This window comes from Clostridium fermenticellae (genome assembly GCF_003600355.1).
In the GTDB taxonomy this organism is placed as follows: Bacteria; Bacillota; Clostridia; order Clostridiales; family Clostridiaceae; genus Clostridium_AV; species Clostridium_AV fermenticellae.
Genome location: NZ_CP032416.1, coordinates 1,844,690 through 1,902,360 on the forward strand (window position 1 = coordinate 1,844,690; position 57,671 = coordinate 1,902,360).

Below are 57,671 nucleotides of genomic sequence, written 5' to 3' on the forward strand. Positions count from 1 at the left end.
CTAAAATTTAGGCACATTAAAAAATTTTGTAGTAAGTGTTAGCGAGGTGTTCTTAAAAATCTTAGTGGATTTTATATGTCTGAGCCTGCGAGTTTATAAAATCTGCTTAGATTTTTATGAACGCAAGCTTACACTTATTAGAAATTTTTTATGTGACGTATTTGGGAAATCCCGGCCGGAGCATAAGTTAAGCTTTCATTTATAAACCCTATATCTAATCTTCAGTTTTATCTCTATCTTCCATAAATTCATCTAACTGAGGCATTTGATTCAATGTATTAAATCCAAAATACTTTAAAAATTCATCAGTAGTAGAATACAGTATAGGCCTTCCCGGTACATCCAATCTTCCAGAATCCCTGATTAAATTCTTTTCCATTAAACCTGATATAGCTCTGTCACTCTTTACACCTCTTATTTCATCTATATCTATTCTAGTTATTGGCTGTTTATAGGCAATAATAGCTAACGTTTCAAGTGCCGCTTGAGACAAAGATTGTCTCGAATTATTTTTAACTAATTTTTCTACATAATTAGAATTTCGCGGTTTAGTAACTAAACTATACTGTCCATCCATACACATGAGTTCTATTCCCCTATCCTCTGAATCCCTATATCTATTATTCATTTCTTCAAGTAGTCTTTCTGTAAAATCTGTTCTACATTCAATTATAGATGCTATTTGCTTTAGATTTAAAGGTTCTCCCGAAACAAATAATAGTGATTCTATTATAGAAAAATATATTTTCTTAGATGATGCTCCCTCTATTTCCAATTGATTGATATTCAAGTTTTTCACCATTACCCACCCTCTCCAAATAAATTTCTTTAAAATTATTTTCCTGCGTAACAAATATATATTTGAGTTTTATAAGTTCAAGTAAAGCCAAAAATGTGACAATAGTCTCTAATTTTGATGAATAACCTTTTATTATATGAGAAAAACTTGTCCTTCGATTAGCCTTCAAATTCTTAATTATATAGAGAATCTTATCTTCAATCTTAAATTTATCTATTGGTATTTCTTTATCAATTATACCATTTGTATTCATTTTTTCTCTGTAATCACTCAATAATTTATTGTATATTTCAAACAACTCAACAATAGTAATATTTTTTAAAAAACTCAAAGGATCAATATCCTTTTTCTCTTCCCTTATAATTTCCGGCTTTTTACCATACATATGTCCTGTTTGTACTTGTCTTTGTCCTAGAAATGTGGCTGCTGATTTGAATTTCTTATATTGTACCAGCTTATTCACGAGTTCTTTTTCTACATCCTTTTCTTCTAAATCTGCTGCCACCTCATCATTATTAGTTTTAGGAAGTAGTGTTTTAGATTTTATTTCAATTAAAGTTGCAGCTATTACTATAAATTCTGAAGTTACTTCCAAATCCATTTCGTTCATTGTATGTATATAGTCTAAATATTGATTTGTAATATAATGTATTTTAATATCATATATATCCATTTTATTTTTTTTTATTAAATGAAGAAGTAAATCAAAAGGTCCTTCAAAGTTATTCATTTTAATATTTAAAGACATTCTTTTATCTCTCCTAAGTTTTTTATAAGTATTTTTTTGTCTGTTATCCGTTTTTCCGGATACACATTTCATATACTCCTTTGCTATTATAGCATAGCCTAAATTATTAATAATATGATTTTGAATATATTTTTTATACAATTTATATAATCCTATTATACAACATATGGATATTTCTTTCTAAACTATTCTTCCATAATATACAATAAATAACAGCAGTAGTACTGCATTATTTTAAGTTTACTCACCATCATATATGTGTTATGCAATACCGCTGCCAATATGAATTATTTTTAAATTCCCTTATCTAAAACCTTTGAAAAGTTATCCTTTAAATTTCCAAATACACCAGGTTTCTTTATATTTCTATCGCTATACAATTTAACTTTTCCTACTAACTTTCCATCTAAATATACCTCACAATATCCAACTATATCATTTGCTTTATAAGACTTCTTTGCCTTATCTAAGACACATTTTTTAACTATCTTATTTTCATTACCTTTTTCTAATATAATATTAAGATCTTCATTAGCTTTGGCTATAAAAAATTTGTCTCCTTTTTTATTCAGGTTAATCTTTTCTATGTCCATTCCTTTAGTAATAAGTTTTTTACTTTCAAACTTAGAAAATCCATAATTCATTAAAATTCCGGCATCTTTATTTCTAATTTTAAATGTCGGAGATCCCATTATTACGGTTAACATTCTAACTCCATTCCTTGCAGCAGTTGCCGAAATACAATACTTAGCCTCTCCTGTAAAACCTGTCTTTAAACCGTCACAGCCCTTAAAAAATCTAACTAGCTTATTGTGATTTACAAGACCTATAGGCGCTTTTCTTCCCTCAGATATAGTTTCCATATATGTTCCAGTATATTTTAATATTGCTGGATGTTTTAATAATTCCCTAGACATTATAGATATGTCATAAGCTGTTGTCAAATGTCCGTCTGCATTTAACCCTGTACAGTTCTTAAAAGTAGTATCTTTCATTCCAAGTTGTGCTGCCTTATCATTCATAAGTTTCACAAATGCATCCTGGCTTCCTGCTATATATTCTGCTAAAGCTACTGCTGCATCATTACCAGAAGCAATTCCAACTCCCTTTATTAGATCCTCTACTGTTCTAATCTCTCCGGTATCCAGAAGCATAGAGCTTCCTCCCATTTTTTTTGCATTTTCGCTTATAGTAACTTTATCAGACAACTTTATTCTTCCAGAATCTACTGCTTCCATTGTTAAAAGCATAGTCATAATTTTTGTAACAGAAGCTGGCGGTAATTTCTCATGAGAATTTTTTTCATATAAAATTTTCCCGCTCACAGGTTCCATAAGAAGTACTGACCTGTTTTCCGAATTCAACTCCATCATTTCAGTTTGATTTTTCTGATCCTCTGCTCTAACATGTATTGGAACTAAAAACATACCAAAAATAAATGTAAGAATCATAGCAAAACTTATAACACCTTTATTTATTTTACTCATATTTTTCCTCCTCTCTTCAAATTTATTTTTCCCGAAAACAATTCTAATTATCACTTTTTTAAGCAAAAATAAAAAACAAGAGCATTTAGTGTGTCAAATCAGACCAAATACTCTTGTTTAAATTTATTTTATATTTTTTACAATCTCAGATACAAGCCTGTTAAACTTGTCTTTTACCCTATTTGAGGTTTCTATAACCTCTGCATGATTCAATGGTTTATCAAGTATACCAGATGCCATATTAGTTATACAAGAAATTCCGAGAATCTTTAATCCACAGTGATTTGCAGCTATAACTTCAGGTACTGTTGACATTCCAACTGCATCTCCTCCTAGCATTCTCACCATATTTATTTCAGCTGGTGTTTCATAACTTGGTCCACTCATCATAAAATAATTTCCAACTTTTAAATCTATATTTAAGTTTCTGCCACAATCTTGTGCTATTTCAATTAGCTCTTTATTATATGCATGAGACATATCTGGAAACCTTGGTCCTATATTTTCATCATTTTTACCTATAAGTGGATTTGAAAAAGAAAAATTTATGTGATCTTTTATAATCATCAAATCACCAGATTTAAATGAAGTATTTACTCCTCCTGCTGCATTAGTCACTATAAGCTTTTCTATACCAAGTAATTTCATTATATATATAGGTAAAACCACATCCTGCATAGAATTGCCTTCATAATAATGTATCCTTCCATTCATCATTACTACATCTTTGCCTCTAAATCTTCCAAATATAAATTCACCAGCATGTCCCTTCACAGTAGGGATAGGCATATTAGGAATTTCAGAATATCTTATCGTCTTTTTATTTTCCACTTCACTAATCAAACTTCCAAGTCCTGAACCTAAAATAATTCCTACATAAGGCACACTGCTTATTTTATTACTTATATACTGAGTACTTTGTTTGATTTTAATCATATCCATAGTTTATCACCTCTAGATTATTAATTACGCTCTCGGATGAGTCTTCTTATAGACCTCTGCAATTTTATTTTTTCTTGAAATGGTAGAGTATATTTGTGTGGCCGACAAATCCTTATGTCCTAAAAGTTCCTGTACAGATTTTATATCTGCGCCATTTTGCAAAAGGTGCACTGCAAAAGAATGTCTAAGTGTAAATGCTGTCATATATTTACTTATACCTGACTGCTTAGCATAATGCTTAATTATTTTCCAAAATCCCTGTCTTGTCATTCTCATACCTTTCATATTTAAAAATAAATAATCTAGGTTATATTTATTTAGATCCGACCTTATTTTAAAATAACCATTTAAATATTTTATTGCAACTGATCCAATTGGTATTATTCTTTCTTTACTTTTAAACCCATTACACTTTACATAATTGAACTTCATATTTATATCATAAATAGTTACATTTAACAATTCCGTGACTTTCATGCCAGTAGCATACATTAATTCAAGCATAGCTTTATCCCTTATGCCTTTTTCTGTTGTAATATCAGGTGCATCCAAAAGCCTATCCACATCTTCTATTGTAAGAATCCTTGGAATATTATGTTTAACCTTAGGCATCTCATAATTTAAAACTGGATTCTCACTTACAATTCCATTTAAAAAAAGATATTTATAAAAGCTTCTAAGAGATACTATATTTCTAATAATAGATGATGTGGCTCTACCTTCTTTCTGAAGATACTGTACATAAGCCATAACTGAAACGACTTCGATTTCAGTTATTACTTCATTTCTGCTATTTATAAAATTAGAAAATTTAGTTACATCTCTTACATATGCATCCAATGTATTCTTACTTACATTCTTATTTTCCAGATATTCAACATATCCAAATAAAATATTATTCATATGCTACTCCAATCTTTTTAAAATAAAATCAATATTACTTTAAAAAACTGTCAAATACAAAAATATAATTATCTATTATATTTATATTCTTCTCAATCACATTATACACTAAAACACTGTTACTGTATGATTTATTGATATAATTATACAAAATACAATTAATAAATTTAGGCAATACTAGTCCAAAAAATACCAAAATAAATAAACATTCTAACAAAATTATAATAAATTCTAAATTATCCTTATTCATACGAATATGCTTCCCACGCCTGCTATTACTACTTTTAAGATTTGAGGTGTAAGATATGATTCCATGGTGAAACCTACAACCATAACTATCATTACAAGAGCAAATGAAACTGAATATGATGTGATTTTAAGCCATATATTGGATGTCCAACTTTTACCACCTTTATCCTTTAGCATATTTAAAGAAAATTCCATAGCAAGTACAGAAATAAATATAATGCAAGGTATGTATATAATATTTTGTGGAAGTACTCCTAAAAGAGAAACCCATACTCCCCTTATTCCCATGCCGTTTATTATAAAACTGATTGTAAATCCTATAGTGAATCCTTTTAATATATCTATTATTAGTATAATAGGAACCCCTATCATGGTAAGACCTAAAAACCACACTATGATAAGTACTGGAATATTATTCTTTATTGTCTGAATAAATATCTGCTTATAGTCTATATTTCCAGAACCAATAGCAGAACTAAAACTTTTTATATAATTTACAAGATCACTTTTTTCAAATCCGCCCATGTATCTTACAGAATATATTCCAAGAACTATACCTGTGCATATACATAAAAGGCTGATTACATACAGCCAAAAATTATTCTGAACATGATCATTCAAAGCATCTATGAATTTATTATGTAACATAGTTCATCCTCCTTTTGCTAGTAATTTCTTTTTAAATATCTATGACTAACAAAAGGGTTATATGACTATTTATTCAAACATAAAGATTGCTACTGTTTTTGCATCAGTTATCATACCGTCTTTAATCATATTTTTGACCGTTTTTACATTTAATTCTCTTAAGTTTATAAACTCATCCTCATCTTGAAGTCCATCACTACCTTTATATAGTTCTTGAGCTTTATAAAGGTATATGCATTCATCACAAAATCCCGGACTTGTAACTATTTTTCCAAGATATTTAAGCTTTCCCGCTTTATATCCTGTCTCTTCTTCTAATTCTCTTGAAGCACAAACTTCTGGCTTTTCACCTTTTTCAATTTTGCCTGCAGGAATTTCTAAAAGCATATGTTCTACTGGTTTTCTAAATTGTTCAACCATAAGTATAGTTTCACTATCTTTATATGCCAGAATAGCCACCCCTCCCGGATGGTTTACAATTTCCCTTTTGACCTCTCTTCCATTCGGAAGCTTTACTTTATGTAAATTGACATTTATAATCTTACCAGAATATATATTTTTAGACTCTATTGTCTTTTCAAAAAACTCCATATCACACACCTCAATCTGCATCAAAACTACTTTAAACTAATTCTATACTTCAAATACATAAATGTCAATTAAAGGTACATTTTAAATATATTTAAAACTAAAGACTAAAAATATGAAACTATGTTTTATATTTTTAGTCTTTAAGTAAATTTTAATACTAATCTAATCAATATTAATTTGTTCATCTATTTTTTTTATAACTCTTTTATAAGTTCTTATAACCTCCTTAAGTTCATCTTCTTTGTCATCCACATCTGCAAGCTTTTCTCTAAGTTCATTTATTCTGCTTGTAACTAAATTTCTAATAATCCTCACATCATTTGATTCTAAATCAAGTTTCATATTATCACCTTCTTATTAAGTATTATGTTTCTAAAACCCTCTTTAGAATTTTATGAACTATATTTATTTATATTATATTACATAAAATGGATGGCTAAAGCCATCCGATCAAAAAAGATTTTTTTTGTAAAACCTTGATATTACTTGCCTAGCTAACTTTATTCTTTAGCCTTAATTTATCTGCAACCATAGCTATAAACTCTGAGTTTGTTGGTTTACCTTTATCATTGTGTATAGTATATCCAAATATCCTATTTATCGTTTCAATTTGACCTCTAGACCATGCCACTTCAATTGCATGCCTTATTGCTCTTTCGACTCTGCTTGCAGTAGTATTATATTTTTTAGCTATGGACGGATATAATTCTTTGGTAACTGCAGACAATAATTCCATATTATTTACTACCATAGTAATTGCTTCTCTTAGGTACATATATCCTTTAATATGTGCAGGAACGCCTATTTCATGTATTATATTTGTTATTTCTTGTTCTAAGTTATTTGCTTCATCTCTTTTAAATTTGACTTCTGAAGTATCTGATAATGAAATTGGTTTTTTAATTGAAGACACACCAATTACATTATTGGTAAACATCTGCCTAATTCTTTTAGTGAATACATCCATATCAAAAGGTTTTACTACATAGTAATCAGCTCCAAGAGTAATTGCTGTTTGAGTTATCTTATCTTGTCCGACTGCAGAAAGTACAATTATTCGCGGCATAGGATCTATATCCATACTACTTAATCTCTCAAGAACACCTAGACCATCAAGATGCGGCATAATTATATCTAATACCAATAAATCAGGTTTCTTTTCCTGTATAAGCTTCAGAGCTTCTATACCATCTTTAGCTATTCCAGTTACTACTATATCCCTTTGATTTAACATGTAATCATTGAGGATATTACAAAATTCCTTATTATCATCCGCAATAACCACACTTATTTTTGATTCTTCCATATTCTTTACTCCCCTTTGTCATTATTTATTTCCCATATCTTAACAATTAATACATTCGACAAAACTATTTTAAATCCTTCTATTAGTAAATAAAAAAATTTAAAATAAAGTTTCATTTATAAAAGATAGCATAAATTATGCTATCTTTTATAACTATTCTATCATATATTTTTCAATTATTTAATATTTCATCCAATTTTAATTTTGTATTTCAATTTTTTCCATATAAACCTACCGTGACAAAATGTTCGAGTCATTTAACATCCATTCTATATATATTCCATATCCTACGTCAGGTTTATTTATAAGAACATGTGTTACGGCTCCGACTATTTTATTATTCTGTATTATAGGGCTTCCACTCATTCCTTGGACTATACCTCCCGTTTTATTCAGTAATTTAGGATCTGTAACTCTTATAAGCATACTCTTCGCTCCAGGCGAATCCTGTTGTAATAATTTTTCTATTCGTATATCATAAAGTTTTGGTTTATCGCCTTCTACAGTGGTAAGAATTTTAGCTGGTCCTTCTTTTATTTCATCTCTTAAAGCTATCTTCATAGGTTTTGATCCTTCATTTATAAGTCTTTTATCTCCATTTCCAAATATCCCACATTCAGTATTTTTAGATATCTTCCCCAGTACTTTTTGTTCTTCTACAAATACACCTTTGAGTTCACCCGGATTGCCCTTAGAACCTTTTTTTATTGATATTATTGAAGATGGAATAACTTCTCCATAGCTTATATTCATTATTGTCCCTGTATCTATATCAGTAATGGGATGACCTAATGCAGCAAATATTCCTGTTTTATTATCATAAAATGTAAGTGTGCCAACTCCAGCAGCACAATCTCTTACCCAAAGGCCTATCTTATATTTATTATTATCCTCCCCTTTAACGGGATTTACAATTTTTTCAGATATATTTCCTTTTCTCTCAATTGTTATCCTTATTTTATTTCCACTGCAATTATTCACTGCACTTTGAACCTGTTCTGCATTTTTTACATATGTTCCATCTATCTTAGTAATATTATCTCCTACTTGTATTCCACCAAGTGCTGCAGGACTTACATTTCCTTTAGATGTTCTAATATCTGATAATGCAATTACAAGAACTCCCTTTGTATTTAATTTTACACCAACAGGCTGCCCTCCAGGATATATTTTTATATCATTGCTTACAGAGTGTAAAAAAATTGATTTTACTGGTAAAATCCCAAATAAATTCAATTTAATCTTCTTATAACTATTATATACATCTTTATTCGCTTTAATTTCATCTTTATTTTTTGCCTTCAAAATATTGTCAAACTTTAAACATTCTCCTTCCCTCAAGAATATAGTTTTAGGTACACTTTGAACTTTATAGTAAACACTTAATGTGATTAACAGGATAGGAATTAAAATAAAACATAAGAATTTCTTTTTTTTAATGTACATGTTTTTTACCTCCTGTTTTTTATATCTATGCTTTTAAATTGCCCTTTTAAACATTTTATTATGCTATTATATACTTTCATATAAAGTTATGATTTAATCTATAAGTAAATTTTTTTCATATAAAAAAATCGCATCTTACATGCGATTTTTATTTTGACTTTATATTAATTTTTCTTATATCAGCCATCCTTATAAGTTCCTTAGAATGTTCCAATGTTAATTTTGTAACCTCTGATCCACCTATCATCTTGGCTATCTCATATTCCTTCTGATTATCCTTCAATTTTTTTACATGAGTGAAGGTTTTATTATCCTTAACTTCCTTCGATACTAAATAATATTCATCAGACATACAAGCAATTTGCGGTAAATGAGTTACACAAAGAACCTGATGTTTTTTTGATATTGTATACATTTTTTCAGCCACACACTGTGCTATTCTACCGCTGATTCCGGTGTCTATTTCATCAAATATAACAGATGGAATTTTATCTTTATCTACAAATACAGTCTTGAGTGCCAACATTATTCTGGAAAGTTCTCCTCCGGATACAATCTTTTCCAGAGGTTTAAGAGGTTCTCCTGGATTGGTAGAAATAAGAAATCTAATTGAATCCATACCATTTGTATAAAATTTTTCACTAATACTCACATCAACTTTAAAAACACTCTTTTCAAGTCCAACAAAATTTAATTCCTTTTTTACGTTTTTCTCTAAAATATCAGCTATTTTGCATCTCTCTATATGAATATATTTTCCATAATTCTTCAAACCTTCTACTATTTTTACCATTTCATCTTTTAGATTTTCAATTATCTCATTACTGTTAACCATTTCATAATATTGTTTTGATATCTTGTCTCTATATTCAAAAATTTTAGGTATTGTATCTCCATATTTCTTCTTATAATCATTTATTTGATACATTCTACCATTTATATATTCTAATTCTGATTCATCATAATATACATCATTTTTAATATTTCCCATTTTTTCAATAGCATCTTCCATGTTATAATAAGCATCTTTAAGAGCTTTGACTATATCAATAACTTTAGGAAAATCTTGTTCCAAATTATCTAAATGCTTAATCATGATTCTCAACTTATCATACATAGATTCTACATTTTCTCTTCCCTCATACAAGTCAACATAGCAATCATTCAAAGTTCTGCTTATTTTTTCAGAATTGGATAATATCTTATATTTTTCATTTAGTTTTATATCTTCTCCTTCTTTTAAATTAGCCGAATTTATTTCATCTATTTGGTATTTTAAAAAATCAATGATTTTATTTCTTTCTTCATTATTCCCTGTTAATCTCTTAATATCATTTTGTTTCTCAATAAATTCGTGATATATTTCCTTATACTTGTTTAAATACATCTTAAGATTGTTATTGCCAAAGTCATCTATATAATTTATATGATTTTCGGATAAAAGCAAATTCTGATTTTCATGCTGTCCATGAATATCAATAAGTGTTGAACTTATAAATCTAAGAGTGCTCAATAAAACAGATTTTCCATTTACCTTTGCAATACTTTTGCCAGATTGAAATGTTTCTCTACTTATTATTATAATATCTTCAATTTCAATTTCATTTTTTTCTAAAATATCGGATGTCTTAGGATTTTCCACTGTAAATACAGCTTCTACAAAAGTCTTATTTTCGCCAGTCCTTATAAGCTCCTTATTAAATTTGGATCCGAGAACATAATTTATAGCATCTATAAGTATTGACTTACCAGCACCTGTTTCCCCCGCAAGTACATTGAATCCACTATTAAATGATATTGTAAGTTCCTCTATTAAAGCAAAGTTTTTTATATTCAATTGAAGAAGCATAAAGTAAAGGCCTCCTAATCAGAAATCATCTTTTTCATTTTTTGAACTATAGTCCGGGCTTTTTCATTATCTCTTGTCAATATAAAAATTGTATTATCACCCGCTACAGTACCTGCAATTCCTTCAAAATTTAAACAATCTATAGCTTCTGCTGCAGCTTGAGCAGATCCCGAAATAGTCTTTATAATAACAAAATTTTGTACATTTTCTATACTTATTACCGTCTGAGAAAATACATTAACAAGTTTATTAGACAGAGAATTCCCCGTTTGAGATATAGTAGCGTATTTGTATCTTCCATTCTCGCCCAAAACTTTAATTAATTTTAATTCCTTTATATCCCTTGAAACTGTGGCCTGGGTGATATCCATCCCACTTTCTCTCAATTCATTTGCAAGTTCTTCCTGAGTCTCAATATCTTTGGAATTTATAATTTCAAGTATTTTAGCATGTCTTGTTACTTTCATAATCTTCACCTTCACATTCCTTTACCCTATAAATTATTTTTTTCCTGAGCGTATCAAAATAATCATTGTTATTCAATTTTATTAGTTTACATTTATTTTGAGCTGTATGTATATCAATCATATTAGTTTTATCCATTTTAATCCAATCCTGACCATCTATAGATAAAACTACATCTGAAATATTCTTCGGGAATTCTATAATTATATTGCTACTACCATCAAGCACTATTGTTCTCGCACCAAGATTGGTTGAAAACATAGGTGTCAGCATTAAGGTATCCAAGGTTGGATATACTATAGGTCCACCGGCTGAAAGTGAATATGCTGTAGATCCGGTTGCCGTTGAAACTATTATTCCATCTGCTGTAAATGTATTGTAGTACCTTCCATTAATATAAATTTTATATTTAACTATTCTTTCTATAAAACCTTTAGATAGAACTATATCATTAAGTCCTATACATCTATTTATTTTCTTGTCTTCTCCAAATTTGCTGTAGCTGCATTCAATCATACTTCTCTCTTCTACAGTATACTCTCCATTAAACAAATTCTTTATTGCAATATCCACCTTTGAACTTTCAACTTGAGTAAGAAATCCCAAATGCCCCATGTTTATACCTAGTATCGGTATATTATATTTTGCCACATGCCTTGCTGTATTTAATATAGTACCATCTCCACCTAGTGATATGATAATATCTAAATTACAACTTTGCTCACAGTCAATTCCATTGCAATCCTCAAATATCTTTATATTGATATCTTTCCTTTCACTACGTATTATTTTAACTAAGGAATTTATTATATTTTTTCCACTATTCTTCGTAGTATTTATATTTATGCCTAAATTTTTCATAGTTCCTCCCCATTAAGCTCGTGATGCGCTATATTTACCACTTTCTCAATTTCGTCATTATTAAAACACGAGCAGTCCCCATTAGACTTAGCAAAATAAATTAAATACTCTATATTTCCTTCGGGACCCTTTACAGGAGAATAATCTAAATTTAAAATTTTGACACTATATTTAGATAAAAATTCTACAATATTTGTTATGACTTCTTTATGTGTGCTCTTCTCCTTCACAACTCCCTTTTTACCAACCTTTTCTCTTCCTGCTTCAAACTGGGGCTTTATTAAAGCTATTATTTTCCCTTCATTCTTTAACAACTGAATAACAACAGGTATAACCTTTTTCAGTGATATAAATGATACATCTATACTTGCAAAGTCTGTAAATTCACCTATATCTTCAGGTTTAACATATCTTATATTGGTTCTTTCCATACATACAACTCTATCGTCGGTTCTAAGCTTCCATGCAAATTGTCCATATCCGACATCGATCGCATAGACTTTTTTAGCACCATTTTTAAGCATGCAGTCTGTAAATCCTCCTGTTGATGCACCTATATCCATACATATTTTATCGTTTAAATCTATATTAAAATTCTTTACAGCTTTCTGAAGTTTTAATCCACCACGGCTTACAAATGGCATATGCTTTCCTTTAAATTCAATATTAGAGCTTTCTTGCACTTTTTGACCACATTTATCAACTCTCTGATTGTCGATAAATATTTCTCCAGCCATTATACTTGCCTTCGCTCTTTCTCTCGATGTAAAAATACCTTTTTTAACTAATAACGTATCAAGTCTTTCTTTATTTTCTGACATAGTAAACTCCTTTATTTAACTAGTTTCAATATACTATTCACAATTCCCTCGACATCTAATCCATGCAATTTATATAATATATCCAATTTACCATGAGGTATAAACTCATCTCTAAAACCAAGAATTGAAACTTTAACATTCTTATCTAATGTACTCACATATTCAAGTATAGATGAACCAAGTCCACCATGCTTAATATTATCTTCTATAGTGACTATCTTCATATTATTTTGAACTAATTCATTTAACATTAATTCATCTATCGGTTTAACAAAGCATGCACTTATAACTTTAACCTTTACACCAAGGTCAAGCAATTTATTCCTTGCAAGAACTGCATTTTCAACCATCTTACCCTGAGCTATTACAGCTATATCGCCCTCACCACAAATAAATTCCCATTTCCCTGGTTTAAAACCTTCAAGTGGACTTAACTTAACTTCACCACTATCTCCACCACGCGGATACCTTATTGCTATTGGATATTTCTGCTGGACAGCCCATTTTAGCATATACTTAAGTTCACAAATACATTTAGGGGACATAATTGTCATATTTGGCATCTGTGTCAAATATGACAAATCAAATACACCTTGATGAGTCTCTCCGTCATGTCCAACTATTCCAGCTCTATCTATAGCAAAGATAACTGGCAGTTTCTGAAGACACACATCATGCAAAACTTGATCATAAGCCCTTTGAAGGAATGTAGAATATACAGCAAAAATTGGCTTCAATCCCTCTTTTGCCATTCCTGCAGCTAATGTTACAGCATGTTGTTCTGCTATCCCAACATCAAAAAATCTCTTCGGATATCTTCTCGCAAACTCCTTAAGTCCAGTTCCATCACGCATTGCTGCCGTTATAGCAACTACATCCTTATTTTTTTCAGCTATTTTGACTAACTCTTCCCCAAAAGCCCCTGAATATGTATCACATGAATCACTGCACAACTCGCCATTACTGCAGTCAAAAGGACCAATTCCATGAAACTTTCCTGGATTTTTCTCTGCAAACTGATATCCTTTTCCTTTTTTCGTTATTATATGTATTATAACAGGCTCATTAATATTTTTAGCCTTTGATAAAACCTCAATCAGATCTTTCATATTATGTCCGTCAATTGGTCCCAAATATTTGATTCCCATATCTTCAAAAAACATCCCTGGAACCAGCATTTTCTTTATACCATTTTTAACCCTTTCAAGATATTTAGCCATCCCCTTACCTATATTAGGAATCTTCTTAAGTGCTGCTTCGACATCGTCTTTGAATTTATTGTATTTAGGATCTATCCTGATTCTGTTTAAATATCTGGACATTCCTCCGACATTTTTTGCTATAGACATTTGATTATCATTTAAGATAATTATAATTTTAGTTTTGGTATATCCTGCATCATTTAGCGCCTCTAACGCCATTCCTCCGGTCAAAGCTCCATCACCTATAACAGCAACTACTTCATGTTTTTCATTTTTTAAATCTCTCGCCCTTGCCATACCAAGTGCAGCGGATATCGATGTACTACTGTGCCCCGTCTCAAAAAAATCATATATACTCTCACAGTACTTAGGAAAACCACTTATACCGCCAAATTGCCTTAACGTATCAAATTTATCTTTTCTTCCAGTCAATATCTTATGTACATATGACTGATGTCCTACATCCCATATAAGTTTATCTCTGTCTAAATCAAGTACACTAAACAAACTCAAAGTAAGCTCTACAACTCCTAAATTTGAAGCAAGATGTCCTCCAGTTTTAGATACCTTTTCTATTAAAAATCTTCTAATCTCCTTTGCAAACTGCTGTTTCTGTTTTAGAGTCATGTACTTTATCTTGTGAAAGTCATTATAGTTATCTAATATTCCCATTATCATCATCTATCCCTTTTAAAAAAATATATTAGCTTACAAAAACTGTATAGTACTTGATTTCCATTATTTATAGCAAGATTCTTTCCTATAGATTTTCCGCCTATTGTAAGTGCTCCTACAAATACACCTACAATTATAGTCAGAATATCTTCATTCATATGTGGAAAATCATAAGAAATCTTATGTGCTATTAAAACGCCAAGTGATCCACTTACTATACCGCATATATCTCCAATGACATCTTGAAATATTGTGGAAGTTTTATCCGCACTTTTTATTAATTTTATAGCCAACTTGGCTCCATTAACCTTTTTAGATGCCATGGCATGAAAAGATCTTTCTTTAGCTACAGTTACAGCAACTCCTATCATGTCAAATATTATACCCATTACTATAATAAAACCTAATATAAAAAAAGCTACTATAATATTAACACTTTTTAGCAGCATATCAGACAAAAGCGAAATACTACCACAGGCTATTATCGACCAAAATACTATTGTAAATAACCATTTAGTATTGCTTTTCTTATTAGATTTAGATCTAGTTAACAAGAATTCATTCCTCCAATTTATCCGATAGTATCTACATAATCTCGTTACACTAATTTAAAATTAAAAATCATGGTGGCAGTATACTAAGTAAACTTTACGGCTTAGGTCTAGTAGGCTTTCCCATAGAATAATCAAAACGTCGCCGTTTTGACAGTTTCCTTTTAATATTCTATCTGTCATATCGCTATTAACAGAACTAGATCACCACTTAGTCCGCACTGCAATCCTTAATATACTTGAAAATACAGCCTAGGAGTTTTCCTCGACAGTTAGGTATTTTCTAGTCTCTTTGGCAAAAATGGTTTCATTAAGCGATGAGCCGAATTCTTGGCCAAAAATTCGGTTTGAACTTACCTCCACCCTTTTCACTTCAAGGCAGGCTACACTGTACATAGCTGTTACACCACATTACAGGTTTAACCCACTGGCGTACACAAGGTATCTAACCTAATACACAAACAGTGGTCTCCACGAAAGTAGGGTCCAGGGCTGCATGCCATTGCAGCTAGCCCCATCCTTCTTAACTCCCAGCACCAGCCCACAACTGGGCGTTACAAGCCAGCACAAGGAGCTTCATCGATATGCCCTTTAACGGATTTTTAGCCCCGTCTTCGAAAGTACTTACCTGACTAGGATACTGCACCACCATATATCAACATATTTTTAAATTATATCATAGCTTTTAATCTTATTCAAAGTATATATTGAGCTAAATTTATCATAAAGTGCTGATGTATTTTATTTAGTCCTATTTAACAAGAATAGTGTCAATTCTTTTAACTTAGATGTATTACCCGGAAAAGTATCTAATATTTCTACACACTCTGATGTTATAGAATTACACATCTCAACACATTTATTTATACCATAAACTGTTATAAAAGTTGTTTTATTATTTTTGAGGTCACTTTTTGCCTTTTTGCCTAAAGTTTTTGTATCACCAGTTATATCTAAAATATCGTCCTTTATTTGAAATGCAAGCCCTAATTTTCTTCCATAATAGTCTAAATTTTTTAGATGATCGTGTTTTGCTCCACCAAGTACAGCACCTGAGAGTATTGCCGCATTTATCAAAGCTCCTGTTTTTTTACTATGCATATAATATAACTGCTCTACAGATATTTTTTTATCTTCACTTAATATATCTACTGTTTGACCGCCAACCATTCCTTCTACACCAGCACCTTCGGAGATAATTCTACAAGCATTTATTGCACTGTTATCCCTCATACAATGCTTGAACATAATATTCATAGCTTCATTTAACAGTCCATCTCCTGCGAGTGTTGCTATGGCTTCCCCAAATATCTTATGGTTAGTTGGTTTTCCTCTCCTTAAATCATCATTATCCATACAAGGCAAATCATCATGTATTAAAGAATAAGTGTGGATCATTTCAATGGCAGACGCTATATCAATAATATCATTATAATCCTCCTTATATAGCATATAAGTTAAAATCATTAAGAGAGGTCTTATTCTTTTTCCACCAGCATTCAAACTGTATTCCATAGCCTCATATACTTTTTTATTATAAGATCCTTTTCCCTTAAAATATTCAGTCAAGAAAACGTCAATCTCAGCTTTAATACTATTTATGGTTCCATTTGCATCCATGCTGTATTTTCCCCATTTCCTATTTATAATATATAAATTACAAAGCAAAAATTTCAATTATTATTTCATTCAAAATCCTTTTCTGATTTTTCAGTAAGAATTTTAATCTTTCCTTCAGCATCACTCAAGCTCTTATATAATTTCTGATAAAGTTTAATGCCATCCTCATATTTTTTAATACTTTCTTCCAGAGAAAGCTTTTCACTATCCATTTCATTTACAATGACTTCAAGCTTATTTAACATGCTCTCATAAGATTCATTTTTCCTAGGCATAATACATCCCCTTTACAACTAATCAATATCACTCTGAAGTATAAAACTTTTACTTCCATCCTTAAGTGTTATACTAACCTCTTTTGTGTTAGAAAGAGTATTTATGTTTGTTATAATATTTTTATCTTTATCTTCAATTACAGCATATCCCTTTTTTAATATATTAAGCGGATTATTTACAGATAATAGCTCCTTCATATGCTGCAGTTTCTTATCTTCTTGCTTAATTCTACTATTTACTTTTATATTGAGTAACTCGTAAAATCTATCAAGATTATTATATTGATTTGCTATATATATAAGCGGGCTATTAGAATTTAACTGTTTAAGAGTAATTTGTAAATTATTAGATTCATTATTTAATCTTGAATTTATTTTTGTATACAAAAAATCTTTTAAGCTAAAAAGTTTATTATAAAATTCATTTAAATCAAACACAACTATCTCAGCTGCTGCCGAAGGAGTTGGTGCCCTTCTATCACTCACAAAGTCCGCTATGGTATAGTCAATTTCATGACCTATTCCTGTAACAACCGGCTTAGATGAATTATATATTGCACGTGCCAGAAGTTCATCATTGAAACACCATAAGTCTTCTATAGATCCTCCGCCTCTTGCTATTATTATAACATCTATATCATCTATGCTATTTAATCTATTTATACCTTCTATTAAATTTTTAACTGCTTCTTTTCCCTGTACCAATGAAGGATACAATTTAATACTTATCTTATTATTCCTCCTCGAAGCAACATTTATTATATCCTGTATTGCTGCACCAGTAGGAGAAGTTATAACTCCTATATTTCTTGAATATAAAGGTATACTTTTCTTATGTGTTTCTTCAAATAGCCCTTCTTCACTCAATTTATTTTTTAATTTCTCAAATGCCACATAAAGTTCTCCAATACCTTCTCTCTGCATTTCATTACAATAGAGTTGATATACTCCTTCTTTTTTATAAACAGATACCTTTCCCTTTACAATCACTTTCATACCGTTTTCTGGTACAAAGTTTAATGTATCTGCTGAATCCTTAAACATTACACAGTTTATTTTGCTATACTCATCTTTAAGGGAAAAATATATATGACCGCTGCTGTGAAATTTTAGATTATATATCTCACCTTTTATACATAAATTTGCAAGTATAAAGTCATTATCCAATACTTTTTTTAAATAACTGTTTAAATTGGATACAGTTAGAGTTTTTATATACATATCCTCACCTTTTATTAATAAATTTACTCCTTATTTTTTATCATTTTTCCAAGTATACCATTTACAAAAGCTGCAGATTTATCTCCAGAATACTTTTTAGCCAGCTCTATAGCCTCATTTATGGATACATTTTTCGGTATATTGTCTTCATATAAAAATTCATATGTACATATTCTAAGTATAGCCAAATCCACCCTTGATATCCTGTTAATCTTCCACTTTATAAGGCACTTCTCTATCCCGTCATCCAATTCACCTTTTTTTTCCTGAATCCCTTTAAGTACTCGCGTAACATACGACATATCTATATCAGTTAAATCCATATTTTCCTCATCACTTTTATCTGTTTTCAAATTAGACAGTAACTCCGATTCATTATTGTCCACTTTTAAGTTTTCCTTTAGATTATCTATTACCTCTTTAAAATCTTCCTTATTTATAGTCATTTGGAATAATAACCTCATAGTCAATTCCCTGGATTTTCTTCTATTCATCTTTTCCTCCCATTAAGTAATTTTGTCCTCATATGAATAATTATTAACATTTCCAATTCAATTATACTTTAAAGTATTCATTTAATTCAAGTAACCCTTATATGCTCATGCATAATATAGGGAATCAAATTACAAAATAACTTGATTCCCTAGTTAGACAAATTTAAATTAACATATTATAAATTTTATTCATCCGTTTCTTGGGCTTTTTCCTCAGATTTTGAAATCATAACATTTTGCACATGTATATTTACTGCTGAAACATACAATCCAGTCATTGACTCAACTGCCTTTTTAACATTTTCCTGTACTTCTAATGCTATATCAGGAATTCTAACACCGTATTCAACTACTACATATAAATCTATAGCAGCACTATTCTCTCCTACACTAACCTTAACACCCTTGGATAAATTTTTCTTTCCGCTTAATATCTGGGTTATTCCACCAACAAGACTGGCACTCATTCCAACTATACCTTTTATTTCTGTTGTAGCCAAACCTGATATAACTCCGACTACTTCATCGGATATCTTAACAACTCCCATATTAGTTTCGCTGCTTAAATTTTCTTCCATAAACGGCACCTCCTCTGTGTTTAAAAACACAAAATAACTTGCTTATATTATACCAAATAGCAATTTCTTTTACAAACTAAAGAAGAGACCCACACTTAAAATTCGTGTCAGCCTCCTATAAATAATTTTATTGCTTAGTCTCTATTTCTACATCCTGCACTTTCGATATTCCAACAACGACATTTTTTATATCTCTTGTTTGTTTATCTGTAAGTTTATTTTTGGATTTTACAACCACTCTAGCTTTATTGTCCTCAACAGAACAAATTACATCCTCATAACCTTTACTCTTCAAAGTAGTCTCTATTTTAGATTCATAATTTGTATTCATAGCTAATTGAGTATACTTTTCTGCTGCCTCATCTCTATTACTTTTTGTAACATTCTGATCATCAATTAATGTTTTTAAAGTTTGAAGAGTTTGTGCATTTTTTTGATCACGAGTCAATTTTGATTCATCGAAATATTGGTTTTCACCAGTATCCTTATTCGTATCACTCTTACTCTCGTCCTTATCATTATTAAATGATACCGTGCTCTTGCCACTTGTACTGTCTCCTCCATTTACATACAGAGGATTATTGAGTTTAGTTGCCATAACCCCTGCACACACAATAAGTACCAAAAGAGTAACAATAATAGCTCCTTGTTTTTTATTCACTTTAATTCCCCCAATCAACCTTTCTAAAAAATTATATGCTAAAAAACTTTTATATATACTACTTTTTCATAGGATAAACATTAACTTTATCCTGAGGCAGATTAAACAAATCCATTACAGCTTTAGTTATTCTAAGCTGTGTAAGATCATTTTCGGCTCCTTCAGCGACTACACATACACCTTCAACTTTAGGCTTATATTTTTTCAATATGAGTGGTTCAGACTTGCCGTCATTATTCGTAATTACAACAGTACTTCCATTATTCTTTTGAACTGAATTTCTTACACCACCAGTAGTATCTTTTTCTTCTGTAGTATTAGTAGAATCATTTACATTTACTGCTGGCACCTGCTCTTCACTACCTTCAAAACTTACCATTACATCTACTTTTCCAACACCTTCTATACTTTGCAAGGTACTTTTTAGTTTGTTCTGAATGGATGTTTCATAATCTTCAGAATTTTCACCTGTCGACTCTGTGCTCTGCTTTTGAACTTGATTTTTGTTATTGTTCTCAGAACTACTTCCCGTAATTTCTGAAATACTGCTTGATTTAAAAAAACTAGCTGCTATGACTATAAGTATTCCAGATAAAAATAATATCAGTAGATTTGTAGAATTTTTCTTATTTGACTGATTATTTTTGATAGATTTAATAGTCTTATCTAGAATATTTTTAAGGTTCATATATTCTTCCTCCTATATCGTATTTCACTTAAATTTTATATACCTGTATTACATTAGTAGAAATATTTAATTCATCACTTAAATACTTCTTGATTTCTGCCGCCTTATTTTGATCTATTTTTCCATCGGATGTTTTACTCTCTACCGATTTACTGCCTATATTTATACTAATATTTTTTATCTTTTCTACACTTCCATCTTTAACACCGACCTTTAAATCTTTTATAGTTACTTTTTCATTATCATTATCCATACACGCATCTACATTAATCTTATAAGTCTGGTTAGGATATTTCTCTTTAAGTTTTTCTTCGCAGCTATTTTGCAGATTTAATTTAAAATTTTCCATCATCTCGTTAATACTTTTCTGTTTATATTCATTAAAATCACTTTTATAATTGTCACTATCAAAATTTTGAACAGCAGTGTTAACATATGAATCTATATTAATATCATTATTAAATAATTTAATTACAGGATTTATAAAAACAGTAATCATAATTAAACCAAGTACGAATTTAGCATATTTTTTGAGGCTATTATCCGGGAGTATCATTTCCACTGCCGTAATAAAAAATACTGCTGTGCATATAGTTATAATCCAATTTCTAAGTGCTTGAATCACACGTTATACCTCTTTTCTTAAGTCTTCTAATTTTACCCTGTTAGTATTACCTTGCCCGCGGAGGCAATTATTGCTATCATTATGAAAAACATTATTGAAACACAAATTAAACTTGACATAACAAGTATTAATGAATTTCCAGCAGAAGTCAGACAATTCACTACTCTACTATCACTTATAGGTTCTATAAGTGCTGCAGTAAGTTTATATGAAACCGCTATAATTAAAATCTTTATTATAGGAAGCAACATAATGCATACGAGTATAACCAGGCCAACACTGCTTATAGCATTTTTTAATAGTATTGAGTACCCGGCTACTGTCGAAACAGCATCAGAGAGACTTTTTCCTACTATTGGTACAAAATTATCTACAGCAAACTTCGCAGTTTTAGCAGCAACCTGATCAATAGTTTTAGCAGTAATACCGCGTACTGTTATAATTCCTATAAATACTGTCATTATTATTCCCTGAGCCCATAACACGCATTGATTTAAAAGCCCAGTGAGTTTGTCTACCTTATAATCCAAGGATAGATTATTTACAAATTGAAGAACAAATGCCATCGTTATTATCGGAATTATTATATTCATGAACAATCTTGCGCTTATAGTTATAGCTCCAAGTATTATCGGATTCATAACAGCAGCTTCAACAACCCCTCCTACACTTCCAACTAACATTATCAAAATTGGAACCAACGCGGTCATAAAATTTGTCATATCATTTATTGTCGTTCTTGCTATATCTACACCTATGTAAAAACTTTTTGCTATGATTATTATAATAAGCGAATAACATGCATAATAAGCAATATTAGATAAATTTTCATCACTAAAAGCTTTTTGTAAATTAGTAAGTAGTGCACATATAATAACTATTATAACTACCATTGATAAAAGTTTTAACGAAGATAGAGTCTCTTTCATTGAATATGTTATTAATGCTTTTATTAATTGTTTATTATCAAATTTTCCATCACCAGTTTTCATGAAGTTCTTTACATAACTTTTAACATCAAATTCATTCATTAACTCATATTTAGTTTTCATATTTGAAATATAATCGTAAAATTGTTCAATTTTCTGACTTGACTCTGTATCTTGAATATTATTTTTGCTGTAGTTACTATTTATATCCGCAGCTTGTACATTAAAGCTAATTTCTAAAAGCATAAACAAAATTAGTATAACCTTTTTCATATTTAACACCTACATTATCTTTAGAATAGATTGAAGAACAGCCATTAATATAGGAATCGCAAGTGTAAGTATAAGTATTTTGCCTGCGAATTCAACTTTTGTGCCTATATTTTCCTGGCCTGCATCTTTACATATTTGACTGCAGAAAGAAGCTAAATATGCAATTCCAAGTATCTTGAAGACGGTAGTCAAATACACAAAATCTATATTGGCCTTATTTGCCAATTGTTCAATAAATTGAAGTACAGCCGTTATTTTAGATATCATAAATAAGAATATACAAATTCCAACTGCTATGCTAATATAAACGGCCATATCATCCTTTCTATCTTTAAAAAGTAAAACTATAAATAAGGCAATAAATGCAAACGTAACTATTTTTATTATCTCCATAGTTTTCCTCCTAAAGTTGAAACATTGTCCTGACAGCAGTGAATAACCTATTTATGAGGCTAATAACCATTGTAAGTACTATGAGAATTCCTGCTAAGTTTGCTACTACTGCATAATCTCCTTTTCCACTTGATTCTAATACCTTATCTATAAGCATTACAATTATGCCAATACCAGCTATTTTAAATATCAAGCTCACATCAAGCATTTTTTAACCTCCTCTTTCATCTAGGGCTTAATAACTTATCAAATAAGCACTATAACTGTCATTGCACCAAGTGCAAACCCAAGATATCTGTACATTTTAACATTGCTGTTCATTAGGTTCTCTGAGATTTCTATTTGACTTTTAAAGTTATTAAGAGTTAATAAAAACATTTTTTTCTGTCCTTGTATATCTGACTCTCCCAAAGTTTTAGACATATCTAATAGTATGTATAAATCCTCATCTTTGAGATTTAAATATTTTTTTTCATCATCTATTACCTTATTAAATGCTTCATATACACTATCTACTTTATTAAGCATCAAAAGTTTTGAAATATCTTCAAATATCTTTTTCACACCACCAAAACTTTTTTTTGACACAGTCATAATTGCCTCCGGGAGAGGTGTGTGTGTGTACACTATTTCATTTTGAAGCTGTATAATACACCTTTCAATTTCCTTTAATTCCCTGGTTCTTTTTTTTAAATTTTCACCATACATGTAACCTATTGCCGTAGAGGCACCTAATATCATACTGCATCCTAAAATCCTGATCATCCTACCGCCTCCACATCATAGTTTTACTATTAAAATCATATACATATTCAATAGTACCAGCTCCATTTTGTGTACTTAAAACTATACATCTTTTGAATACATTATTATCTATAATCTCTTTAAAAACCGGCCTCTTATATAGATCCTCCACACCATATCCATGTATTGTAACTATCAGACTAATTCCCGAATTCAGTGCAGTAACAATACTATCCATTTCTTTATATGTTCCTATTTCATCACACACAACCAAATCAGGTGACATACTTCTTATTGCCATTATTATACCGTCACTCTTAGGACAACTATCCAGAATATCTGTTCTCACTCCAACATCCAGCTGTGGAACTCCATTGTAACATCCAGCTATTTCACTTCTCTCATCAATTACACAGACTTTTTTACCTGATAGGCTTAAATTATTAAATCCATTTGAAACATTTTTAGTTATATCTCTTATTAAAGTTGTTTTTCCACATTTGGGTGGTGAAATTATTATGCTATTTAAAATTTCACCTTTAGATACTATAAATTTCATAATTTTATTTGAGCAACCAGATACCTCATGACAAATCCTAATATTTATAGATCCTATATTTTTTATAGTCTTAACTTCATTTTTTTCTATGATACATCTTCCACAAATTCCTATTCTATGTCCTCCTCTTATAGTTATATATCCCTTCTTTATTTCTTCCTCAAATGCATATATAGAATAGTTGCTTATCCTCTGTATAACAATTTTCATGTCTTCTTTTTTTACAACATAATCATATATAAATTCATCATTCCCAATTTCAATTATCAGAGGTTTGTCCATTCTCATTCTTATTTCCTGCAGTTTATCATTATCCAAAACACTTTTTAGTACATTATTTATGCCTTGTGGCAATATATTTATAATTTCTTTAGTATCTATCTTTCTCATCTCCCTTCTTTATATTAATTTTTATTTATTAATCACAAAAATTATTACACTTAATTAAAAATTATCTATAAGATTATAGCTTTATATAGGGTTTGTAAAATGAAAAGTTAATCTATCCCCCGGGAGATGCTGCCAAAATCCGGTACTATAAATGCAAGCTTAAACTTACTAGAAATTTTTTACGTTACATATTTTGGAAATTCAGGACTGCGCATAAGTTAAGCTTTCAGTTACAAACGCAAAAAAAATGAAGGGTATCATATGATACCCTTCATTTCTACGTATTATAATTTTTTAGGATCTACATCAAGAGGCATTTTATTGTGGCAATTAGGACATGTTATATCTTCTCTTTGATCTATTATATCTTTATCAACATATATATCATCACCACAATTAGAGCACTTAAATTGTACAAAATTGTCACCTTCGTCTTCATACAATTTATAATCATCATAGTATGGATCATCATCCAAATAAGTTAAATTATTACCCACCGCATCCATATATTCCTCAATACTTTTTTGTGATTCAGATATATTCTCTATTTCCTCAGCCATAGACTTCAATACGTCTACTATTCCAACTAATACTTTTCCTTCTTTAGTATCTTTATCAATCTGCAATCCATCCATAAGGCCATTTATATAAGAGACTTTTGACAAAATTGAACTCATTTAACCACATCCTTAAATTTATTTCGCCACATATAGGGTTTGTAATTCCAAGCTTAAGTTATACGTAAGCTGACATTTCCAAAATGTAGGCACATTAAAAAATTTTTCAGTAAATCTTAGTGAAGTATTTTTGAAAACCTTAGTAGATTTTATATGTTTGAGCCTGCGAGTTTATAAAATCTGCTTAGATTTTTATAAATACAAACTTAGACTTACTGGAAATTTTTTAGGTTACAAATTTTGGGAATGTTAGCTGAAGTATAACTTAAGCTTTCATTTATAAACCCTATAACAAACTAAACTCTTTCCATATATTCACCAGTTCTTGTATCTACTCTGATCATTTCCCCTTCATTTACAAATATAGGTACCTGGACTACTGCACCTGTTTCAAGTGTAGCAGGTTTAAGAACATTAGTTGCAGTATTTCCTTTAACTCCTGGTTCTGTATGTGTGATCTGTAATTCAACAAAGTTTGGAGCTTCTACTGAAAAAGCCTCTCCCTTAAAGAATTTAATTACTGCAATCATATTTTCCTTTAAAAATTTTATAGCATCTTCAACTTTTTCATATTCTAGTGGAATCTGTTCAAAAGTTTCCTGATCCATAAAGTAATATAATTCTCCATCTGAATATAAGTATTGCATTTCTTTTCTTTCAATCACTGCTTCTTGAAGCTTTGCTGTAGGATTGAAAGTTGTATCTGTAACTGCTCCTGTTATTACATTTCTAAGTTTAGTTCTTACAAAAGCAGCTCCTTTACCTGGTTTTACATGAAGGAAGTCTACTACAGTATACACTTGTCCATCTTGTTCAAAAGTAGTTCCTTTTCTTAAATCTCCCGCTGATATCATTATGTATCCCTCCAAAACTTTTTAATCAATTTATATTATAACCTTTTTAGGCAATCATATACATTTTATTTTATACATATAAGGTGCTTTGGTGATCTAGATAACACTTCCACACCATTTTCATTTATTACAAGTAAATCTTCTATTCTCACTCCACCAAAATCAGGTATATATATCCCTGGCTCATCAGTCACTACCATTCCTTCTTCTAATTTTACTGAATTTCTATAACTAACAACTGGCGATTCATGAATATCTCTTCCAACTCCGTGTCCGAGACTATGTCCAAAACATTTTCCATAACCCATATGGCTTATATAGTCTCGTGCTACTTTATCAACATCACATGCAGGTACATTAGCTCTATATGCATTTAATGCTCTTTGCTGTGCCTCGAGAACAATATCATATACTCTTACCATCTTATCCGACGGTTTACCAATTACAACAGTTCTAGTCATATCCGAACAGTATTCCTTATAAATGCATCCATAATCCATAGTTAAAAATTCACCTTCTGATACAACCTTATCGGTTGCCTCTCCATGGGGTAAACTAGACCTCACACCCGATGCCACAATAGACGGAAATGAAAGACCCTTTGCCCCAAGCTTTTTCATATAAAATTCGAGTTCAATCCCAATTTCCCTTTCAGTCATACCAGGTTTTATAAACTTGACAATATGATCAAATGCACTATCCGCAATTTCAGCTGCTTTTCTTATAAGCTTTAACTCATCATTGTCTTTTATAGTTCTTATTTTTTCAATAATTCCATTCATTGGCACTAGATTACATTTAAGACCATTCCTATACTCTTCATACGTCTTATATGATATTACATCTTCCTCAAAGCCAAGATTTTTTACATTATTCTTTTCAACTAAATCTGATAGCAATTTAATGAATGACCCATTATTCGTATAATCTAATATTTCATAACCAATCACTTGATTTGCAGCCTGTTCTGTAAATCTTGAATCCGTAATAAAAAATTTCTTATCCTGCGTTATTAAAGAAAAACTTTCATTTCCAGTAAAACCACTTAAATAATTTCTATTAGTATCTCCAAATATAAGCACTGCATCCATGCTATTATCCAACATTAATTTTTTTAACTTTTCTATTCTTTCCTCAATCATAAAAAAATACCCCCAGTATATAATAGAAGAATAGATTAAAATCTTTTGATTTTTTTAATCATAATAATAAATCAATAAAACACATATGAACTGCAAAATAAGCATAATAAACAATGTTATTTTATCAAAACTTGTGATTATTTGCAAATATTATATGAGCTATGATAGTTATTCATCTTCTTTAAATTCAACATTTATATCCGCATTTAAAACAGTATCACACTCCTGTTTTAAACTAATTTTGCCAAAATTCTTAAATCTATCTTTTGACTGCAATTTTTTTAGCACGTTATCTATATCTTTAAAGTTTCCAATAGTACCTATTTCCATACTAATAGTTTTCTTATTATCATTTGTTTCTAAATTCTTTATGTACAATTTATCATCATTTATAAATTCTTCTATATCCTTATTATAACTGTATTTATCCAATTTTTTATGTTTTTGATTCATTTTACTTAAATTATTTATCTCATTTTGCGTGTTATAAAGTGTTCTTTTTAAATTTAAAATTTGAACAGGTAAAACTGTCAAAACAATGATACCTGATATTATTAAAACTCTATACACTATCTTTTTCATTAAATTTTCCTTTCTATTTTAGTTCAAGATCTATTTTAAAATCTGTAAATTTGCTTTCTTTATCTGGGATATACATATTTTTTATATTAAATTTATTTTGATTATGTATATTTTTTATAATAGAAGTGTATTTTTCCCTTCCATCACCTTCGTTTATATACCCGGTTATACTTATATTTTTATCTTCTATACATATACTTTGAGATGTTATATTATTTAATATTTGCACTGGAAGACACTCAAATGATTCTAATGTTTTATTCTTATATTCTTCTTTTGTATATTGAGTATTTTGATTTTTTAAATTAATATCATTTATATAAGCGTTCATATCATTTAATCGATTCAAATTATACATATAAAATACAATAAGAATAATATTTATTGCCGCTAAAAACACACTAAAAATTCTTAAAATAAGTTTTTTTCTAAAATATCTTTTTTTCAAATACCATTCAGGTATAAAAAATAAATCTTTCATATTTTCCCCTCCAATTTTAGAAAAACAAATTATTTAATATCCTTACATTTGTAATAAACAGAAATCTCCTTTTTGACTTTTTTATACGGAAAATTTATAAAAAATATCTCTGGCTGATAAACACATTCTTTTAAACTTTCTCTTAAAATAAATTCATTTATACTATCTTTAATTTCATTCGAATTTAAATTTCTCAATATACCAGTTTGTATAATTTTAGAATTTTCACACTTCAGTAAATAAATCTTGTATCTATAATAAAAAACAATTATATGATTATTAATTTTTGTTTTCTTTTTTAATACATCAAATAGGTAAAACTGAATTGGATATATAGCTTTAAGTGAATTCCCAGTATCTATCCACTTTTTTAAGAAATTATCTTTATTCCATTTTAAACAAAACACCAAAACTTCCAGAGTACTTCCACAATCTTTATATACATCATAATTGAACAAAATATTATCTATATTTTTAAAAATATAAACTAGTTCCTGTTTTACTATAGAATGTAATTTATCTTTTCTAACTTTAGGAATCTTTATAATTTTTATAAGTATCTCTTCTCCAGTAAGAATTACATATAAATTCTTATTTTTAATATTTATGTATTCAGTATTAAATTCATCCAGACTATAACTTACTAAATTCCTATTCTTATCTCTGTATGAAACATTTCCTTCATTCAATTCAATAAAGAGTTTCTTTCCGATCAATCAAATTCCCCCTTTCTAAAGGAATAATCCAGACAATTGAAAAACACTTCATTATCTCTCACAATATATTTATATAATTCTTCCTTATAAAAGTCTTTTCCAACATAATAAACTACAATAAACGAATCATTTGCACTATTATACTTTATATAAGAACGTTCATAATTCACTATATTGTCATCTAATGAAGATATATACTCTTTTATGGAATTATCATTTATATCATTACAATGTGAATATATCAAGTTATTCAAATCCGTTAACATATACTCCCTGATTTTCTGAACTGGATCAACCATGCAGCAGTGATCTTTCATCTTCAAAACATTATTTCTCTGCATATATGATATTTTAAAGCAAATGATTGATATAAATATACATACACTTCCAATAAATAGAACATATATTAAGGTTAATCCTTTTCTTTTACTCTTTCTAATCCCAAACATCTTTTATAAATATTACCCCTCTTAGTTTCTATAGTTAAATATAAAACTCTATCTGATTGCTCAGCCTTAAAATCTTTAATATTTTTCAATATATTATTATTTGTAAAATCATATTTGCTATTATAAGATATGATAATATCACCATCTCTATCTTTTCTTATGTAATCATTTCTATTTTTGTCAGCATTTCTTACCATTATGCAATTATCATTTACATCTACATACTGTGAATAATTTATTTCATTTTCTATTATAAGAAATGCCTCATCCACATAAAAATTCTCTTTGCTTAAATTTATTTGTTGTCTATATATTTTCATGTATCTAAATATACATAGAACTCCCGCTGATGTTATTATTCCTATAAGAGATGTTACCATAAGTAATTCTATAAGCGTAAAACCCCTTTTTTTAGCTCTTATATTTACCTTTATAAATCTCACACTCCATAATTTTTCTTTTATTTATTCCCTCACTATACAATCCAATATTAATTTTCAAAATCTTATCACCAGATATATCTAATTTAATATACGTTTTCTGACCAGGTATATTATTTACGAACATTTTTGTAAATTTCAGCCTATCTATATTCTCTGAATTTATATTATAATATTCCATATATATTCTGGTCTGAGATCTTAATTGTTGAATTTCATCATAAGTACAATTGTAAAGCAAATTATTTTTCACATATTCCTCGAATATTGAATACGTATACATTTTTTTACAGTATTTTTGAATTCTATAACTCGCAGTCTGAACTGACAAAGCAGAAATAAATAGAATTGAAAACAAAGATATACTAAGCATGACCTCAATTAATGTAAATCCCTTGTTATTCTTTAAACTCAACATATGCACTTCCAACACACATAGTCACAAAATGACTTTGCCTTTCTCTATCAATATATTTTATTGTGCAGGCACTTTCGGTTATTCCACGATTGTCAATTTCAATCCTATTATTGTTTCTTACAGACATTAATTTAAATCCATCTGGCACCATCAAAGTATATATCCTATTAGTGGCATTTATAAATATAATATAATTTTTATCTAGGTCAAAATATATATACCCACCATTATTATGATCCCTACAATATGACTTTGAATTATTTATAAAATTTATAAGAGAACTTCCAAATTCCTCTGAATATATTTTATTTTGCAATTTATTAAAACCACTATAATTTATTAAACTATAACTAAAAACTATAAATATTATACTTAAACATAGAATCATCTCTATCAAAGTAAATCCCTTTGTTTTCATTAAATTATCACCCGTAGTTCATACTTATTATTTTTTTGGATAAATTTGATTTTCACCGTATTTCACAGTATATGTATTATCAGATGCATCTATATTTACAAGATACTTATTTTTATCACTCTCATAATAGATCTGAATTGATTGATCTCCTGTACCCAGATTAACATTATCTACTCTTTCAACAGATGTAAGTTCATCTATGTTTTTCTTAATATCCTGAACATCAAACCTTCCATCATTATCTCCATAGCTTGCCATAGCTGCTGTTTGAATTTGTTTAGCTGCATTTATAGCCTTGGTACTTTTAGCTTTACCTTGATAAGATGAGAATTTTGGTATCAAAAAACTCATAAGTACCAATATTATACTTATAACCAGCATTAACTCTATAAGTGTAAATCCCTTTGTTTTTTTAGATTTAATTTTCAACTTTATCCTCCTTTAAAATTAACCTATTGAATCCATAATATTTACTATAGGCAGAATCGCAGATATAACAAATGTTCCAACAAACAAAGCTAATATTAATATAGATACAGGTTCTATAAATTTAACTAGTTTTCTCAATTCATATTCTAAAGTAATTTGCATTTCCTCTCCTAACTTCAATAACATATTTTCTAAATTTCCACTTTCCTCTCCAACTTTAAGTGCATATAATAAAACCAAATCATCTATCTCATATTTGAACGAATCATATATGCCTCTTCCACTATTTATATACTGTAGAATTTTTGATATCTTATCTTCTATAAATTTATTATTTAGAACATTCATCGACTTTTCAATAGATGTTACAACATTACATCCTGAAGACATAAGTATACCTGACACCAATGAAAATCTTGATATTAATAATTTATTATATATATTTTTAACTATTGGTATCTTAAATTTTAAATAATCAAATTTTCTTCTGCCCTGATCACTTGATATATATCTTGAAAAGAAGAATATGGTTATAAATATTACAAAAATTATAATAGAAATATTATTTTTAAATTCATTTACCATACTTATGAACAAATAAGTAAAAAATGGAACCTTCGCGTGTATACTATTCAATGTTGTAATAAATTGAGGTATCACTGAACTAGTTATAAATAGTACAGTAAATATAGAAACAATAAAGACTATAATCGGATACATCAGTGATGATCTTATATTAACAGATAACTTGTATTGTTTTTTGTAATACTCTGATAAATCTTTCAAAATATCAGCAAGTTTTCCACTGTGCTCACCTACTCCTATCATCTCAAGCATAAAATACGGATATATATCATTAAATTGTTTCATACTATCATACATACTTTTGCCTTCTATTAAAGCAAAATAAATATTATATAAACTGTTTTTTATAACCTTGCGGTTACTGCCAAAGTATAGTATTCTGACTGCTTCAACTATACTTATTCCAGCATTCAACAATTCGGAAAGACTGTCGCAAAGCATACTTATCTCTTTAAAATTAGGCTTTCTATTAAATAATTTAAATAATCTATTTGAGCTACAGTATTCTATAAGAAAATATCCCTTTTCCCTTAAATTATTTGATAATTCATTTATGCTGCCTACATCAAGCTGCCCTTTTAATTTTTTCCCTTTAATATTTACGGCTGTATAATTGACAACTATTATATCCCTTCTCTCCTAAAATTTTAATTTCAAAAATTCTTCATAAGTAGTAACTCCCGATTTTATGAGATCTTTACAGTAATCATCTATTGATTTAAATTTATTTCTAAAATTGCACCATTCAAATTTATCACCAATATTCTTTTTAATTCCTTTAAAATCCACAATTTCATATACTACACTTCTATCCTTATATCCAGTATTCTCACATCTTAAACATCCTGTTCCTTTATATAACTTAAGACCATCGTTAACTTTAAGTTCTTCCCTCTCAGTTAATAAAGGAGAATACTCCTTTTTACAATATGGGCATATCTTTCTAATTAGTCTTTGAGATATCACTCCAATAAGAGCATCTCTTATAAAGTAATCCTTAACTCCCATATCCAGTAATCTTGATATAGACTCTAATGCTCCATTCGTATGAAGTGTACTTATAACAAGATGACCGGTAATTGCAGCTCTTATAGCAATTTTAGCAGTTTCTTCATCCCTTATTTCACCTACCATAATCACATCGGGATCCTGCCTTAGTATTGATCTAAGCCCCTTTGGAAAATTAAATCCCAATTTCAAATTAACATTCACCTGATTGACATTTTCTATCATATATTCAACTGGATCTTCAATACTTGTGATATTAATTTTATTTTTATTCATACTATTTAAAATAGAATAAACTGTCGTTGTTTTACCACTTCCGGTCGGACCGGTAATTAGAATCAATCCACAAGGTCTATTTACCATTGAATGAATTATATTTATATCATTATCTTTAAATCCAAGTAGCTTTAAATTGTTAAGCTTATCTGATCTGTGCAAAATTCTTATCACTATTTTTTCACCAAAAAATACAGGAAGTGTTGAAACTCTGAAATCATATTTATCTTTATTATACATATACTGAATTTTTCCATCCTGCGGCATTCTTTTTTCAGTTATATTAATTCCAGACATTATTTTAATCCTTGTACTCAAATGAGAATATATATCTCTTGGAATTTTAATAAACTCATGCATTATACCATCTATCCTAAATCTTACCACAACATAACTCTCAAAAGGTTCTATATGAATGTCACTCGCCTGTTTACAAATAGCAGCATTTATTATATAATTAACCGTTTTCACAATTGGCACATCATTCATATTTTCCGAATATTGAACACTCTTAATTTCACTTTTTAAAACATTGCTGTTTCTGCCGGAACGTGTATTCTCCAAAGCCATCTGTACACTATACTTACAGTAATATGTATTTATTAAATTAGCTATTTTAAATTTATCAGCGTAGAATAATTTTAACCTTTTATTTGTTATAAACTTAAGTTTTTCAATCACAGATTGCTTCAACTCTGAAGATACAGCTATATAAAGTTCTCCTTCCTCTTCTTTGAATGCAATTATAGAATTATCAACAGCTATTTTCTCAGGAATACTCCTTATAACCTCAATATCTATTTTTATATTTTCTAAATCTATAAATTTACTTTTATCTATAAGATTCAATTTATATTTCCTCCAATAATCATGTACTAATATTTCAATTATTACCAAATATTTTTTATATTAAACACATAACATACATTTACTTCACAATGATCCAAATTTACCTTTATAATTTTGTATTTTATGTTATAATTTTATAATATAACCATTTAAAATAAATATCTTAACAAATCTTTAAAGTATATTAATTTGGTATATTTATAAATAAAATCTATAAAAGATATTAATTGTATAGGAGGGAAAATGAATATTGTAATCGAAATAATTTCAAATGCCATAGAAGCTTTGCTTTTTTTAATAACATTTGAGATAATATCAAACAATAGAAAATTTATAAAAGAAAATAAATCTAAAACCCTATGGTTTTGTTTAATATATATAACTGTTAATTACCTTAGCACATTCTATATTAGCAAAATTTATCATACGATGGTGCTCTGTGTATTTTGTATTCTGTTATTATCATATATCACAAAAATTGAGTTTTTTATATCATGTACAATATTTTTTTCATTCTTTTCAATTATATTTATAACTGAAAACTTAACAGAAGTTATTGAAATGTTTGTATTTGATATTACTTTAGATCAGCTTTTTTCAACCTCAGTATATTCGTTAATTTTTTTAATAGTATCAAAGTTCTTTCAAATATTCATTGTGCTACTTATTTTTAAATATAGTAAACATTTCATTAAATTTAACACATTTGATCATGAAAATACATTTATATCTAGTTTTATAGTTCAAATTGGAATTTTTAGCATGTTTGTGTTTATAATAACTTTCCAAATATTTGATCTAAAAGATACCAGAATTTACAACATTCTAGTATTCATCCTGTATTTTGTTTTTCTAATAATAGAATTCAAAGAAATGAAAAAATATTACAAATTTATAGATATAAAATCAAATTATAGAGTTCAAGAAAAACAAATAAAAAATATGAAGGAAATAATCAGTATAATTAGACAAGAAAAGCATGATTTTTCTAATCATATCAACGTTATATGGGGATTGTGCTCACTTAACAAACCAAATACAGTTGAAAAAATCAAAGATTATATAGACCAAGTTTCAGATACACTTCATTCATCATTTAAATACATAAATACGGGCAATGATTATTTAGATGGATTAATGTCTATTAAATATAATCTCGCAATCAAAAATAGTATAGATTTTGATATAATGATTGAAGAACCTTTTAGTAAATTAAAGATAAAAGAAAATGAATTAATAAGTATCATCAGCAATATTATAGATAATGCATTTGAGGCATTTGAACCGGAATTCAAGATTGACGAAAAAAAGATAACATTTGATACATTTATTGAGGACAATAAATTCTGCATCGAAATATCAGATAATGCAAGTATGATTCCAGTAGATATCCAAAATAAAATTTTTGAAAAAGGATTTTCCACAAAGTCAAAGAAAACAAGTGATCATGGTTTCGGTCTATACATTACTAAACAGTTGATTGAAAAAAATGGAGGAACCATAACTCTCGAAAGCACTCCCCAAATAACCACATTTTTAGTTGCTTTTATGCTTAAAAAATAGGTTTTATATGGTCCAGGTTTAACTTACCTTCCGGTCGGGATTTCTAAAATACGTCACGTAAAAAATTTCTAGTAAGTCTAAGCTTGTGTTCATAAAAATCTAAGCAGATTTTATAAACTCACTTTGTTCAAACATATAAAATCTGCTTAGATTTTTAAGAACGCTTCGCTAAGACGTACTACAAAATTTTTTAATGTGCCTTAATTTTAGAAATCCCGGCCTACGAATAAGTTAAGAATTAGTTTAACTAACTTTTTAACTATGCCCCTGACATCACACAAGTCAATGATTGTCATGATATATTTTATATGTTCCATCTTCATCAGAAATTAAGTTTATGGAATTTTCGCCTTTTAAATAAACAAATACACTATATTTATCATTATTAGAATTTAACAGATCACTTCCTGTAAAAAATACATTACCACCATTGTCACAAGCTATTCCCCCATATAAATTCACATATTTCGGAAAATCATAACTGACTTTATCTATTTCAAGATTTTTAGGTGAAAATTTATATAAATTTGCATGTCCACCATATTCTGTTGCTAATAAATATAATTCATCATCTTTTTTATCAAATACTGAATCATATACACTTATCATACTACCCTTTACAGAGCTAACTTTATTAGTTAAATTATTATAGTAATAAAAATTATCACCATTTGTCTGCCTTGAAAGTATAAATAAATTACCCTCTAAAAGCTTAAAATAAATACAATATCCATCGATTTTATCACAATAAATACTTTCTTTCTTATTATTTAAATCATACATATATATCTTACTCGAACTGTCTTTTCCTGATTTTATCCCATAATATAATATATGATTATCATCCAGCCATTCATATAAATTTCCTGAAACTAGTACATCAGAATTTAAATTTATATATTTATTCTTATATATATCATATATACACATACCTTCTGCACTTTGAACAGAATCATTTCTATACTTTCTAAATGCAATCCTGCTTCCCGATGGATTCAATTTTAAATCCTCTGCTGAATAAAAATCATTTAACTCAGCAGTTTTTCCATTATTTAATATTTGTATGGAGCTTTTAATAAGATTGTTCCCTTTAGAAATATCTGTTGAGTAAACATATACCGATTTTTTTGAATTATATACTAATTCTCTTATTGCATTAAAAGAACCTAAACTTCTCAATTCATAATTTTCAATATTATATATATCGGAATTTTTATTATTAAATACAGTTACCATTTTAAGAGATGGTATATCAATTTTTGCAGCAGTTGTGTCATTTTTAGTGTTATTTAATAAAATAATTAAAACAACAGCAAAAATAAATAATAAGGATGTTAAAATTCTCACCACATTTTTCATTAAATTTCTAATTCCCCTTTAAAAGAAATCAATGCTGGACCTGTCATAAACACTCCATTTTCTTTTATTTGAACTAATAATTTACCACCAGGAATATGGACTTCAACCTTATCTCCTGTAAAACCAAGCTTATTTGCTGCTATAACAGACGAGCAGTTTCCAGTTCCACACGCCAAAGTTGCTCCTGCTCCCCTTTCCCAGGTCTTAACTTTAATTTTGTTTTTATCTACTATTTCACAGAAATTAACATTTGTACCTTCAGGAAAAAGTTCATATTTTTCAATATACTTTCCTTCATTAATATCAAAATCATCCAAGTTTCCGAAAATAATTGTATGTGGCACTCCCATAAGCATTGTCGTTATATTATATTCTCTACCATGCAATTTTATTTTCTTATTTACAATTTCATCCTCACAATTTGCAGGTATAGATTTACAATCAAAGGATGGTTTTCCCATATTTATTGTAACTTTCTCAACCTTACTATTTTCCATATGTAAAAAAGCATCTTTTACCCCGTCGCCGGTTTCTATTTTAATTGGATTAGAATCTACTATATGATTATCCCATACATATTTTGCAAAACATCTTATACCATTTCCACACATAGATGCATAAGAACCATCAGAATTTATTATAACCATCTGAATTTGTGCAATTTCACTATTACGGACAATAAGTATTCCATCTCCACCGATTCCAAAGTGTCTGTCACATAATATTTTTGCTATTTGGCTTTCTTTACCCTTAAATTCACATTTTCTATCGTCTATTATTACAAAATCATTTCCATTTCCATTCATTTTAACAAATTTCATTCTTATTTCCCGCCCTTCAAAGCCTATAGGTTATATTATAGGGTTTATAATTCCAGGCTTAAGTTATACGTAAGCTGACATTTCCAAAATGTAGGCACATTAAAAAATTTTTTAGTAAATCTTGGTGAAGTATTTTTGAAAATCTTAGTAGCTTTTATATGTTTGAGCCTGCGAGTTTATAAAATCTGCTTAATTTTTTATAAATATGAACTTAGACTTACTGGCAATTTTTTAGGTGACGAATTTTGGAAATGTCAGCTGAAGTATAACTTAAGCTTTCATTTATAAACCATATATAGTAAAACTTAAAATTAGTTTACTACTTAGACGTCCTTTTATCAATACCATTTACTTTATTTTAAAATTCTAAAATGATATAATACTATAAGCCGAAATTTCATTATTGTATAAGCAGAAAGGATGATAAAATGTCTCTAGATGGAATTTTTTTATATACATTAATTGATGAATTAAAAAAATATTTATTAAATGGAAAAGTAGAAAAAGTAAATCAACCGGAAAAAGATGAAATTGTACTTTCCATAAAAAACAGCAGAAAAACATATAAATTATTAATAAGTGCAAGCCCTGTATACCCGAAAATACACATAACAAATGCAATTAAATCCAACCCAATTACACCACCAATGTTTTGTATGGTTCTTAGGAAATATATAAATTCAAGCAAACTTATTAATATAAGGCAGCTTGATACCGACAGGATAATATTTTTAGATTTCAAGAGCACAGATGAACTTGGCTTTAATAGTATATACACATTGGTAATTGAAATTATGGGAAGACACAGTAATATAACTTTAGTCAGAAGTAGAGACAATATGATAATGGACAGTATAAAACATATTGGTCTGGAAATAAATACTGTAAGATGCATTTACCCGAACATACCATATATACTTCCGCCAAAATCGTTAAAACTCAATCCATTTGATTATACTTTTCATGATTTAACTAATTTTTTAAACGACAATGAAATCAAGTATGACAAAAAATTTTTTTCGAGTACTTTTACTGGAATAAGCACACTCTTTTCAAATGAATTATTTTATAGGTTTACAAAAAATAACAATGAATTTACATTTAATAATATAAAATATATAAATAACTTTTTCATTAGTATAATGTCTGATATTAAAAGCAATAACTTTTATTTTTCTTCTTATTTTGACGGAAATATCGCAAAAGATTTCTATTGTCAGCAAATGACACAGTTTAAAAATTTAGAGGAGAAAATATATTCATCACCTTCTAAACTTATAGAGGAATTCTACTACAAAAAAGACAAAAATGACAGATTAAAAAACAAATCATCGGATTTACAAAAACTTCTAAATGTAAATTTAGATAGATGTAACAAAAAAGTTAAGATACTTAAAAATAATTTAACAGAATGTTTGTCTAAAGATAAATACATGCTCTATGGCAATTTACTGACATCAAATATATATAGTATGAAAAAAGGTGATTCGGCAATCACTGTACAAAACTATTATGATGAAAATTTACCATCTGTTGAAATCAAACTAAATAATAGTAAAACACCTTCTGAAAATATTCAAGCCTATTTTAAAAAGTATAATAAAATGAAAAAAACAGAAGAAGCAGCTAAGTCCCAATTAGAAATCACTAAAAACGAAATAGAATACCTTGAATCAGTTATTACAAATTTAAGAAATGCAGACGACTATGAAAGCATAGAAGAGATAAAAAAAGAACTTATGTCCACAGGATATATCAGATTCAAAAAAAATATACATTCTAAAAAAACGAAACCTTTAAAACCCCTGAAATTTATATCAAGTGATGGTATTGATATATATGTTGGTAAAAATAATTTTCAAAATGACTATCTAACATTAAAATTTGCAGATAAAAGAGATATATGGATGCATACAAAAAATATACCGGGCTCGCATGTCATAGTAAAAAACTTTAAAGACGTACCAGATAGGACTTTAGAGGAAGCCGCCAAGCTCGCCGCCTACTATAGTAAAAGCAAAGAATCTTCTAAAGTTCCTGTAGATTATACACAAGCAAAGAATGTACATAAACCTAATGGTGCAAAACCTGGTATGGTAATATACTATACCAACAAAACAATATATGTAGATCCAGAAAAACCTAAAATAGAAGAAATACTAAAGTAATTAAAGAGGTGCAGTTTTAAATTGATATTTAAAACTGCACCTCTTTATATATATTCTAAACTGCCTCTTTATGTTCTCTTATTTCATTGTCTGGTTCCTCAGAAAGACTCTTCTTTGGAAGTACAAGATTCAAAAAGATTCCAACTAAAGTTGCAAGCGCTATTCCGGCTATTTCTACATCAGCACCATTGAACTTAAATTTTAATGAGGCTCCGCCTATTCCGAGCACCATTATTACTGAAGCAATTAATAGATTTCTCTTTTCACCGAAGTCTATTTTATCCTCCACAAATATTCTAAAACCAGATGATGCTATTATACCAAACAATAATATACTGACCCCGCCCATTACAGGTAATGGCATATTTTCTATTATTGTTGATATTGGTCCTATAAAAGAAAGTATTATTGCAATTATAGCAGCTCCACCTATTACCCATACACTGTAAACTTTAGTTATTGCCATTACTCCTATGTTTTCTCCATAAGTTGTATTTGGAGGGCCTCCAACAAATCCTGCAAACATGGTAGCTACTCCATCGCCTAATATCGATCTATGAAGACCTGGTTCTTTAGTAAAATCTCTGCCTACCACATTATTTGTAACATATATGTGTCCTATATGCTCTGCAATTGTTACAAATGAAACTGGTGCCATAAGCATCATTGCACTAAAATTAAATTTAGGTGTCATAAACTGTGGTATTCTAAAAATTTTTGTACTTGCTACAGTTTGAAGTACACTATGTGGTATTACTCCAAGTACAAGTGCCGAAATATATCCGGTTATCATAGCTATAAGTACAGGTATAACTCCTAAAAATCCCTTAAAATACATACTTCCAAACACACCAACAGCTAAAGTAATCATAGATACAGTTACCCAGGCCCACCTTGGAGCGCTTTGAAGTGAAGCATCAGTATAGCTTAAATTCAATCCAGCCCAATTTATAGCTGTTTGAGCCATGCTAAGTCCTATTACTATTACAATAGATCCTACTACTATTGGTGACAAAATTCTATTCAGCCATTTTATACCACAGAATCTTATTATTAATGAAACTATCATATAAATAAAACCAGCTGCTATAACACCTGAAAGCATTGCCTGCGGTCCATAATTTTTAGAAGCCACTGTCATAGGTGCTATAAATGCAAATGACGAACCTATATAAGCCGGCAGTTTCGCCTTGGTACATAAAATATAGAGAAGTGTTCCAACTCCGCTGCAAAAAAGTGCAATTGATGGGCTCATGCCCGTAAGTATTGGAACTAATATTGTAGCTCCAACCATAGCAAACAAATGCTGAAAACTAAGTGGTATTGTTTTAATTATAGGTAGTTTTTCTTCTACATCAATGTAATTTTTCATTTATCCTTCTCCTTTTTAGCCTCTCTGGACTATTTTAAAAGTAGTACACAAGACTATATTAATTTATATTATAATTCATATATTTTTACAGAATCTTTTTCATCAATTTCCATAAGTTCTACTGAGACCATTTCCCCTTTAGATGTTGGAATATTTTTTCCAACATAATCAGGCCTTATAGGTAATTCCCTATGTCCTCTGTCTATTAATACCGCAAGTTGTATCATTTTGGGTCTTCCTGCATGCATAATTGCATCTATCGCAGCTCTTACTGTCCTTCCAGTATATATTACATCGTCAATCAATATTACTTTTTTATTCTCAACATTGATTAAGTCTACATCTTTTATTACTGGCTGCTCATTTAATTTACTAAGATCATCTCTATATAAAGTTATATCAACACTTTCTACTTTTAATTTCACTCCCTCTATGTTTTCTATCATCTGAGCTATTCTCTCTGCCAGCGGATACCCTCTCCTTTTTATACCAACTAATACAATATCCTCAGCACCTTTGTTTTTCTCTATTATCTCGTGAGATATTCGTGTCAAAGTTCTCTTTATACCTTTATCATCAAGTATAATAGTCTTAAGTTCCATATACTTCACCTCCAAACAACAAGGAAATATAAAAACAATCAAAAATAATGCCCACACTCAGTGAGTATGGACATGTTTTATCTTTTAATACAATAACATTATAAAACCTTCTGACCTCACTGGATCACTCTTAAAGGAATTTTAAATTTTAAATAAAATCGTATTTCTTAAACCTCTTTTATCATTTTAGCACATAAATATCACTATTTCAACTCTGACTTTAGAATATTTAATATTCTTTTAAAATAAGGAGGAAGATCAGTTTCAAATTCTACATATTTACCACTTGAAGGATGTATAAAACCAAGCTTTTTAGCGTGAAGCATCTGTCCTTCTAATTTAAATTTTTGTTTTTTATACCCATATACATGATCTCCTACTAGAGGATGCCCTATATAAGTCATATGAACTCTTATCTGGTGTGTTCTTCCAGTTTCTAAAACACATTTTAAAAGAGTATTATTTTTAAATTTATTCAAAATATTGTAATGGGTAACCGCCCTTCTTCCATCACTTACAACAGCCATTTTTATTCTGTCTACTGGATGTCTTCCAAGTGGCGCATCTACTGTACCATCTTCTTTTATAATTCCTTCGGTAAGCGCAACATATTCTCTTATAATAGAATGTTCTTTAAACTGATATGCCAGTTTATTATGTGCATTATCATTTTTGGCAACTACTAAAACCCCGGATGTATCCTTGTCAATTCTATGAACTATACCAGGCCTCATAACTCCATTTATTCCTGACAAATCCTTACAGTGATTTAAAAGTGCATTTACTAAGGTCCCACTGTATAATCCTGGTGCCGGATGAACTACCATGCCCTGAGGTTTATTTACAACAATAACATCACTATCCTCATATACTATATCAAGCTTTATATCCTCCGGTTCTATATTTAATCCAACTGGATCTGGAATTGTAATTTTAATTATGTCATTTTTTCTGAGTTTATAATTACTCTTCTTTACATTACCATTTACACTTACCATTTTATTTGATATAAGCTGCTGAATATATGATCTTGACTTTTCGTCTATACATTGTGTTAAAAATATATCCAGTCTCATATCTTCAAAAATACCATCCGCAATAAAACTCTTAATTTCCATATCCATCTTCCTTTATCAAATAAAATGCAAGAAGAGAAGTACCTATTACCACTGTAACATCAGCAACATTAAAAGTAGGGAAATAATAAATGTCTCTATAGTGCACTAATATAAAATCTACTACATATCCGTAAAAAATTCTATCAAATAAGTTTCCAACTGCACCACCTAATATAAGAGCTATACTAATTTTTAATATTCTGGAATTCGGTTTATACCTTAAAAAGTAATATATAACTCCTGCTATTACAATAAATGTTATAACAACCAAAAGAATTACTCTATTTTGTAATATTCCAAATGCTGCACCTCTGTTCTCCAGGTATGAAAAACCAAATATGTTTTTTAAAATAACTATTTCAGGTACTTTTGTAAGTATATTAAGTGCCCATAATTTTGTTATTCTATCCAGTATCAGCACTACTATAACAACTAAAAATTCCATTTATTTCCCCCTAACATCAAATCAGAGTGTGCCGTTTTATGGTAATTGATTCTTATATTCACTATTACTTATAGCATCTAAAGGATCAGTATACTCTTCAACTTCATCTGTACATTCTTCTGTTATATTTTTCCTCCTATTAAACATCCCAACTGAATCATAACTATCTTCCATATCAAATTCAACCTGATTGTTACTGTCATCTACATTATTCATCGTATCCTCAAGTACATCCTCTTCAGGAGGCCTATTATTGTTTTCACTAGGTTTTGCGTCATCAATAACTTCCTGACAATGTATACAGTATTCAGCATATGGAACAGCCCTTAACCTGTCAAGTGAAATTTCTTTTCCACACCTTTTGCATACTCCATAGGTACCAGCTTCTATACTACTTAGTGCATTATCTATTTTACTTATCATTGCTGTTTCATTCTTTTGAAGAGCCATTCCCCTTTGCCTGTCATAAAGCATTCCAGCAGTATCAGCTCCGTGATTATCATATAAAGACAATTCACTCTCTGCCTCTATATTTGACTTTATAGTTTTATTTTCTTCCATCTGTTCTAAAAGATTGCATGTCGAGTCTTTTTGTTTTTCCAATCTATTCTTAAATTCTTTTAACAATCTGTCATCCATAATTATGACTCCTCTCATTTATATTTTAATACACATATATTTTGATTAAAAGAAGAATCATTTATTCTACATATGACTGATAGTTTAGAGGTTTCTATTAGCTATAGGGTTTGTAATTCCAAGCTTAAGTTATACGTAAGCTGACATTTCCAAAGTGTAGACACATTAAAAAATTTCTTAGTAAATCTTAGTGAAGTATTTTTGAAAATCTTAGTAGATTCTATATGTTTGAGCCTGCGAGTTTATAAAATCTGCTTAGATTTTTATAAATATGTATATTCTAACTGCAAAGCATATTCTTCAAAATTTGAGTGGAATTCTTAATGGCAATTGGAGCAAATTTCTCATATTCCATATGTGCACCATTATTTGCATTGTCAGATATAGATCTTATTACAACAAAAGGTATATTATTTAAGTAGCAAACTTGAGCAATACTACCACCTTCCATTTCACATGCAAGTGCATCAAACTTTTCATTTAGCCATTTTATTTTAGATGTATTTGATATAAATTGATCGCCTGTTACTATTCTACCAACAAAACTCTTATGATCACTAGTAGTTACAAATGCCCTCTTAGCACTCGAAACTAATGCATTATCACATTTAAATTCAAATGTATCAAGTCTTGGTACCTGACCTACCGGATCACCAAATGCTGATGCATCCATATCATGCTGCACCAGATTATCTGCAATAACAACATCTCCAGGATATACATTTTGTCCTATACCACCTGCAATACCAACATTTATAACTTTATCTACATTAAAGTCATCTATTAAAATTTGTGTGCAGACAGCTGCATTAACTTTTCCAATTCCACATCTCACAACAACCAAATTTTTGTTATATAATTTTCCTAAATTAAAAGTCATATTTGCTTTAACTTGGCTTTCCTGTTTTTCCATTTCCTTCAAAAGTAGTTCAAGTTCTTCATCCATAGCTCCTATTATTCCAACTGTCATTTTAAATACCTCCTATAATCTGAATCAATATGATATCATTATATCACACTTATAAATTCTTACTAATCCTAAAAAAATCTCACTCATATGAGTGGGATTTTTTTAATCTTTTACAAAAAAATTTTTTATCTCTCGAAGTTCATTTTCATCATTCAAAAATCCAGATATCTGACCATTATTTTCTATGTCTTCATCAACACTAATAACTTCATTGGAATTTAGATTATCATCAGCTGATACCTCTATCTCCTTTTCATATATACTATCATGATTCATATCATTTTTCTTATTCTGAGCAACTGTATTCTCACTAGTCTCATATCCTATATTATAGTTTTTGACAAACTCTTTCTCCATATCATCAAACATTTCCAGCTGAGAAGTTATAAAACCCCTATACTTTGTCCTAAACTTGCAAAAGTCTTGTTTGACTCTTTCAAACTCATCATTTATCTGTATTATATCGCTATGAGCTTTATCAATTATCCTCTGTGCAGCTTCATTAGCATTTTTTATTATAAGTTCACTCTCTTTTTGTGCATTTTCCCTTGCTTGTTCTGAAGCATTCTGTGCTAAGAGTAAAGTATTTTGTATAGTATTCTCCATTTTATTATAGTGATCTATCTTTTCTTGTATACTTCCTAACTTCTCTTTTAAGGTCGCATTTTCCTTTAAGACAGCTTCATAATCATCAGATATCTTATCCAAAAATTCATCTACTTCATCTACACTATAACCCCTTAAAACCTTCTTAAAATCCTTTTCTGTTATCTCCATCGATGTAATTTTCATTGTGAACACCTCAAATCAAATAAATTTTTTTATCAAAACCTTAGTTTTCCCGCTGCCTGTCCAGCCTATATTTTCTATTAATTTATATTTTCCATATCCACTTATAGTTATTACACAATTACATTTTAAAACTCCATCTTTTTTAAAGTTTTTCGAGTAATCTACAAGTACCTTATCACTTTTAATTAAATCTTCCGCTTTATTTCTTGAAATATTACACAAAGAACTAATTACACAATCAACTCTAAGAGAGGAAACATTCACAACAATATCTTGAAAGTCATATACTGGAATTTCGCAATCATTTACATTTAATATACTTACATCACAGGGAGATTTCCCTATGCTTACCAAATTCATCTTTATATAATCAGAAACTTCACATTGAACTGCTAAATAACATGAGTTACCTTTTACAATCAAATCTCCAAACTTTTCTCTCTTTATCCCAAGTGACATAATTGCACCAAGATAATCCCTATGCCCTAACTTACAAAATTTCGACTTTTTATCTATCCTCATAAGAGTAATAGGATAATCAATTACATCTCCATCATAAGAAAAAGCAATCATTTTTCTCTGTGCATCCTCAAATACTCCATAACTATAAACACCCACATCAAGTTCATTAGAAATATCTTCTAATGTTTTCCAGATATTAGGTGTCAAAAATTCAGTCATATATACTGTTTTATTTATATTACCAGCCAAAATAATTTTTTCATAGATATTAGAAGCTGTATTACTATCTACAAATCCCATCTTACCCATAAAGGTTTTCTTATTCATAAAATACTAAATACTATCCTTTCTAACAAATCCAATATAAGCAAAGCCACTATAGGTGAAAAATCAATCATCAAACCTGGCATGATTTTCTCTTGAAGTTTCCTTCCCGGCATCATAAATGGTTCAGTAAACACATGAATTATGTCAAGAAGGGCATTGCTTCTTCCCGGCATAATCCACGAAAATATTACATCTAATATTATAGCTGCTTCTATAAATCTAAACAGTAAAGACAATGCCATACTCAAAGTATTAGTTATCATCTTTTCCTCCACATATTATTTATTCCAGCCAAAAATACCTTTAGTAGATAATTCATTTTTAAAATCATTGCTAACCTCTACAGTTGATGGAGAAAGTATATAAACTCCCTTTTCTACTTCTTCCAAATCTCCACCTAATGCATAACTTGCACCACCCATAAAATCTAAAAGCCTTTGAGCTGTTCTTGTTTCCAAATCAGTAGTATTAATAACTATTATCTTTCTATTTTTAAGTTCATCGCATATATCAGCTGCTTCCTCATAGCTAGTCGGTTTTACAATTCTAACCTTTGCAGAAATTGTAGTATGTATACTTACAAGTTTGTTTTGCTTTCTTGAATTAGACATTATAGGTTCAACATAAGAATCATCATTTGCTGCTTTCTTTTTTTCTGATAAATCTTCAGCTTCTTCTATCTCTTCGTCTAAATCATCCTCCAGTCCTAAAAATCCCATCATTTTATTAAGTACTTTACCAGCCATTTTAATTTTCCTCCTCTATTTATTATTGTAGTCTCTCTTTCCAAATACACCCTCACCAACTCTTACCATATTAGAGCCTTCTTCTACTGCATATCTGTAATCATGAGTCATTCCCATAGATAAAATATCCATTTCAATATTTTTGAACTTCCTTCTCTTTAGATTGTCAAATATATTTTTCATCTGATTGAAATACATCCTGCACGTTCTCTCATCGCCTTTTGGTATTACAGCCATAAGTCCCTTAATATTGACATTCGTGCATTGTTCACATTTCTTTATTAATTCTTCTAAATTTTCAAGATAAATTCCCGTTTTGCTTTCCTCTTTGCCAATATTTATTTGTATCAAAGCATTACAAACTTTGCCGCCGTTTTTATACTGCTTTTCTATCTCATCTAATAGCCTTACACTATCTAATGAATGAATAAGATATACTTTTCCAACAATATATTTAACCTTATTTCTCTGAAGATGCCCTATCATGTGCCATCTTATATCATCTGGCAATTTATCATATTTATTAACAAGCTCTTGTACTTTATTCTCACCAAAATCTCTAATTCCAAAATCATAGGCTTCCTTAATTAAAGATATAGGTTTGGTTTTAGAAACAGCTATTAAAGTTACCCCTTCAGGTAAATTATTTTTAACACCTTTAATATTTTCCTCAATTGACAACTTTATCGTCTCCTTTAATGTCATTAAATACATACCTTATTAGTATTATTCTCCATACAGTTTAAAATTCCTTCATAAATTAATTATTTTTTGATATATATTTAAAAATCTTTAAAGTGCGAGAAAAATTAGTCTTCATTCTTCATAAAGCCTATCTTTTCTTCCCCATTATATGCAGGAACCTTAACATTATTAATCTGCTTTACATCTACATTTATATTTCTGACTGTTAGACTTTTTAAATAGTTTTCATTAGATATCATATAATTATACATAACATCCTTATTTCCAATAGCATATATCACAAATGGAGCTGCTATTTTTATACCGTTTATTCTTAAAAAAGGTCCACTGCAATATACCTCGCTTCTGTCTATTATTCGCTGTCCATTTAGAGATATGGCCTCAGCTCCGGCATTTTTCAAATCATTTATAACCTGTATTATATCAGTATTATGTATAATTCTGAGTTGATATTCAAATTGGTTGGAAGCATCTTTTGTGTTGCCATCATCAAGCGTTATTAATACTCCCTGACCCTGCAGTGGAACTCTACCAAGGACTATATTATTTTCATTTAATTCTTCCTTCATGCTTGTTGTGATTTTCTCTCTATTTTCACTGTCATTCTTATACTTCTTTACTTTAGATGCATAATCATTATATTGGTTAATAAGACCGGTGATTTCGCTATAAAGCCCGTTTTTATAATTATAGGCATCCTGATACTGCTTTGCATTTAAAACAATTCTATTTGTTTGCCTAGAAAAACTTATATTCATTGAAATTAATATTCCTATAATTATAGAAGCTATGAAAACAAGTATGTTAGCTTCATTATTTTTCATCTATTTCACCTCATTGCCGGGATTTAGCTTTTTCAAGCAAAAGCCGTCTTATAGTTGCAAAATTATCAAATATTCTCCCACCAAAGACTATCACAGCAGCAAGATATATAGGTACTCCTAATTTATCTCCAAGATAGGCAAGCGCAGCAGCCAAAACTGCATTGCCAAAAAAACCAGATATAAATATATCAGCCCGAAAATTCTTATGTAAACTTCCCTTTATAGCTCCAAAAACAGAATCCAAGCAGGCAAGTATTGCAACTGACATATAAGGAGAAAACTTATCAGGAATATTTACATTCCATACAATACCTACAATAATTCCTATTATAAGGCCGATAAACCCTAACAAAATAACACCTCCATGATCTAACTTACCGGTTTTGCATATTCAAACTTATAAGTTTTATTATATTTTTTTATAGTAATATTATCTGACTTTTCAAATTTAACATCACATAATCCCTTAAAATCTGCAAAGACCTCCGGGAAACTCATAGCACTATTTAACAATTTTTCATCACCTATTGCCTGTATAACTATTTGAGAAGATGGTGATATTTTTTCATCATTCACTAAAATATAATTGCCAGCATTTCTTATTCCGGTTCTTGAAACAATCCTTATATCATTTATTGATATTGCCTCCGCTCCGGCAAATCTCAATTCATTAACTAAATAAACAAGATGTTTGTCTGTTATATGATCATTTAAATTATCATTACCAAACAATTTATTATTCGGATTTAGATAAATTACTATACCCGGTCCCTTCACATCAGTTGATCCTGTAAGTATTCTGCTCTCTTCAACTTCTTTTAGGAGATTTTTAGTAGCATCACTTTTACCAGCTGCTGCCTCTTCATAATTCGTAATTTGATTTTCAAGAGAATTTATCTTAGCATTAAGTTCATTCTTTTCTTTTTTATATTGTTCAATTTCTACAGTAACATCTGTGCTATTATTATTTGATATACTAAAATCATTGTCCTGTTTCATCAAAGTTTTAAACTGATACGCAAGCATAAATCCTAGTATTCCACAGACTATGGCCACACTAATTTGAGCATTAACTTTACGCATACAACAAACATCCTCCTACTTTTGAATGAAATATACTGGATTCCCATTAAAACTTACATTAATGTATCCATTTGCATCCTGCAACTGCTTTTCTTGAATTATATTTAGAGCTCTATTAAATTTCTGTTCAATATTTTCTTCATCTCCAAGTTCTATACACATATTTTTATAATATACTTTTAAATCAATAGAATTGCTTATATCAGCAAAAGTTATATTAGGTCCTATCTTACTATCCTCAAATATCTTAGATAAAATATTTATAATACCTATTTTTCTGCTGTCTCCATTTTCGACAGGTTCTCCAATTTCTTTTTTACCAAGACTTATACCATTTAGCTTAATCAATTTCATATCATTTATATTATTTTTCTTTTCTAATATTATACCATTTCCATCTATAACAAAGTAGTTGCCGCCGTCCATAGTATAAAAAACTGCCTGTCTCTCTGTAACATTTATTGCAATCGTAGACGGAAATACTCTCACTATATTTGCATCTGCTATATAAGGATTACTTAAAATATTATCAACTGCCCCTTTAGTGTTAACATAAAATATATTATTATTAAAATATATTTTAGAAGATTCAATTATACTGTCTTTAGAGATATTCTTATTTCCATATACTTTTATACTATTTATATTAAAATATGGAAGCTTCAAGCATAGTATAATAAACAAAGATACCATTAGTATAAATATCAAAGTGAACTTTTTTAACCTTATACGTCTTCTGCGCTTTAATATTAACTCATTATCCGTTTTTTTCAATAATAATCCCATGGAGTAACTAACCACCTTATCCTATTAAGTAATTTATTAAAATTACAATCTTGCAAATTAATCCATATATAACTTAAATCAGTTATTATTTTACTATAAATATAATAACACTTACCTTATATAATTTCACTAAAATACATATTAAATTTTACTAAACATTTATTAAATTTTTCATAGGAATTTTATGCCAAATAAAAATTGCTGTCAGATCCAAGCTATGCTTATCTTGACAGCAATTTAAAATAAGAATTTACGTATCTGTTTTCTGACGTGATATATTAAGTAATACACCTACCGCCACTAAATTAATTACAAGTGATGACCCTCCATAACTTATGAATGGAAGAGGAACTCCAGTTACAGGCATAGCTCCTGTTACAACTGCTATATTTATTATTGCCTGTATTGCTATAACAGATGTTATACCTGCAGCCAAAAGTGTACCATAGGTATCACTTGCCTTCACTGATGTTACTATTCCTCTCCATATAAATACTATAAATAATACAACTATTAATGTACATCCTATAAGTCCTAATTCTTCACCTATTATCGAGAATATAAAATCATTATGAGGTTCCGGTATATAATAACACTTTTGCCTCGACCTTCCAAGACCCATCCCCCATATTCCACCTGATCCCAGAGCCAAAAGTGACTGGATAAGCTGATAGCCATCTTTCTTAGGATCCTTCCATGGATCAAGGAAACTTGTAAATCTTGCCATTCTATAAGGTTCAAGGATAATACCTGCCACACCTAACAACACAACCAGTCCTATAAGTCCAAGAATGTGAGATGTTTTGGCACCAGATATATATAATACAATTAAAGTAACAAGCATTATTACAGCTGCAATACTCAAATTTTTCTCTATAAATACCATACCTGCATAGAAACCAGAAGTTATTATGTATGGGAGTATGCCATAAGTAAATGTTTTTATTTTTTCACCTTTTTTGGATATACTCTTAGCCATAAATATCACAACAATATACTTTGCTATTTCAGAAGGCTGAAAAGAGAGCGGACCGAGTTGAATCCATCTTGTGGCACCATTAACAGGCTGAAAAGCTAAAACCAGTGCTAATAATACCACCGTTATTATCATAAGTATTGTTGTATATTTCCTTATCTTATGGTAATCCATCTTTATAGTTATAAACATAAAAACTACACCTATTATTGCTGCAACTCCCTGTTTCTTTAAAAAATATGTGCTGTCTTTTATAGCTGTGTTAAAAAAAGCACTGTAGGAACTTGCGCTGTAAACCATAACTACACCAATGGCAACTAATAGCATTACAGTGGAAAATAATATAAAATCAATAGGTTTAGTTCTAACTGCAGGTTTATTTATTTTCATAATATACCTATTTCCTCCCAAAACAAATTACTAATTTAAGTAATTAAAACTATATGGTCTAAATTATAATGATAAGAAGCCTAATAAGCAAAGTATTACAGTGACTATACAAAATACTGAAACGACTTTAGTTTCATGCCATCCAGATAATTCAAAATGATGGTGTATAGGACTCATTTTAAATACTCTTTTACCTGTAAGTTTAAATGAAACCACCTGAATCAAAACAGATAAAGTTTCCAAAACATATATTCCACCTACTATTATAACCAATAATGGTAATTTTAATATCAATGCTGTAGTTGCAACTGCTCCTCCTAAAGCTAGTGAACCAGTATCGCCCATAAATATTTGTGCTGGGAATGCATTATATTTTAAAAATCCAAGCAGAGCTCCGGACAGCACTGCACAAAATATCGCTAGAGTTTGATGCCCCATTGCAAAACTTACAAGTGCAAAAAAAGTCATTACTAAAAGCGTAACCGATGTTGCAAGTCCATCTAATCCATCAGTCAAGTTGACTGCATTAGTTGTAGCAGCAAAATAAAATATAACAAATGGAATATACATAGCTCCTAGATTCCATGATCTATGCAGAAATGGAACTATTATAGATGTACCTATATAAGGATTCTTAGATGCATAATATGCAAAAAAGCCTGATACTATAAGGATTAAAAGCATTTTTTGATATGCCCTAAGCCCTAAATTCTTTTTGCGGTGAATTTTTAGAAAATCATCTATACCGCCTATAACTCCAAAAGCTACAAAGGCGTACAATACCACCATAGCTTCATCACCAGTTCTTCTTATCATGACAAACATCGTAATGAATGAAGATAATATAAATATTATTCCTCCCATAGTAGGCGTTCCCGCTTTCTTCATATGGCTTTTAGGACCTTCTTCCCTTATGCTCTGTCCAAACTTTAATCTGTGAAGAAGCGGAATTATAATAGGCCCTTCCAATAATGATATAAAAAACGCAATTAATACTGAATAAACCAATATACTCAAAACTTAGTCTACCCTAATTTAATACAATTAGAGTATATTCACCTCCTCTTTAACTTTATTCTTCTTTAGTTATTATTAAGTTCTTTTATTATGTCGTCTACAACTTCTCTTTCATCAAAATGTATTGTTTTATCTTTTAATATTTGATAATCTTCATGACCTTTTCCAGCTATTACTATGACATCATCTTTTTTAGCTATTTCCATTGCTTTTTTTATTGCTTTCCTTCTATTTTCTATTACTATGTAATTATCTTTCTGGATTCCTGATGCTATCTCTTTTATTATAGACATAGGGTCTTCCGTTCGTGGATTATCAGAAGTAATTACTGCAATATCACTTAGATTCGTCCCGATATTACCCATTATAGGTCTTTTTGTATTATCTCTGTCTCCACCACAGCCAAAAACACTTATAAGCTTTCCCTTAGTAAATTCTCTTGCAGTGCTTAATATATTTTTTAGACCATCTGGAGTATGTGCATAATCCACTATAACTTCATATCCAAGATCATAATTTTGAGTTACTATTTCGCAGCGTCCAGGGACACACAACATACCTTCAAGTCCGCCTCTAACAACATCTAAAGATATTCCTTCATTCAAACAGGCTGCTGCACTCCCAAGTGCATTCATGACATTATATCTACCTGGTATATTTAAATTTATATGTACAGACTTACAATTATATGTTAAATCAAATTCCACCCCTCTTGAATGCATATGTATATTACTTGCCTTAACATCAGCAGATTTATCTATAGAATAAGCTATCTTATTCCCCCCTGCATCTTTATATACTCTATTACCATAGGTATCGTCAATATTCACTATTGAATTTAAAGTATTTTTAAAGAGTATTAACTTGGCATTATAATAATTCTCAAAGGTTTTATGAAAATCCAAATGATCCCTCGTTAAATTAGTAAATACCGCTTCACAAAATTTGATTCCATATACCCTATCCAAATACAGTGAATGTGATGAAACCTCCATAACACAATACTGAACACCCTGCTTTACCATTTCTTTAAATAATTCCTGTAATTCTAATGATTCTGGAGTAGTTCTATGACTTGGTATTTTTTTATTACCAATATAATTAGCTATAGTTCCTATAAGTCCAACTTTATATCCTGAGGCCTCTAAAATTGATTTCATCATAAATGTTGAAGTAGTTTTTCCATTAGTTCCTGTAATACCTATTATCTTAAGTTTATCAGCGGGATTACCATAATAATTAGCTCCTGCAATTGCAAGTGTCTTTCTGCTGTCATCTACCTTTAAAACCGTACAATCAGGTAAACTTTCTATTTCCTTGCTGCATATTATAGCTGATGCTCCATTTTTGAATGCACTATTTATATACATATGTCCATCTGTGCTATATCCCTCAATACATATAAATAAATCTCCTTTCCTAACCTTTCTAGAATCATATTGAATCTTTGCTATATCTAAATCATCACTGCCTCTTATAATTTTATAATCGATATTATAAAGAATTTGTTTTAATTCCATATATAAGCACCTCTCTTTTTATACTCAAATGATATTATATAACATTGGCATGCAACTACAGTTAATTATCCATATATTGCATGCCTTATATAAAATAAACTTTTATATATTTTAATCTTACCATAGATATCAATTTTAAACAGAAGATTTATCTGTATATTTTGAATTAATCACAAGCAGGATCTGCCGTAACATCTATTGTCGTCCCTTTTTTTACCTGTTTTCCTGGTTCAACACTCTGATCTGATACTATACCTTCTCCTTCAAAGTTCGCCTTTAATCCTACACTCTGAAATACTTCAACAGCCTTCTCCGGACTTAATCCAGTTATATCAGGAACAGCTACTACTTTATTATAGTTTTCTGCGCTTCCTGTGTAAAGTATAATTTTATCTCCTTCCTTGACTGTATATCCAGGTTTGGGATTCATATCTACTATATACTCACCATTATTATCAAGTTCAGTGTTTAACTTAGCATCCTTTAATAATTTTTGAGCATCTTCCTTCTTCATTCCCCTGACATCAGGAATAACTACATCCTTAAGCATACTTTTCTCTGTTTCTTCCTGAGTTTTATCACCTTTTATACCCATATAATTGAATATATCATTGAAAACCAGTTTAGCTGCAGGAGCTGCAGTTTGTGCAGCGTAATAATTGGATGGATCCGGCTCATCTATAGACAGCAAAACCGTCACTTTTGGATCATTTGCTGGTGCCATTCCAACAAATGAAGATACATATTTCCCGGCTTGATAACCTCCAACCCCGGCTTTTTGTGCAGTTCCCGTTTTCCCGGCTATATGATATCCCTCTATAAAAGCGTTTTTTCCTCCACCTGCTATAACTACGTTTTCAAGATATCCTCTTAATTCAGCCATCTTACTTGAATCCAATATTTTTCTACTGTTGTTTCCCGAAACATCAAATGTCTGATCTATCACATTCTCTTTTGTCAAATCATCATAATGAGTTATCTCCTTCATTACATGCGGTGTTATAAGAGTTCCTCCATTTGCTACTGCATTAACCGCAGTTAGATACTGAATTGCCGAAACCGTATTTGCCTGGCCAAACGAAATGGTTGCAAGATCAATATCAGTTATATTTTGTGTTTTCTTGATTATGCCTTTAGCTTCGCCAGGAAGATCTATACCTGTTTTTTGTCCGAATCCAAATTTCTGTATATATTTATTTAATGTTTCCTTTCCGATCATCTTTCCAAGCTCGGCAAATCCGACATTGCAAGAATTTTTAAGTATATCAGCAAAACTTTGAGTCCCATGTCCTGAACTCTTCCAGCAATGTATTGTTCTATTGCCTATAATTATGCGTCCATTACATGAAAACTTGGTATTCTGATTTACTATTCCTTCTTCAAGAGCTGTTGAAGCCGTTATTACTTTAAATATCGAACCCGGTTCAAATGTATCACTAACTGTCCTATTTCTCCACATCTTTTGAAGTTCATCATAAGGTTTTCCTTTAATCCACGGATCATTTGGATTATAATCTGGCTTATTTACCATAGCAAGTATTTCACCATTTTTAGGGTTCATTACTATTATACTAACCGCTTTAGCCTTATTGTCATTCATAGCCTGAGTTGCAATTTTTTCACAAAATCCCTGAATCATTTCATCTATAGTAAGAACTACATTTTTTCCATCTACAGGTTTTGTATAATCCGAAATCGTATATGGAAGCCCTTCACTCTTCCTGTCTGTTTCAGAAATCCTAACTCCTGGTGTACCAGAAAGTTGCTTATTATAATAAAGCTCAACTCCTGTAAGCCCATTTCCATCCGAATTAGTATGACCTAAAACCTGAGCCAGGAAATTATTATTAGGATAATATCTTTTAGTATCAGCCGATACTAAAATACCCTTCAAATTTAAATTTCTAACATTGTCAGCTTGCTCTTTATCTACTCTTCTCTTTAAATTTAAAGAAGCAAGCGGAAGTCCTCCCGGGAGAGTTTTACTTAATTTTTTAGATACCTCAGCTTTATCCATAGATAGCGCGGATGCTAGTTCAGATGCGACTTTATCTTGAGACAAATTTTTTTCTTTCATTGTCTGTCTTAAAGTATTCATATCCAGATCAATTCTATAGACATTTGCACTTACTGCAAGTTCATGTCCATTTCTATCCAATATCTTTCCCCGCTTAGCATCTATTTTTACCTCGCTTGTCCACTGCGCGATTGCTATTGATTTTAGTTTAGGTGATTGATATACCATTACATATATCATTCTTCCTATGAGACCACACAATAATAATAAAAGAAAACAAAAGATAACTACCATTCTTTTTCTTACAATAACTTTATCTCTATATTCTCTTTTAGCCAAAAATTTTACCTCCAAAAGCATTGCTTAGATAAAATAAATATCTATATACTAATACAAATTTTTCACAAGTTTATTCCATAAATTTTGTCCATTGATTCCTTTAGTTTCTTTTTTAGGTGTTGTATTTATATTTTTTTTATCTAAATCCATATATACTGCCGACTTCTTATCTGGAAATACCATATGTAACCTATTTACCGCCGTACTCTCTATATATTGAATATTATTATATTGAACTAAATTCACCTTTAGTTGTTCATTTTCACTTACCAATTTGTTTATGTTACTATCTATAGCATTTAGCTGCATCTGC

General features: G+C 29.6%; 66 protein-coding genes (1 of these 66 cut by a window edge). 2 read left to right on the forward strand and 64 right to left on the reverse strand.

Features of this window, described 5'->3' with window-relative positions:
* Nucleotides 1–214 precede the first annotated feature (214 nt).
* The 42 genes from scpB to D4Z93_RS08760 all read right to left on the reverse strand — a co-directional run bounded on the left by scpB (nucleotide 215) and on the right by D4Z93_RS08760 (nucleotide 34,317).
* The gene (gene scpB, locus D4Z93_RS08545) at nucleotides 215–799 is read right to left on the reverse strand and encodes an SMC-Scp complex subunit ScpB (RefSeq protein ID WP_119974278.1); all 585 of its coding nucleotides are present in this window, start codon (nucleotides 797–799) and stop codon (nucleotides 215–217) included.
* Nucleotides 750–1,547, reverse strand: a complete 798-nt coding sequence (locus tag D4Z93_RS08550; protein WP_119974280.1) for a segregation/condensation protein A — start codon at nucleotides 1,545–1,547, stop codon at nucleotides 750–752. The genes scpB and D4Z93_RS08550 overlap by 50 nt, the downstream gene beginning before the upstream one ends.
* Nucleotides 1,548–1,840: 293 nt before the next feature.
* Nucleotides 1,841–3,034 (reverse strand): D-alanyl-D-alanine carboxypeptidase family protein, encoded by a 1,194-nt coding sequence (locus D4Z93_RS08555; RefSeq protein ID WP_119972530.1) that lies wholly within the window; start codon nucleotides 3,032–3,034, stop codon nucleotides 1,841–1,843.
* Nucleotides 3,035–3,157: 123 nt separating this feature from the next.
* Complete coding sequence (locus D4Z93_RS08560; RefSeq protein ID WP_119972533.1) at nucleotides 3,158–3,976, reverse strand: purine-nucleoside phosphorylase; 819 nt, start codon at nucleotides 3,974–3,976, stop codon at nucleotides 3,158–3,160.
* Between the two features lie 24 nt (nucleotides 3,977–4,000).
* Complete coding sequence (gene xerD, locus D4Z93_RS08565) at nucleotides 4,001–4,879, reverse strand: site-specific tyrosine recombinase XerD (protein WP_119972536.1); 879 nt, start codon at nucleotides 4,877–4,879, stop codon at nucleotides 4,001–4,003.
* Nucleotides 4,880–5,125: 246 nt separating this feature from the next.
* Nucleotides 5,126–5,776: a stage II sporulation protein M gene (spoIIM, locus tag D4Z93_RS08575; RefSeq protein ID WP_119972541.1), complete on the reverse strand. Its 651-nt coding sequence runs from the start codon at nucleotides 5,774–5,776 to the stop codon at nucleotides 5,126–5,128.
* Nucleotides 5,777–5,845: 69 nt separating this feature from the next.
* Nucleotides 5,846–6,367, reverse strand: a complete 522-nt coding sequence (locus tag D4Z93_RS08580) for an NUDIX hydrolase (protein WP_119972544.1) — start codon at nucleotides 6,365–6,367, stop codon at nucleotides 5,846–5,848.
* Between the two features lie 162 nt (nucleotides 6,368–6,529).
* The gene (locus D4Z93_RS08585) at nucleotides 6,530–6,709 is read right to left on the reverse strand and encodes a hypothetical protein (RefSeq protein WP_119972547.1); all 180 of its coding nucleotides are present in this window, start codon (nucleotides 6,707–6,709) and stop codon (nucleotides 6,530–6,532) included.
* A 148-nt stretch (nucleotides 6,710–6,857) separates the two neighbouring features.
* Nucleotides 6,858–7,673 carry a sporulation transcription factor Spo0A gene (gene spo0A, locus D4Z93_RS08590; RefSeq protein ID WP_119972550.1) on the reverse strand — a complete coding sequence of 272 codons (816 nt, stop codon included), beginning with the start codon at nucleotides 7,671–7,673 and terminating at the stop codon, nucleotides 6,858–6,860.
* A gap of 231 nt (nucleotides 7,674–7,904) precedes the next feature.
* Nucleotides 7,905–9,119, reverse strand: coding sequence for a SpoIVB peptidase (gene spoIVB / locus D4Z93_RS08595; protein ID WP_119972553.1), 1,215 nt, complete (start codon nucleotides 9,117–9,119; stop codon nucleotides 7,905–7,907).
* A 148-nt stretch (nucleotides 9,120–9,267) separates the two neighbouring features.
* Nucleotides 9,268–10,968: a DNA repair protein RecN gene (gene recN / locus D4Z93_RS08600; RefSeq protein ID WP_119972556.1), complete on the reverse strand. Its 1,701-nt coding sequence runs from the start codon at nucleotides 10,966–10,968 to the stop codon at nucleotides 9,268–9,270.
* Between the two features lie 14 nt (nucleotides 10,969–10,982).
* On the reverse strand, nucleotides 10,983–11,435 hold the full coding sequence (locus D4Z93_RS08605; RefSeq protein WP_119972559.1) for an arginine repressor: 453 nt from the start codon (nucleotides 11,433–11,435) through the stop codon (nucleotides 10,983–10,985).
* The gene (locus tag D4Z93_RS08610) at nucleotides 11,413–12,294 is read right to left on the reverse strand and encodes an NAD(+)/NADH kinase (RefSeq protein ID WP_119972562.1); all 882 of its coding nucleotides are present in this window, start codon (nucleotides 12,292–12,294) and stop codon (nucleotides 11,413–11,415) included. The genes D4Z93_RS08605 and D4Z93_RS08610 overlap by 23 nt, the downstream gene beginning before the upstream one ends.
* The gene (locus D4Z93_RS08615; protein ID WP_119972565.1) at nucleotides 12,291–13,115 is read right to left on the reverse strand and encodes a TlyA family RNA methyltransferase; all 825 of its coding nucleotides are present in this window, start codon (nucleotides 13,113–13,115) and stop codon (nucleotides 12,291–12,293) included. The genes D4Z93_RS08610 and D4Z93_RS08615 overlap by 4 nt, the downstream gene beginning before the upstream one ends.
* 11 nt (nucleotides 13,116–13,126) lie before the next feature.
* Nucleotides 13,127–14,992: a 1-deoxy-D-xylulose-5-phosphate synthase gene (gene dxs / locus D4Z93_RS08620; protein ID WP_119974282.1), complete on the reverse strand. Its 1,866-nt coding sequence runs from the start codon at nucleotides 14,990–14,992 to the stop codon at nucleotides 13,127–13,129.
* Between the two features lie 2 nt (nucleotides 14,993–14,994).
* Nucleotides 14,995–15,546 (reverse strand): CNNM metal transporter family protein, encoded by a 552-nt coding sequence (locus D4Z93_RS08625; protein WP_119972567.1) that lies wholly within the window; start codon nucleotides 15,544–15,546, stop codon nucleotides 14,995–14,997.
* Nucleotides 15,547–16,284: 738 nt separating this feature from the next.
* Nucleotides 16,285–17,163, reverse strand: coding sequence for a polyprenyl synthetase family protein (locus D4Z93_RS08635; RefSeq protein WP_119972570.1), 879 nt, complete (start codon nucleotides 17,161–17,163; stop codon nucleotides 16,285–16,287).
* Nucleotides 17,164–17,228: 65 nt separating this feature from the next.
* Entirely contained in the window at nucleotides 17,229–17,438 is a 210-nt protein-coding gene (locus D4Z93_RS08640; RefSeq protein WP_119972573.1) for an exodeoxyribonuclease VII small subunit, read from the reverse strand.
* Between the two features lie 18 nt (nucleotides 17,439–17,456).
* On the reverse strand, nucleotides 17,457–18,659 hold the full coding sequence (xseA, locus tag D4Z93_RS08645) for an exodeoxyribonuclease VII large subunit (RefSeq protein WP_119972575.1): 1,203 nt from the start codon (nucleotides 18,657–18,659) through the stop codon (nucleotides 17,457–17,459).
* A 23-nt stretch (nucleotides 18,660–18,682) separates the two neighbouring features.
* Complete coding sequence (nusB, locus tag D4Z93_RS08650; protein ID WP_119972578.1) at nucleotides 18,683–19,153, reverse strand: transcription antitermination factor NusB; 471 nt, start codon at nucleotides 19,151–19,153, stop codon at nucleotides 18,683–18,685.
* Between the two features lie 185 nt (nucleotides 19,154–19,338).
* Nucleotides 19,339–19,731 (reverse strand): Asp23/Gls24 family envelope stress response protein, encoded by a 393-nt coding sequence (locus D4Z93_RS08655; RefSeq protein WP_119972581.1) that lies wholly within the window; start codon nucleotides 19,729–19,731, stop codon nucleotides 19,339–19,341.
* Between the two features lie 127 nt (nucleotides 19,732–19,858).
* Nucleotides 19,859–20,392 (reverse strand): SpoIIIAH-like family protein, encoded by a 534-nt coding sequence (locus D4Z93_RS08660; RefSeq protein WP_119972584.1) that lies wholly within the window; start codon nucleotides 20,390–20,392, stop codon nucleotides 19,859–19,861.
* Between the two features lie 58 nt (nucleotides 20,393–20,450).
* Nucleotides 20,451–21,080: a stage III sporulation protein AG gene (gene spoIIIAG / locus D4Z93_RS08665; protein WP_119972587.1), complete on the reverse strand. Its 630-nt coding sequence runs from the start codon at nucleotides 21,078–21,080 to the stop codon at nucleotides 20,451–20,453.
* Between the two features lie 28 nt (nucleotides 21,081–21,108).
* Complete coding sequence (gene spoIIIAF, locus D4Z93_RS08670; protein WP_119972590.1) at nucleotides 21,109–21,705, reverse strand: stage III sporulation protein AF; 597 nt, start codon at nucleotides 21,703–21,705, stop codon at nucleotides 21,109–21,111.
* A 32-nt stretch (nucleotides 21,706–21,737) separates the two neighbouring features.
* Nucleotides 21,738–22,907, reverse strand: coding sequence for a stage III sporulation protein AE (gene spoIIIAE / locus D4Z93_RS08675; protein ID WP_119972593.1), 1,170 nt, complete (start codon nucleotides 22,905–22,907; stop codon nucleotides 21,738–21,740).
* Nucleotides 22,908–22,916: 9 nt separating this feature from the next.
* Nucleotides 22,917–23,300, reverse strand: coding sequence for a stage III sporulation protein AD (gene spoIIIAD / locus D4Z93_RS08680; protein ID WP_119972595.1), 384 nt, complete (start codon nucleotides 23,298–23,300; stop codon nucleotides 22,917–22,919).
* Nucleotides 23,301–23,310: 10 nt separating this feature from the next.
* Entirely contained in the window at nucleotides 23,311–23,508 is a 198-nt protein-coding gene (gene spoIIIAC, locus D4Z93_RS08685; protein WP_119972598.1) for a stage III sporulation protein AC, read from the reverse strand.
* A 38-nt stretch (nucleotides 23,509–23,546) separates the two neighbouring features.
* On the reverse strand, nucleotides 23,547–24,065 hold the full coding sequence (gene spoIIIAB / locus D4Z93_RS08690) for a stage III sporulation protein SpoIIIAB (protein ID WP_119972601.1): 519 nt from the start codon (nucleotides 24,063–24,065) through the stop codon (nucleotides 23,547–23,549).
* Nucleotide 24,066: 1 nt separating this feature from the next.
* A complete protein-coding gene (spoIIIAA, locus tag D4Z93_RS08695; RefSeq protein WP_199798431.1) occupies nucleotides 24,067–24,984 on the reverse strand; it encodes a stage III sporulation protein AA in 918 nt (305 codons plus the stop codon).
* Nucleotides 24,985–25,277: 293 nt separating this feature from the next.
* Complete coding sequence (locus D4Z93_RS08700; RefSeq protein ID WP_119972607.1) at nucleotides 25,278–25,670, reverse strand: CD1247 N-terminal domain-containing protein; 393 nt, start codon at nucleotides 25,668–25,670, stop codon at nucleotides 25,278–25,280.
* Nucleotides 25,671–25,966: 296 nt separating this feature from the next.
* Entirely contained in the window at nucleotides 25,967–26,524 is a 558-nt protein-coding gene (efp, locus tag D4Z93_RS08705; RefSeq protein ID WP_119972610.1) for an elongation factor P, read from the reverse strand.
* Nucleotides 26,525–26,589: 65 nt separating this feature from the next.
* On the reverse strand, nucleotides 26,590–27,666 hold the full coding sequence (locus tag D4Z93_RS08710) for a M24 family metallopeptidase (RefSeq protein ID WP_119972613.1): 1,077 nt from the start codon (nucleotides 27,664–27,666) through the stop codon (nucleotides 26,590–26,592).
* Between the two features lie 168 nt (nucleotides 27,667–27,834).
* Nucleotides 27,835–28,248 carry a hypothetical protein gene (locus D4Z93_RS08715; RefSeq protein ID WP_119972616.1) on the reverse strand — a complete coding sequence of 138 codons (414 nt, stop codon included), beginning with the start codon at nucleotides 28,246–28,248 and terminating at the stop codon, nucleotides 27,835–27,837.
* 13 nt (nucleotides 28,249–28,261) lie between these two features.
* Complete coding sequence (locus D4Z93_RS08720) at nucleotides 28,262–28,729, reverse strand: hypothetical protein (protein ID WP_119972619.1); 468 nt, start codon at nucleotides 28,727–28,729, stop codon at nucleotides 28,262–28,264.
* A gap of 29 nt (nucleotides 28,730–28,758) precedes the next feature.
* On the reverse strand, nucleotides 28,759–29,445 hold the full coding sequence (locus D4Z93_RS08725; RefSeq protein ID WP_119972622.1) for a hypothetical protein: 687 nt from the start codon (nucleotides 29,443–29,445) through the stop codon (nucleotides 28,759–28,761).
* Nucleotides 29,442–29,894: a hypothetical protein gene (locus D4Z93_RS08730; protein ID WP_119972624.1), complete on the reverse strand. Its 453-nt coding sequence runs from the start codon at nucleotides 29,892–29,894 to the stop codon at nucleotides 29,442–29,444. The genes D4Z93_RS08725 and D4Z93_RS08730 overlap by 4 nt, the downstream gene beginning before the upstream one ends.
* Entirely contained in the window at nucleotides 29,858–30,337 is a 480-nt protein-coding gene (locus D4Z93_RS08735; RefSeq protein ID WP_119972627.1) for a prepilin-type N-terminal cleavage/methylation domain-containing protein, read from the reverse strand. The genes D4Z93_RS08730 and D4Z93_RS08735 overlap by 37 nt, the downstream gene beginning before the upstream one ends.
* On the reverse strand, nucleotides 30,306–30,752 hold the full coding sequence (locus tag D4Z93_RS08740) for a prepilin-type N-terminal cleavage/methylation domain-containing protein (protein ID WP_119972629.1): 447 nt from the start codon (nucleotides 30,750–30,752) through the stop codon (nucleotides 30,306–30,308). Before D4Z93_RS08740 ends, D4Z93_RS08735 begins: the two co-directional genes overlap by 32 nt.
* Nucleotides 30,733–31,170 carry a type II secretion system protein gene (locus D4Z93_RS08745; protein WP_119972632.1) on the reverse strand — a complete coding sequence of 146 codons (438 nt, stop codon included), beginning with the start codon at nucleotides 31,168–31,170 and terminating at the stop codon, nucleotides 30,733–30,735. The genes D4Z93_RS08740 and D4Z93_RS08745 overlap by 20 nt, the downstream gene beginning before the upstream one ends.
* 27 nt (nucleotides 31,171–31,197) lie before the next feature.
* Nucleotides 31,198–31,605 carry a type II secretion system protein gene (locus D4Z93_RS08750; RefSeq protein ID WP_199798432.1) on the reverse strand — a complete coding sequence of 136 codons (408 nt, stop codon included), beginning with the start codon at nucleotides 31,603–31,605 and terminating at the stop codon, nucleotides 31,198–31,200.
* A gap of 12 nt (nucleotides 31,606–31,617) precedes the next feature.
* Nucleotides 31,618–32,625: a type II secretion system F family protein gene (locus tag D4Z93_RS08755; protein ID WP_119972637.1), complete on the reverse strand. Its 1,008-nt coding sequence runs from the start codon at nucleotides 32,623–32,625 to the stop codon at nucleotides 31,618–31,620.
* Between the two features lie 198 nt (nucleotides 32,626–32,823).
* The gene (locus D4Z93_RS08760; RefSeq protein ID WP_243105917.1) at nucleotides 32,824–34,317 is read right to left on the reverse strand and encodes a GspE/PulE family protein; all 1,494 of its coding nucleotides are present in this window, start codon (nucleotides 34,315–34,317) and stop codon (nucleotides 32,824–32,826) included.
* Nucleotides 34,318–34,560: 243 nt separating this feature from the next.
* Here D4Z93_RS08760 and D4Z93_RS08765 point away from each other — a divergent pair, with 243 nt between their 5' ends.
* Nucleotides 34,561–35,880 (forward strand): sensor histidine kinase, encoded by a 1,320-nt coding sequence (locus D4Z93_RS08765; protein WP_119972640.1) that lies wholly within the window; start codon nucleotides 34,561–34,563, stop codon nucleotides 35,878–35,880.
* 282 nt (nucleotides 35,881–36,162) lie between these two features.
* Here D4Z93_RS08765 and D4Z93_RS08770 read toward each other — a convergent pair whose 3' ends face one another.
* Together D4Z93_RS08770 and dapF are read right to left on the reverse strand one after the other, a co-directional pair.
* Nucleotides 36,163–37,239 (reverse strand): hypothetical protein, encoded by a 1,077-nt coding sequence (locus D4Z93_RS08770; RefSeq protein WP_119972643.1) that lies wholly within the window; start codon nucleotides 37,237–37,239, stop codon nucleotides 36,163–36,165.
* Complete coding sequence (dapF, locus tag D4Z93_RS08775; protein WP_119972646.1) at nucleotides 37,239–38,060, reverse strand: diaminopimelate epimerase; 822 nt, start codon at nucleotides 38,058–38,060, stop codon at nucleotides 37,239–37,241. Before dapF ends, D4Z93_RS08770 begins: the two co-directional genes overlap by 1 nt.
* Before the next feature lie 428 nt (nucleotides 38,061–38,488).
* On the opposite strand from dapF, the gene D4Z93_RS08780 reads away from it, so the two are divergent.
* Entirely contained in the window at nucleotides 38,489–40,228 is a 1,740-nt protein-coding gene (locus D4Z93_RS08780; RefSeq protein WP_119972648.1) for an Rqc2 family fibronectin-binding protein, read from the forward strand.
* Between the two features lie 55 nt (nucleotides 40,229–40,283).
* Here the strand turns inward: D4Z93_RS08780 and uraA are convergent, their stop codons facing one another.
* From uraA to D4Z93_RS08880, 20 genes are all read right to left on the reverse strand, one after another.
* The gene (gene uraA, locus D4Z93_RS08785; RefSeq protein WP_119972651.1) at nucleotides 40,284–41,600 is read right to left on the reverse strand and encodes a uracil permease; all 1,317 of its coding nucleotides are present in this window, start codon (nucleotides 41,598–41,600) and stop codon (nucleotides 40,284–40,286) included.
* Between the two features lie 68 nt (nucleotides 41,601–41,668).
* Complete coding sequence (gene pyrR, locus D4Z93_RS08790; RefSeq protein ID WP_119972654.1) at nucleotides 41,669–42,202, reverse strand: bifunctional pyr operon transcriptional regulator/uracil phosphoribosyltransferase PyrR; 534 nt, start codon at nucleotides 42,200–42,202, stop codon at nucleotides 41,669–41,671.
* A 203-nt stretch (nucleotides 42,203–42,405) separates the two neighbouring features.
* Entirely contained in the window at nucleotides 42,406–43,320 is a 915-nt protein-coding gene (locus D4Z93_RS08795; protein WP_119972657.1) for an RluA family pseudouridine synthase, read from the reverse strand.
* Nucleotides 43,310–43,765, reverse strand: coding sequence for a signal peptidase II (gene lspA, locus D4Z93_RS08800; RefSeq protein WP_119972659.1), 456 nt, complete (start codon nucleotides 43,763–43,765; stop codon nucleotides 43,310–43,312). The genes D4Z93_RS08795 and lspA overlap by 11 nt, the downstream gene beginning before the upstream one ends.
* 36 nt (nucleotides 43,766–43,801) lie before the next feature.
* Nucleotides 43,802–44,404: a TraR/DksA C4-type zinc finger protein gene (locus D4Z93_RS08805; protein WP_119972662.1), complete on the reverse strand. Its 603-nt coding sequence runs from the start codon at nucleotides 44,402–44,404 to the stop codon at nucleotides 43,802–43,804.
* 280 nt (nucleotides 44,405–44,684) lie between these two features.
* Complete coding sequence (locus D4Z93_RS08810) at nucleotides 44,685–45,374, reverse strand: 5'-methylthioadenosine/adenosylhomocysteine nucleosidase (RefSeq protein WP_119972665.1); 690 nt, start codon at nucleotides 45,372–45,374, stop codon at nucleotides 44,685–44,687.
* Between the two features lie 102 nt (nucleotides 45,375–45,476).
* Complete coding sequence (locus D4Z93_RS08815; RefSeq protein WP_119972667.1) at nucleotides 45,477–46,166, reverse strand: DivIVA domain-containing protein; 690 nt, start codon at nucleotides 46,164–46,166, stop codon at nucleotides 45,477–45,479.
* A gap of 15 nt (nucleotides 46,167–46,181) precedes the next feature.
* On the reverse strand, nucleotides 46,182–46,955 hold the full coding sequence (locus D4Z93_RS08820) for a YlmH family RNA-binding protein (protein ID WP_119972670.1): 774 nt from the start codon (nucleotides 46,953–46,955) through the stop codon (nucleotides 46,182–46,184).
* Nucleotides 46,952–47,218, reverse strand: coding sequence for a YggT family protein (locus tag D4Z93_RS08825; RefSeq protein WP_119972673.1), 267 nt, complete (start codon nucleotides 47,216–47,218; stop codon nucleotides 46,952–46,954). Before D4Z93_RS08825 ends, D4Z93_RS08820 begins: the two co-directional genes overlap by 4 nt.
* Before the next feature lie 15 nt (nucleotides 47,219–47,233).
* On the reverse strand, nucleotides 47,234–47,701 hold the full coding sequence (locus D4Z93_RS08830) for a cell division protein SepF (RefSeq protein WP_119972675.1): 468 nt from the start codon (nucleotides 47,699–47,701) through the stop codon (nucleotides 47,234–47,236).
* Between the two features lie 15 nt (nucleotides 47,702–47,716).
* Entirely contained in the window at nucleotides 47,717–48,382 is a 666-nt protein-coding gene (locus D4Z93_RS08835) for a YggS family pyridoxal phosphate-dependent enzyme (RefSeq protein WP_119972678.1), read from the reverse strand.
* Between the two features lie 128 nt (nucleotides 48,383–48,510).
* The gene (locus D4Z93_RS08840; RefSeq protein WP_119972680.1) at nucleotides 48,511–49,230 is read right to left on the reverse strand and encodes a DUF881 domain-containing protein; all 720 of its coding nucleotides are present in this window, start codon (nucleotides 49,228–49,230) and stop codon (nucleotides 48,511–48,513) included.
* A 10-nt stretch (nucleotides 49,231–49,240) separates the two neighbouring features.
* A complete protein-coding gene (locus D4Z93_RS08845; RefSeq protein WP_119972683.1) occupies nucleotides 49,241–49,582 on the reverse strand; it encodes a small basic family protein in 342 nt (113 codons plus the stop codon).
* A 17-nt stretch (nucleotides 49,583–49,599) separates the two neighbouring features.
* Nucleotides 49,600–50,313, reverse strand: a complete 714-nt coding sequence (locus D4Z93_RS08850; RefSeq protein WP_119972686.1) for a DUF881 domain-containing protein — start codon at nucleotides 50,311–50,313, stop codon at nucleotides 49,600–49,602.
* Nucleotides 50,314–50,328: 15 nt separating this feature from the next.
* Nucleotides 50,329–51,099, reverse strand: coding sequence for a cell division protein FtsQ/DivIB (locus tag D4Z93_RS08855; protein ID WP_119972688.1), 771 nt, complete (start codon nucleotides 51,097–51,099; stop codon nucleotides 50,329–50,331).
* 250 nt (nucleotides 51,100–51,349) lie between these two features.
* Nucleotides 51,350–52,465: a stage V sporulation protein E gene (gene spoVE, locus D4Z93_RS08860; RefSeq protein WP_119972690.1), complete on the reverse strand. Its 1,116-nt coding sequence runs from the start codon at nucleotides 52,463–52,465 to the stop codon at nucleotides 51,350–51,352.
* 63 nt (nucleotides 52,466–52,528) lie between these two features.
* Nucleotides 52,529–53,482, reverse strand: a complete 954-nt coding sequence (mraY, locus tag D4Z93_RS08865; RefSeq protein WP_119972693.1) for a phospho-N-acetylmuramoyl-pentapeptide-transferase — start codon at nucleotides 53,480–53,482, stop codon at nucleotides 52,529–52,531.
* A 65-nt stretch (nucleotides 53,483–53,547) separates the two neighbouring features.
* Entirely contained in the window at nucleotides 53,548–55,002 is a 1,455-nt protein-coding gene (locus D4Z93_RS08870; RefSeq protein ID WP_119972696.1) for a UDP-N-acetylmuramoyl-L-alanyl-D-glutamate--2,6-diaminopimelate ligase, read from the reverse strand.
* Between the two features lie 166 nt (nucleotides 55,003–55,168).
* On the reverse strand, nucleotides 55,169–57,358 hold the full coding sequence (locus tag D4Z93_RS08875; RefSeq protein ID WP_119972698.1) for a stage V sporulation protein D: 2,190 nt from the start codon (nucleotides 57,356–57,358) through the stop codon (nucleotides 55,169–55,171).
* 48 nt (nucleotides 57,359–57,406) lie between these two features.
* A protein-coding gene (locus D4Z93_RS08880) for a hypothetical protein (RefSeq protein WP_119972701.1) crosses the window boundary here: on the reverse strand, nucleotides 57,407–57,671 show its 3' portion. It continues 233 nt past the right edge of the window; 265 of the gene's 498 nt are visible here — the last part of the coding sequence; its start codon lies off the right edge, out of view; the stop codon is at nucleotides 57,407–57,409.

What these genes read in the sequence shown, in the direction of transcription:
- D4Z93_RS08550 (WP_119974280.1), bottom strand. Translation starts at nt 1,547, where the DNA reads ATGTCTTTAAATATTAAAATGAATAACTTTGAAGGACCTTTTGATTTA.
- D4Z93_RS08555 (WP_119972530.1), bottom strand. Translation starts at nt 3,034, where the DNA reads ATGAGTAAAATAAATAAAGGTGTTATAAGTTTTGCTATGATTCTTACA.
- D4Z93_RS08560 (WP_119972533.1), bottom strand. Translation starts at nt 3,976, where the DNA reads ATGGATATGATTAAAATCAAACAAAGTACTCAGTATATAAGTAATAAA.
- xerD (WP_119972536.1), bottom strand. Translation starts at nt 4,879, where the DNA reads ATGAATAATATTTTATTTGGATATGTTGAATATCTGGAAAATAAGAAT.
- spoIIM (WP_119972541.1), bottom strand. Translation starts at nt 5,776, where the DNA reads ATGTTACATAATAAATTCATAGATGCTTTGAATGATCATGTTCAGAAT.
- D4Z93_RS08580 (WP_119972544.1), bottom strand. Translation starts at nt 6,367, where the DNA reads ATGGAGTTTTTTGAAAAGACAATAGAGTCTAAAAATATATATTCTGGT.
- D4Z93_RS08585 (WP_119972547.1), bottom strand. Translation starts at nt 6,709, where the DNA reads ATGAAACTTGATTTAGAATCAAATGATGTGAGGATTATTAGAAATTTA.
- spo0A (WP_119972550.1), bottom strand. Translation starts at nt 7,673, where the DNA reads ATGGAAGAATCAAAAATAAGTGTGGTTATTGCGGATGATAATAAGGAA.
- spoIVB (WP_119972553.1), bottom strand. Translation starts at nt 9,119, where the DNA reads ATGTACATTAAAAAAAAGAAATTCTTATGTTTTATTTTAATTCCTATC.
- recN (WP_119972556.1), bottom strand. Translation starts at nt 10,968, where the DNA reads ATGCTTCTTCAATTGAATATAAAAAACTTTGCTTTAATAGAGGAACTT.
- D4Z93_RS08605 (WP_119972559.1), bottom strand. Translation starts at nt 11,435, where the DNA reads ATGAAAGTAACAAGACATGCTAAAATACTTGAAATTATAAATTCCAAA.
- D4Z93_RS08610 (WP_119972562.1), bottom strand. Translation starts at nt 12,294, where the DNA reads ATGAAAAATTTAGGCATAAATATAAATACTACGAAGAATAGTGGAAAA.
- D4Z93_RS08615 (WP_119972565.1), bottom strand. Translation starts at nt 13,115, where the DNA reads ATGTCAGAAAATAAAGAAAGACTTGATACGTTATTAGTTAAAAAAGGT.
- D4Z93_RS08635 (WP_119972570.1), bottom strand. Translation starts at nt 17,163, where the DNA reads ATGGATGCAAATGGAACCATAAATAGTATTAAAGCTGAGATTGACGTT.
- D4Z93_RS08640 (WP_119972573.1), bottom strand. Translation starts at nt 17,438, where the DNA reads ATGCCTAGGAAAAATGAATCTTATGAGAGCATGTTAAATAAGCTTGAA.
- xseA (WP_119972575.1), bottom strand. Translation starts at nt 18,659, where the DNA reads ATGTATATAAAAACTCTAACTGTATCCAATTTAAACAGTTATTTAAAA.
- nusB (WP_119972578.1), bottom strand. Translation starts at nt 19,153, where the DNA reads ATGAATAGAAGAAAATCCAGGGAATTGACTATGAGGTTATTATTCCAA.
- D4Z93_RS08655 (WP_119972581.1), bottom strand. Translation starts at nt 19,731, where the DNA reads ATGGAAGAAAATTTAAGCAGCGAAACTAATATGGGAGTTGTTAAGATA.
- spoIIIAG (WP_119972587.1), bottom strand. Translation starts at nt 21,080, where the DNA reads ATGAACCTTAAAAATATTCTAGATAAGACTATTAAATCTATCAAAAAT.
- spoIIIAE (WP_119972593.1), bottom strand. Translation starts at nt 22,907, where the DNA reads ATGAAAAAGGTTATACTAATTTTGTTTATGCTTTTAGAAATTAGCTTT.
- spoIIIAD (WP_119972595.1), bottom strand. Translation starts at nt 23,300, where the DNA reads ATGGAGATAATAAAAATAGTTACGTTTGCATTTATTGCCTTATTTATA.
- spoIIIAC (WP_119972598.1), bottom strand. Translation starts at nt 23,508, where the DNA reads ATGCTTGATGTGAGCTTGATATTTAAAATAGCTGGTATTGGCATAATT.
- spoIIIAB (WP_119972601.1), bottom strand. Translation starts at nt 24,065, where the DNA reads ATGATCAGGATTTTAGGATGCAGTATGATATTAGGTGCCTCTACGGCA.
- D4Z93_RS08700 (WP_119972607.1), bottom strand. Translation starts at nt 25,670, where the DNA reads ATGAGTTCAATTTTGTCAAAAGTCTCTTATATAAATGGCCTTATGGAT.
- efp (WP_119972610.1), bottom strand. Translation starts at nt 26,524, where the DNA reads ATGATATCAGCGGGAGATTTAAGAAAAGGAACTACTTTTGAACAAGAT.
- D4Z93_RS08710 (WP_119972613.1), bottom strand. Translation starts at nt 27,666, where the DNA reads ATGATTGAGGAAAGAATAGAAAAGTTAAAAAAATTAATGTTGGATAAT.
- D4Z93_RS08715 (WP_119972616.1), bottom strand. Translation starts at nt 28,248, where the DNA reads ATGAAAAAGATAGTGTATAGAGTTTTAATAATATCAGGTATCATTGTT.
- D4Z93_RS08720 (WP_119972619.1), bottom strand. Translation starts at nt 28,729, where the DNA reads ATGAAAGATTTATTTTTTATACCTGAATGGTATTTGAAAAAAAGATAT.
- D4Z93_RS08730 (WP_119972624.1), bottom strand. Translation starts at nt 29,894, where the DNA reads ATGTTTGGGATTAGAAAGAGTAAAAGAAAAGGATTAACCTTAATATAT.
- D4Z93_RS08740 (WP_119972629.1), bottom strand. Translation starts at nt 30,752, where the DNA reads ATGTTGAGTTTAAAGAATAACAAGGGATTTACATTAATTGAGGTCATG.
- D4Z93_RS08745 (WP_119972632.1), bottom strand. Translation starts at nt 31,170, where the DNA reads ATGAAAACAAAGGGATTTACTTTGATAGAGATGATTCTATGTTTAAGT.
- D4Z93_RS08755 (WP_119972637.1), bottom strand. Translation starts at nt 32,625, where the DNA reads ATGCTTTGCGACAGTCTTTCCGAATTGTTGAATGCTGGAATAAGTATA.
- D4Z93_RS08765 (WP_119972640.1), top strand. Translation starts at nt 34,561, where the DNA reads ATGAATATTGTAATCGAAATAATTTCAAATGCCATAGAAGCTTTGCTT.
- D4Z93_RS08770 (WP_119972643.1), bottom strand. Translation starts at nt 37,239, where the DNA reads ATGAAAAATGTGGTGAGAATTTTAACATCCTTATTATTTATTTTTGCT.
- dapF (WP_119972646.1), bottom strand. Translation starts at nt 38,060, where the DNA reads ATGAAATTTGTTAAAATGAATGGAAATGGAAATGATTTTGTAATAATA.
- D4Z93_RS08780 (WP_119972648.1), top strand. Translation starts at nt 38,489, where the DNA reads ATGTCTCTAGATGGAATTTTTTTATATACATTAATTGATGAATTAAAA.
- uraA (WP_119972651.1), bottom strand. Translation starts at nt 41,600, where the DNA reads ATGAAAAATTACATTGATGTAGAAGAAAAACTACCTATAATTAAAACA.
- pyrR (WP_119972654.1), bottom strand. Translation starts at nt 42,202, where the DNA reads ATGGAACTTAAGACTATTATACTTGATGATAAAGGTATAAAGAGAACT.
- D4Z93_RS08795 (WP_119972657.1), bottom strand. Translation starts at nt 43,320, where the DNA reads ATGGAAATTAAGAGTTTTATTGCGGATGGTATTTTTGAAGATATGAGA.
- lspA (WP_119972659.1), bottom strand. Translation starts at nt 43,765, where the DNA reads ATGGAATTTTTAGTTGTTATAGTAGTGCTGATACTGGATAGAATAACA.
- D4Z93_RS08805 (WP_119972662.1), bottom strand. Translation starts at nt 44,404, where the DNA reads ATGGATGACAGATTGTTAAAAGAATTTAAGAATAGATTGGAAAAACAA.
- D4Z93_RS08810 (WP_119972665.1), bottom strand. Translation starts at nt 45,374, where the DNA reads ATGACAGTTGGAATAATAGGAGCTATGGATGAAGAACTTGAACTACTT.
- D4Z93_RS08815 (WP_119972667.1), bottom strand. Translation starts at nt 46,166, where the DNA reads ATGAAAATTACATCGATGGAGATAACAGAAAAGGATTTTAAGAAGGTT.
- D4Z93_RS08820 (WP_119972670.1), bottom strand. Translation starts at nt 46,955, where the DNA reads ATGAATAAGAAAACCTTTATGGGTAAGATGGGATTTGTAGATAGTAAT.
- D4Z93_RS08825 (WP_119972673.1), bottom strand. Translation starts at nt 47,218, where the DNA reads ATGATAACTAATACTTTGAGTATGGCATTGTCTTTACTGTTTAGATTT.
- D4Z93_RS08830 (WP_119972675.1), bottom strand. Translation starts at nt 47,701, where the DNA reads ATGGCTGGTAAAGTACTTAATAAAATGATGGGATTTTTAGGACTGGAG.
- D4Z93_RS08840 (WP_119972680.1), bottom strand. Translation starts at nt 49,230, where the DNA reads ATGAAAAATAATGAAGCTAACATACTTGTTTTCATAGCTTCTATAATT.
- D4Z93_RS08850 (WP_119972686.1), bottom strand. Translation starts at nt 50,313, where the DNA reads ATGCGTAAAGTTAATGCTCAAATTAGTGTGGCCATAGTCTGTGGAATA.
- D4Z93_RS08855 (WP_119972688.1), bottom strand. Translation starts at nt 51,099, where the DNA reads ATGGGATTATTATTGAAAAAAACGGATAATGAGTTAATATTAAAGCGC.
- spoVE (WP_119972690.1), bottom strand. Translation starts at nt 52,465, where the DNA reads ATGAAAATAAATAAACCTGCAGTTAGAACTAAACCTATTGATTTTATA.
- D4Z93_RS08870 (WP_119972696.1), bottom strand. Translation starts at nt 55,002, where the DNA reads ATGGAATTAAAACAAATTCTTTATAATATCGATTATAAAATTATAAGA.